Raw genomic sequence first — 53,375 nt, forward strand, 5'->3', positions numbered from 1 at the left:
CCTCGATTCCTCGTGGTCGGCAGCCCCGCCCATCCCCCTGCGCGAGGCGTTGAAATCGAGCATAGACATGATCACGTGGCCGGGCGGGCCGATCACGCCCATCTTTTCCCCGCGTCGAGGGGTGGCTGGTTGGACAGAGGACCCCGCGAGTTTGGTATGGTTACGCAGCCGCTGGCGCTCCTCGAAGCGCCGCAAGTCCGGGTGGCGGAATAGGCAGACGCGCTAGCTTGAGGTGCTAGTCCCCGTCAAGGGGGTGGGGGTTCAAGTCCCCCCTCGGACACATCGACTCCCCTGGCACAAGCTCCGCTGGAGCTGATGTGCCAGGGGTTCGTAGGTCGCATTCAGACCCAGCTTCTGGTACCGGTCAGCCTTCTCGTCGTCCGTCGCGCTCCCCAGAGCTAAGGCAAGTCCACCGACCTGGTCGATCTGCGCCTGAAAGTCTTCAGCCGCCATGGCCTGCCGCGCGGGCAGGTGAGAGATCAGGATCTCGGGCGCGTGGCCTGATCCCTCGACTGCCGACACGAGATTGGCGATCTTGCGTTCGAGAGCGGCGAGGTTCCCCTGCAGACTCTCGATCCGCGCTGCCTCTGCCTCGGCGATCATGCGGAATCCGCAAAGCCCACACGACAACCGCCCGGACAGGGGCATCGACGACTTGCCGCCCGTGGTCTCCTGGTGTCCGGCTTGACCCTGGCCTGTAGACGGTTCTCCCGGCGAGGGAACAGCCGTCGTCAGCGAGCGGCTCCGGCGTGCGGCACCCGCACGGCTCGTGGTGCGGGTTGCGCCGCGGGTCGTACTCCGACGGCGACGGCGCGCCTTTGTCGGTAAGTGCTTGCGCGACCGCACGCAAGCCGTAGCCGGCGACGTCGGATCGGGCTCCAGCCGATGCAACCGCTGCCCGATCGCCGCTTTCGCCGGATTCGGATGCGGGCCCGCGTCCGCGAGCCGACACCCATACGGCGGCCGGCGACCCAGGTGCCGGTCGGGCCTCTCAGCGAGCGCGAACATCGACGACTTCACCCGGGTCTGGATACGCATCCGCTCGGCTCACCCTGTCGAGAATCCAGCTGCCGCTCTTCGAGCAGATCGAGGTGGCGCTCGAGCGATCGCCGTGAGCGGTCCGCCAGTGGACTAACGCCCTCTTGCCTCGCTCAGTCTGCTGGGTAGCCGGTCGCTCAAGAGCCCGGGGAGGCGGCCATCTCTGCCAGCAGGCTCTTCATCCGGGCGATCTCGATGCTCTGGTCGGAGTCGATGTGCTGGGCGAGCTGGAACAGCGCCGACTCCTGGCCGCCCTCACCGCCGGAGAGCAGTTCGTCGACCATGACCAGTGCGCCCTCGTGGTGGCGGATCATGTACAGGAGGAACAGCTCGTCGAAGTCCCGGCCGGTTGCGGCCTCCAGCCGGGACAGGTCGTCGTCGGTGAGCATGCCGGGCATCGACTGGTCATCCTCGCCGTGCTGGCCGTGGTGACCGTGCTCGCCGGACGCGTCGGGGACGTCCTCGCCCCGGCTCTCCAGCCACTCTTCCATCAGGGCGATCTCGTCGCGCTGCGAGACGTCCATGCGCTCCGCCATCAGGGAGAGGTCGTCGCTACCGGCGCGGTCGGCGACGAGGTCGGTCATGACCAGCGCCTGCGCGTGATGCTGGATCATGCCGTGGACGAAGGCGACGTCCGCATCGGTGTACTGGGGCTGGTCCAGCTCGGCGACCTCGCCGTCGGTGAGTGGTGTGCCCGTCTCGCCCGGCGGGCCGAGCTGGACGACCGGAGGTGGGTCCGCCTCGTCGTCGGACGTACACCCCGCGACGACGCCGGCCGCCAGCACGGCGAGGAGCGTTCGGCGAGCGATCAACATCACCGGCGATCTCCCCTTATGTCGGAAATGGGTGGATAGTAAGCAGCCACAAGGATAGGGCCGGAACGGTTCCTCGGAGGTGGAGAGCCCGTGGCAATGAAGCCAGCAGTTCCCACACGCACACCGCGCATCAGACGCCGCAGCGTCACGGTCATCGGGGCCATGCTCCTGCTCGGCGGCCTTCTCCCCGCGGCGGCTTCCGCGCAGGACGACGACCCTCGGGTCGGCCTCGAGCCGGGGTATTTCCCCTGGTCAGAAGCCAGCAGCAACCTCGACCTGCTCGACAACGACCCGCGGGTGGCGCCGTTCGACGCGCCGCCGGGCAACTTCGGGTTCGTCAACTCCGACCTGGCGTTCACCGGCGACAACGCGATCGTCGGCAGCTTCAACGGCTTCCAGATCTACGACATCTCCGACCGGACCAACCCCGTCCTGCGCAGCTCGTTCGTCTGCCCGGGCGGGCAGGGTGACCCCTCGGTGTTCGGAGACCTGCTCTTCATCTCGGTCGAGGAGACGCGTGGGCGCATCGACTGCGGCACGCAGGGCGCACCCGGCGCGGTGAACCCGGAGCGGTTCCGCGGCGTGCGCATCTTCGACATCAGTGACCTCGACAACCCGGTCCAGCTGCCTGGCGTGCAGACATGCCGCGGCTCGCACACCCACACGCTGGTCACCGACCCGGACGACCCGCACAACATCTACGTCTACAACTCGGGCACCGCGGGGGTGCGCCCGTCGGCCGAGCTGGCGGGGTGCGAGAACGCAGCGCTCACTCAGGCCCCGGTGACCAGCGGGAACCCGACGCAGTGGCGCATCGACGTCATCAAGGTCCCGCTGGACGCACCCGAGGACGCCCACGTCGTCAGCCAACCGCGGATCTTCACCGACCCCGACACGGGCGCCTTCAACGGCCTGCAGAACACCCTTCCTGGCGCGCTGCACCCGTCCGGTACGGCCTACTCGCCACTGCCCAACACCAACACCTGCCATGACGTCACCGCGTTCCCGGAGGTCGGGCTGCTCGCCGGCGCCTGCCAGGGCAACGGCATCCTGCTGGACATCTCCGACCCGGTGAACCCGGTACGCATCGACGCGGTCTCCGACCCGAACTTCTCCTACTGGCACTCGGCCCAGTTCAGCAACGACGGCACCAAGGTCATGTTCACCGACGAGTGGGGTGGCGGCACCTCCGCCCGCTGCCGGGTGACCGACCGGCTGGAGTGGGGTGCCGACGCACTGTTCGACATCGTCGACGGGCAGATGGAGTTCGCGAGCTACTTCAAGATGCCGGCGGTGCAGACGTCGCAGGAGAACTGCGTGGCGCACAACTCGTCGGTCATCCCGGTGCCCAACCGCGACATCTACGTCCAGGCCTGGTACCAGGGCGGCGTCTCGGTCATCGACTTCACCGACACCGCGAACCCGGTCGAGATCGCGTACTTCGACCGTGGCCCGATCAACTCCCCGAACCCGTCCGGGCTCAACCTCGGTGGCTTGTGGTCGGCCTACTGGTACAACGGCTTCATCTACGGCACCGAGATCGCCCGTGGCTTCGACACGTACGGGCTGGTGGCGAACGAGCTGCTGACCGCGAACGAGATCGAGGCGGCCTCCGAGGTACAGCTGGACCAGTTCAACTCCCAGCTGATGTCCGAACTGGTCGCGGCGCCGAGCTTCGCCGTGGTGCTCGCCAACCTCGACCAGGTCGTCCGGGCCGCCGACATCGACGCCAACACCGCTGAGAGGGTCCGGCAGGCTGTCGACCAGGCCGAGAAGCAGGCCGACAAGGGCAATGTCAGGTCGGCGTTGGCTCAGCTGAACCACGCCGTCGGGGAGGTCGACGACTCTGCCGGCCAGGCCACGCTCGAGCAAGCACTGCTGGATCTGATCGACGCGCTCAGCTGAGTCATCGGGCCCACCGGCAGACGCGGCGCGCCAGACATCACGTCCGGCGCGCCGCACCGGTGCGGGCGTCTCGGGTCAGAACGACGACAACCTCGCCCTCGGCATGGGCGCTGGCCTTTCGTGCCCTCGGGCATGATGAACCGATGCGCGACGAGGTGGGGTGGGCGACGGCCGGGTATCCGCGGCCGTTCCGGCGCCACCAGCGGCTCGCCCTGGACGCGCTGAGCGAGGCGTTCGCCGCGGGGCGGCAGCGGGCGTGGGTGGTGTTGCCGCCCGGCGCCGGCAAGACCCTCGTCGGGCTGGAGGCGGCCCGACGCCTCGAACAGCCGGTCGTGGTGTTCGGGCCCAACACGGCCATCCAGGGACAGTGGGTCGCGGCGTGGCGTGAGTTCACCCCGGCGCACATCCCGGCCGGGACGGACCGCAGCCTGAGCGCCCCCGTGACGGCGCTGACGTATCAGGCGCTGGCCACCTTCGACCCGGACGCGGAGGTCGACGAGGAGGGGCACTGGCGTACGGGCGGCCTGCGCGGCCGCCTGCACGAGAACGGCCGCGCGCTGGTCGAGGCGCTGGAGACGGCCGGGCCGATCACCCTCGTCCTCGACGAGTGCCACCACCTGCTGGAGGTGTGGGGCCGGCTGCTGGCCGAACTGCTCGACGACCTGCCCAAGGCGCACGTCATCGGGCTGACGGGGACGCCGCCGAGCACACTGACCGCCGGCCAGGCCGAGCTGGTCGACCGGCTGTTCGGGGCGCCGCTCTACAGCACGTCGATCCCCGCGGTCGTGCGGGAGGGACACCTGGCGCCGTTCGCCGAACTGGCCTGGTTCACCTCGCCGTCGCCGACGGAGTCGCAGTGGCTGGCCGCGGAGGCGGAGCGGTTCGCGGAGCTCCAGAACGACCTGCTCGCACCGGACTTCGCCAGCGTCGGCCTGCTGAGCTGGCTGGACGAGCGATTCGTGACGCGACGGACCGGCACCGGCCCGGCGTCACCGCTCGCCTGGTCCCGGCTCGAGGGGGACGCGCCGGAGCTGGCGGCGGCCGCGCTCCGGTTTCACCACGCCGGGCTGCTCGCCCTTCCCGACGGCGCCGTCGTGCGCGAGGAGCACCGGCACGACCCGACGGCGCAGGACTGGGTGGCGCTGCTGCAGGACTGGGTGTCGGCAGGCCTGCTGACGTCGGATGACCCGCGCGACCGAGCCGCCGTCGAGGCGATCAAGAACGCCCTGCCGGGCATCGGGTACCAGCTCACGAAGCGCGGCATCCGCCGTGGCCGCTCCCCCGTCGACCGGGTCCTGGCCCGGAGCGAGGCGACGACCGACGCCACGGTGGAGATCCTGGCCGCCGAGACGGTGAACCTCGGCGAACGGCTGCGCGCGCTGGTGCTGTGCGACCACGAGCGCGCGGCGGCGACGCTGCCGGCCCGCCTGCGCGGCGTCCTGGACGCCGACGCCGGGTCGGCGCGGCTGGTGCTCGCCCGCCTGTTGTCCGACGCGCGCACTGCCGCATTGCGCCCGATCCTGGTCACCGGCCGCGCCGTGGCTGCCGACGCGGTCACGGCGCGCGAGCTGGTGTCGTTCGTCCGCGACCACGCGCCCGGCCTCGACCTCGACGACATCCCGGAACGTGCCACAGGGACGGTGGACGTCACCGGCCACTGGCGGTCGCGGCACTGGGTGCCGCTGGTCACCCGCTTCTACGAGACCGGCGCGACCCGTGCGCTGGTCGGCACCCGGGCCCTGCTCGGCGAGGGCTGGGACGCCAGAGGCGTCAACACGCTGGTCGACCTCACCACCGCCACCACCCCGACCGCGGTGGTGCAGACCCGCGGCCGGGCGCTGCGCATCGACCCGGACTGGCCCGAGAAGGTCGCACACACCTGGACCGTCGTGTGCGTCTCCGAGGAGCATCCCGGCGGCACGAGCAGCTGGGACCGGTTCGTCCGCAAGCACGACGGCTACTTCGCCGTCACCGACTCCGGCGAGATCGCCGCCGGGGTCGGCCACGTCGATCCCCGGCTCTCGCCGTTCGCGCCGCCGCCCGTCGCCGAGTTCCCCGCCGAGAACGCCCTGATGCTCACCCGGGCCGAGGACAGAGAGCGGGTGCGAGCGCTGTGGCAGGTCGGCACGCCGTACCGCGACGAGCTGGTCCACACCATCCGGGTGACGCCGCAGCGTGCCGGCTCTGCGCCACCCGGGCTCCGCCCGGAGTCCAGCCCAGGCCACCGGCCGCCCGCTCTCGTCCCGGCCTCGCACGGCGCCGCCCGGCCCGGCCACCCTGCGGCCCGGCCCTACGGACGGTGGAACCGCTGGCGGACCGCGGCCGCGCTGGCAGCGCTGCTGACGACCCTGCTGGCTGCGGCGGCGCTGTGGTGGCCCGCCGCCGTGACCCTGACGCTCGGGGCCGCGGCCGGCTGGGTACGGGTGCGCCACGTCCGCGCCGCCCAGCTGCGGGCCGGACGGGACCTCGCCGAGCTGGCCACCACCGGGCCGGACCCGCTCGCCTTCGCCTGCGCCGTCGCCGACGCCCTGCACGAGGCGGGGCTGTCCGAGGCCGGCGCCGCCGCGGTGACCGCCGCCGTCGAGCGCGACGGAACGTACCGCCTCGTCCTCACCGGGACGAGCGCCGATACATCCGCCCTGTTCGTCACCGCTCTCGACGAGGTGCTCGCGCCCCTGGTCTCGCCCCGGTACGTGGTGCCGCGCTACATCGTCGGGACCATCCCGGACCGTCCCGAGGCGCTGCGCCGGGCCGGCCGCGCCTGGCTCTCAGGAGATGCGCCACCGAACGCGGTGGTCTATCACGCGGTGCCGTCGGTCCTCGGCGCGAACCTGCGCCGTGTGCGCGCCTTCGCCGCGGCCTGGAACCGCTGGGTGAGCGGCGGCGACCCCGTGCGCACCGCCACACCCGAGGGCGAGGGGATCCTCCTCACCCACCGCGGCCAGGACCCGTTCGCCTCGACGACGGCACTGCGCGTGGCGTGGCTGTGACGACCGGACGGACGAAGGCGCCCTCACCCGACGTCGCCGCGGGCGCCGCGCCTGCCCGCCCTGCTCCGATCGCTTCTAACGCGCCAGGGCGTGGTGGGCCGCCGGCCGCAGGCGCCGGCCCAGCGCGACGAGCGCCAGGCCGGCCACGGCCCAGGCGGTGAGCACCAGCACCGGACCAATGGCCGCGGCCCCGTCGAAGTACGAGGTCGATCGCAGCAGTGTGCCGCCCGCCCCGGCTGGCAGCGCCTGGCCCAGCGCTCCCCAGCCGGTCGGCAGGAACTCCGGGGCCGACGAGACGCCGGAGATCGAGTTGCCGACCAGGAACATGACGACGGCGCCGAGGCCGATGCCGGCGGGGCCGAGAAGCGCCACCAGGCCGGTGATGGTCAGCGAGATCGCGGCGACGATGAGGGCGACCGCTCCCGCGTTGGCCCACACACTGCCCTGGAGGGCGCCGAGCCAGGTCTGGGCCACGAGGGTCACGACTCCCCCGGCGGCCGCGGCCGCGACCAGCGCGCCGGCCACCCGTCGCCACACGCCGGTCACGAGGAACGACATGAGGATGCCGACGACCATGCCGCCGAGCACCATCGGCAGGGCCGCAGCGGCAAACGCCGAGCCCCGGGGGTCGGCGTCGGGCAGCGGAACGACGTCCTCGACCGGCGGCGAGGCAGCTGCGGGTTCCGCGACCTGGCCGGCGATCCCCGTCAGCACCTGGGCGACGACCGGGCTGCCGGCCGACGCGGTCAGCACGCGGGCCGTTCCCGTGGGCTCGAAGACGATCGCGCCGTAGACCTCGCGGTCCTCGATGAGCCGGCGGGCGGTGTCGGCGTCGGCCGCCCGCCGCAGGTCAAGCGCGTCGGGCTGGGTCTCGGCGAGCTGCCGCTCGAAACGGTCGGCGGCGGCAGCGGAGCCGACGACGGCGACGGGGATGTCGCGCGGAGCCGACTCGGCCGGCGGCCATGCGAACGCCGTCACGAGCACGCCGACCAGCACGGCGAAGCCGAGCCCGAGGCCGACGACACGGCGCCAGCCGGTCGGCGCGCCGGGCGGTTCGGCGGCGCTGGGGGTGGTGTCGGCTGTGGTGAGTTCGTCGAGTTCCATGGTGCTCCTTCTACGAGCGGGTGCGGCGGATGAAGTCGTCGATGGCGGCGGCCACCTCGTGGGCCTTGTCCTCCTGGAGGAAGTGGTGCGCACCGTCCAGGACGGTGTGGGGCTGGCCGGCGGCGCCCGGGATCCGGCCGCTCAACGCCTCGTGCCGGCCGCCCGTGACGTGGTCGTCCGCGCCGAACACGCACAGGAACGGAAGGTCCAGCGTCTCGAGCACCTCCCACGCCGCCTCGAACGCCGGCGTCGCCTCGTCGTGCTCGGAGAGCGGGATCAGCACGGCGAACCGGCGGACGCCGTGCTGGTACCGGTCGTCGGGGAACGGCGCGTCGTACGCGGCCAGCACGTCAGGATCGAGCGTCGACGTCGTGAAGCCGGCGACGACGTCGGACACGGTGAGCGGGTTCGCGCGCTGGGTGAACTGCAGCCAGGTGGCCAGGTGCATCCATCCGTCGCCGTCGATGTCCTCGCGGCCGGTCTTCAGGCCGGTGTTCATCGCCACGACGCGACGGAACCGGTCCGGGTGTTCGGCCAGCAGGCGCAGGCCGAGGGTGCCACCCCAGTCGTGGCACACCATCGTCACGTCGCGCAGGCCCAGCCGCTCGAACACGGCCTCGGTCAGCCAGTCCATGTGCTGCTGATACGTGTACAGGAACCGGTCGGTGGGCTTGTCCGACCTCCCCATGCCGACCAGGTCGAGCGCCACGCACCGATGCCCCGCAGCCACCAGGGCCGGGATCACGTGACGATACAGATAGCTCCACGACGGATTGCCGTGCAGCAGCAGGATCGTCTCACCGGACGCCCGGGCCGGCCGCTCGTCGATGTAGTGCATCCGCACCGTGGTGCGCGATCCGTCGCCGAGCGGGACCCGCAGGTAGTGCGGTTCGAACGAATAGTCCGGCAGGCCGGCGAAGCGGTGGTCCGGCGTCCGGAGCACTGTCGGGCCGGGCGCTCCCGCAGGCACGCGGACGGCGGCTGCCGGGCGGCTCGTGCCGGCGGCCAGTGCCCCGGCTGTCAGCGCGGCGGCGCCCGAGAGCAGCCTCCTGCGGTCGACCTCATTCATGACGTTCTCCTCGGTGTGCGGCGTCGGTGTCAGATGTCGGTGTGCGAATGAGCAGCGCGGCCGCGGTCAGGCAGCCGAACGCCGCGACGGCGGCCGCCGTGCGCACGGCGTGTGCGAGCTGCCAGCGGTCCCGAACGTCCGACCAGTCGGCCGGCGGCGCCTGGACGTCCCAGTCGAGCTGATCACCGTTGATCGGCAGGTTGACGGCGAGGGTCGTGACGAGGACAGCCACCAGCAGAACCAGAGCGACGACGACGAGACGGCGGCCGGCGCCGCGGTTCCTTGCGGCGACGACGAGGACCACGGTGGCGGCCAGCGCGGGGAGCAGGGTGGCGGAGGCGAGATCGTCGAGCCCGACGAGCTCCACCTGGCGGACCTGCGTGTAGATCGCGGCCTCGAAGTCACGCAGGCTGAGCTCGAGGACGAGGACCGCCACCAGGAACCCGGCGAAGACTCCCCCGAACAGGAGGCTCACACCGCGCGCGACCGCGGCGACGGTGAGCTTCATCGGCGTTCCTGCCGGACGGCGAAGGCGGCCGCGTGGCCGGCCACCCACCGGGCGAAGGTGCCGGCGGGCCGGCCGAGGATCGTCTCGACGTCGTCCGAGACAGGCTGCCGGGTGCCACTGAGCCGTCCGTACCTGGCCATCAGCGCGACCGCGAACGGCTCGGGCAGTCCGTGCGCGACCAGTCGCTCGACGGCGTCGCCCGGGCCGATCTCCTCATAGCGCAGCGGGCGGCCGAGGACGTCGCCGATGACGCCGACCATCTCGGCATGAGTGAGCGACTGCGGCCCCGTCAGCACGACCCGCCGGCCGATCAGCTCGTCGGTGAGCAGGGCCTGCGCGGCCACCCCGGCGATGTCGTGCTGATGGATCGGCGCCTCGCTGACGTCCGGGTAGGGGTAACGGACGACGTCGCCGTTGCGGATCTGTGCGCCCCACATGGCGATCGTGTTGGCGGCGAAGAAGCTCACGCGCAGGCTGGTCCATTCCAGGCCACTGCCGGCGGCGGCCTCCTCGGCCTCACGATTGCGGTCGCCGGCGAACCGCGACGGCTGCTCCGACAGGTCGTCGTCGACGTTCGTGGCCGAGAGGGCGACGATCCGCCGCACTCCGCCTCGCCGGGCGAGGTCCGCGAGCTCGGCGGCCGCGTCGCCCACGGCACGCGGATGCAGGAACAGCGACGTGACGCCGTCGAGCGCCGCGGCGAGCGTGTCCGGCCGGGCGGGGTCGCCGTCGACGACCTCGACGTCGGCCGGCAGGTCCGCGGCCGCCACGTCGCGGCTGACGGCGCGCACGTCGGCGCCTGCGATGCGCAGCAGGTTGATCAGCGGCCGACCAACGGTTCCGGTCGCTCCGGTCACCAGCATCATGATGAGTCTCCCCATTACTCAAAGGCTCGTACGATACGAGAACCGTAACATCTATTTTGAGTTCCGTATCTTATGATGAGCATCACAGCCTGCGCTGCGATAATCTTTGAGGGGCAGACCATATGAAGGCGGAACCAACGGCGAAGGGCGCGGCAGATGACCTCCACGACGACCGGCGAGGACGCCGACGCGCGACGCCGGCGGCGCCGGGCAGGTGCCGACATCAAGGAGTCGATGCGCGAGCTGAGCGTTCAGCTGTCCCTGTTGAACCACCAGATCAGCGCGTCGTTCGAGCTCCGCGACACCGACTTCGACTGCCTCGACGTCATCAAACGCCACGGTCCACTGAGTCCCAGCGCGCTGGCGCGGCGAACCGGGCTGCATGCCGCCACACTGACCGGCATCCTCGACCGCCTCGAGCGTGGTCAGTGGATCGCGCGCGAGCGCGACCCCGACGACCGCCGGGCTGTCATCGTCCGCGCTCGCCGCGAGCGCAACCCCGAGCTGTTCCGCAAGTTCGCGGGCATGAACAGCGCCATGGACGGCCTGCTCGCCGACTACGATCCGGACGAGCTGGAACTGCTCGCCGACTTCCTGCGGCGCACGGCCGATGCCGGTCGCGCCGCCACCGACGCTCTCGTCGAGGGCGGACGCGCTCCTGGCTGAGCCCACCCGCCCTCAGTGCCGGGTCACCGTGCGCCGCAGGCCGCCTTCGACAGCGGCGAGATCGAGATCTCAGGCCGGACGGCCGGCTCGCCAGCCCCCATGAGGGCGGCGAGCCGCCGGTGTCAGGCGTTCTGACGGTTGCGGGCGCTGATGGCCTCGGCGGTCCCGACCAGGAGCACGGCCGCGATCACGGCGACGACGAAGCCGACGACGTTGAGCTCGAAGATGTCTCCGGTGCCGAGCAGGTTCGCGACCAGACCGCCGATGACGGATCCGGCGAGTCCGAGCAGCAGCGTCGCCACCCAGCCGAGGTCCTGCTTACCAGGCTTGATCAAGCGAGCGAGTGCGCCGATGATCAGCCCCGCGATGATGAATCCGATCATGACTGCCTCCTGGTGTGCATGCGACCGCGCGGCCGTTTCGTAGGGGTTTGTACCCGACGTCGGCGCCGGCACACTCGTCGCCGGCGCTCGCGCGCGAAGCCGTCTCGCCAGGCTCAGCTCTCGTCCGGCGGAGCGGCGAGCCGGTTCAACCGGGCGCGGCACGACGCCAGCGTCGGGTGGTCCTCGGCGACCTTGCCGGAGAGGATGCCGATCGCTGTCTGGAGCGATCGGCGCGCCGCCGCTACGTGGCCCAGTTCGAGCTGTGCCGCGGCGAGGTTGTGGTGGCTGATCGCGACGTCGGGGTGATCGGGACCCAGTGCCCGCTCCTTCAGCCCTACGGCGCGGGTCAGGGTCACCACGGCGGCGGCGAACGCACCGGATCGATGCTCGAGAGAGCCGAGATTGTGGAGCGTCACGGCGACCTCGAGATGGTCGTGGACCTCTTCGTACCGCTCGAGCACCTCGGTGAGGATCGTGTGTGCCTCGGTGAGCCGGTCCAGGTCGACGAGGATCGCTGCGAACGCGGCAAGATCGGCGGCCAGTTCCGGCGACCGGTCGCCCGCGAGTCGCCGGCGCAGGGCGATGCCGTCACGCGCGATCGGCTCGGCCGCCGTGGCGTCGCCGCACGCATGTGCGAGGCCGGCGATGTTGTGCAGCAGGCCCGCCCGGAGGAGGTCCAGTGAGGTGTCGGCGCTGTCGAGGATGGCCAGGGCGCGACAGTACGCCGCCTCCGCCTCATCGAAGTCGCCGTGATACTTGCCCACGACACCGATGCCGTTGAGCAGCGGTACGAGCTCGACGGCATCCGGTCCGACGACGCTCTCCGCAAGCTCCAGGGCCACCTGGAACTGCTCCCGCGCCGCACCCAGCCGGCCGGCGTCGAGCAGCGCGGTGGCGCACGCTGCCGCCTCCTCGGCTGCGGCGAGGACCGATGGTGGAGTCACGGCGATGTCCTTCGGGCTGGCCGGTGCGGGGCCGGTTGGGGCGACCGGCCCCGCACCTCCTCCCTAGTCCTGGAGAAGCACCTGGTTGTGGTTGGAGACGATCCGTGCGAGATAGAACATCTGCCCTCCTCAGGGTGGTGTCGCACCGCGGGTCGGTGCGACCTCGTACGCCGATGATGGCGGCCGGCGCTGGGCATCCGATGGGAAGGATCAGAGCGACGGGAGCGTGACGGTGAGCGGCTGACTATGGCCGGCGTCGGCCTGAACCGTGAAGGTGTACTGCCCAGGCTCCAGGCACCACTCGAACAGCAGCTCCCGGACGCTGATCCGGCCGCCGGTCGCAACCGCGACGACGTTCGGGCCGGAGTAGATGGTGGCGCTGTTGCTTCCACCCTCCTGCCCGAGCGGCGCGTCCCAGGCGATGGCGTCGACAACGCCGTTGACGAGCACGGCGCGAAGGTTGGTCGGCGGCGGCGAGGGCGGGTTCGGGCCCGGCGTCGTGAACGTGACGGAGTTCCACGCCGACCGATTGCCGGATCCGTCGACCGCCCGGACGGACACTGTGTAGCGCACGCCGGCTCCAAGGCCGTCGAACCGCTGGGTTCTGGTCGGCCTGGCGGTGGTCGCGGTCCATGGGTCCGGGGTGTCGATCATGATCTCGTAGTACGGGTAGGACGGATTTGCGCTGTCGTCGGTCGACGGGTCCCAGGCCACCTCGACCGCGGTGCCCCACAGGTTCGCGACCCGGACGTTCGCCGGCACGGTCGGCGGGGACGTGTCGCCGGCGGCCGCGGCCGGTATCGCCGGAGCCGCCAGAGCGGCGAGCGTCACCATCGCTGAGATGGCGCCGGTGATCATCCGGCGCCGAGTGGTCGTTGACATGCTGCCTCCCTGCACGTTGGGTGACTGCGACACATCACGCTTGCACGAGGCTCTGGGCAAATAGTGGGCAAATTGTCGGAGCTGAGCCCACCAACTTTGCTCCCAGGACGTGTCCAGCGGCTGCCCTGCGGCCGCGCATACGGTCCGCGTCTGGGCGGTTCGCGCCCGGACACGCGACTACGGAGGAAACGTCATGGGCTTACTGCGTCGTGGGCGGCTGGCCGCTGCCATGATCACGGCAGTCCTGCTTGCAGCGAGCATGCAGCTGGCGCCGCCGGCCTGGGCGGAGCCGCCGCCGGAGCGGAACGCCGCCACCGAACCGGCCGGACAGATCGCGGTACTGACTCACAATCTGTTCGTCGGCGCCGATCTTCGCCCGGCGCTGTCCGCGACCGATCAGCCGACGTTCCAGACCGAGCTCCGGAAGGCCTTGGACCAGATCGCCGACAATCGGTTCCCCTTGCGCGCCGTCTCGCTTGCGCACGAGATCGCGCAGGCGCGGCCACACGTAGTCGCGTTGCAGGAGGTCTTCGACATCCGGCTCAACGGAGCCAACGCCTCCGGCCCGTACCGCAATCACCTTGATCTGCTGCTGCAGGCTCTGAAGCTGTTCGGCGACGAGTACCGGGTGGTCTCGCAGGTCCGAACCCTCTCCGCGACGTTTCCGGTCGACCTCGACCGCAACGGCTCGCTCGAGGCCCAGGTCAGCCTGGCCGATCACAACGTCCTCCTCGTCCGCAAGGACATCCCGGCCGCACCGACTCCGTTCGGGCCGAAGTGCAATCGTCCGAGCCAGGACGGGTGCGTCTACGGGGTCGTCGATCATGCGGACCTGCCGAACGGTCGCGTCATCATGGAGCACGGCTATACCGGGGTCGATCTCGCGGTGAACGGCCGTGACTACCGGGTCGTCACCACCCGGGTCGAAGACCGCGACCGGCAACTGTCGAACACACCCGAGCCGATCGACCCGCTCTTCGCGACGTTCCAGTCGTTCCAGACGTCGGAACTGATCACGCTGATCGAGAGCATGCCGGGCGGGCCGACCGTGATCGTCCTCGGCGATCTCGCCTCCCGGCCTGAGGACGAGGCGGTCGGCCCGCTGGTCGTTCCGCCGCACACCATCTTGTCGACGAACGGCTTCCGTGACGTGGCGAAGCTCGATCCGAGCCCGCCGGCTCCTGGTCATACCTGCTGCCAGGCCGTCAACCTCCGCAAGAAGAAGCCCCAGCTCAACCGCCGGCCCGACCACGTCTTCGTCACCGGAACGCCGGTCGAGGTGCAGACGGACATCCTCGGCGACACCTCGCTCGACCGGCTCCTCGCAGGAGGACGTTGGCCGTCCGACCATGCCGCGGTGTTCGCGACGCTGCGCTACTGAGCAGCGTCCAGCCACGTGGCCGCCTGCTTTCGCGCCTCGGCCCGGCTGTGTACGCCGAGCTTCGAGAGCACGGCGGTCACGTGGTTGCTCGCGGTTCGTACCGAGATCACCAGCCGTTCGGCGATCTCCGCGTCGCTCACGCCGGCGGAGAGCAACTGCAGCACCTCGTACTGACGGGCGGTCAGTCCCTGCGGGTTCGCCCGGGTGCTGATGGTCGGACCGCGCGGTACGGAGCTGACGCCGTTCTGCCGCAACCTCCGCCGCACCAGCTGAGCCAGCGGACGTGCGCCCAGCGCGTGCAGGACGTCGAGGGCCGCGAGTTGATCGGCCGGGTCCGGGCTCTCGCTCAACGCGAGCGCGTGCTCATACCGGTAACCCGCCGCGTCCCATCGCATCGCGGCTTCCTGCCAACGACCCGCCATCAGCAGCGAGTACGGGTCATCGGTCCCGAGCGGCTCGACCGGATGACCGGCCTTCGTCAGCCAGAAGGCCAGCTCGGGCCAGGCCCAACTGGAACGGATCCGTAGCCGTCGCGCTTCCTGGTACGGACCGGTGGCGATGTCCGCGATCGACCCAACGTCACCGCGGAGCCAGGCGTGCTCGGCGGCGGCCGCCGCCGCATAGCCGATCCAGAGCGTCTCCCCGATTCGATGGCTGAGGTCCAGCGCAGCGGAGAGCACCGAGGTGGCCTCGGGGTCGCCGGTCCTGGCCTTGACCCGGCCCAGCACGTTGAGCGCCGGGCAGCGGAAGTGCGCCCTGGGCCCGATCGCCAGGCGTGCGGTGCGCCCCGCCTCATCCCACGAGCCGCGAGCGGACAGGGCTGTGGCGCGAATGATGTAGAGCATGTCGACCCAGCCGAACTGCTCGGTCCGTTCGGCGAGCTCGAGTCCTGCCGTGATGTACGGCTCGGCGTCACCCGCCCGGAAGGTGTCGATCAGTTCCCAAGCAAGGTAGACGTAGGTCCGGCAGGCATCCTCCGTGGCACCCGTCTCGAGCGCGATCTCCAGGGCCTCGTGCAGAACGTCCGTCGACCCCGGTTCGCCCAGCTGCCACCGCGCGGCACCGATCGTGGTCAACGCGTGGGCGACCGTGGCCCGATCGCCCGTCGCCCGGGCCATCGCGACCGCACGCTCGGCACCCAGCCGAGCCTCGGTCGCCTTGTGCGCAAGAACGTCGAGCTGAGACTGATGGCTGTACGCGCGCGCCAGCTCCCTGGACGGACCGAGCCGGCCGAGGACCTCGATCGCCTCCGCAGCCGTTCGCTCGGCCGCTTGCCGGTTTCCACCCCACCACTGCATCCGAGCCAGCCAGCTGAGACCCTGCCCGACGGCGAGATGATCGTGCAACGACCGGCGAAGTTCGAGGGCCGACAGTTGGGCGGACACCGCCTCAGCACCGTCACCGACGATGTAGGCCTCGACGGCGTACCCCTCCAGCAGCCGCGCGTGCTCGTCCCGGGTCAGCTCGCCGGCGTACTCCAAGGCGGCGCGATAGTGGGTGCCGGCCTCACGATGAGCGCCGCTGACGGCTGCGTCCCGGGCGGCGATGGGCGCGAACCGGAGAATGGCCTCCCGATCTCCGGCCGCCGACGCGTGATGGACCATGTGGGCGACATCGGAGCCCGGACGGCCGATCAACGCCGTCAGCACGACCCGGTTGAGTTGGGTCCGCTGGATGCCCGACAGCGAGTCGGCGACAGCGCGCCGGGCGAGTTCGTGGCGGAACGCCACCCGTTGCGGCGTCACCACCAGCAGGCCCGCCTCCTCCGCCTCGGCCAAGGTCGCCAGCCCGCCGGGGACGACCTCGTCCACCAGCCACCGGTCGATCGCCGACGGGATCACGGCGAGCTGTTGAACCGCCGCGCGGCCGGCCGCGGGCAGGCGCAGCAGTCGATCCTGGACCGAGTCGACGACGGTCGGCGGGACATTTCCAATCGAGCCCGAGGCGAGCAGCTCGCTGACGAAGAACGGGTTTCCCGCCGTGACCTCGTACAACTGGTCCGGGTTGAGCAGGCTCCCTGCCGCCAGCTCGCGGACCGCGGCCGCGGACAGCCGGCTCAGCGGCATCCGCCGGCACCGGTCGCTTCCGCCGGCGGCCGCCAGCAACTGCTGCAGGGACGGCCCGACGGGCGACTCGTCGTCGCGGTAGGTCAGCATCAGCACCGCGGGGAGCTGCTCGATGCGTCGCGCCAGATAGCGCAGGACGTCCAAGGTCGCCTCGTCGGCCCAGTGGATGTCCTCGACGGCCAACAACGTCGGCCGGTCGCGGCGCTGGAGCTCCGCCAGCAGGGCGGTCAGCAGTCGATCACGGTCGGCGCCGCCCTCCAGCTCGGCGGCGAGGTCGGCACCCACGCTGTCGACCATGTCCCGGAACGGTCCGAGCGTGCGCGGCGTCACCAGGTCGTCGCAGTGGCCGACCAACATCCGTCCGTTGGCCGGCATCCGAGCCCGCATCGCGTCGACCAGCCGCGACTTGCCGATCCCGGCCTCGCCGAAGACCAGGACCACATGCCCGGCGCCGGTGGCCGCCTGCCGCACCAGGTGGGTGAGATCGACCAGCTCACGATCCCGCTCGACAAGTCTCCGGTCCATGCTCCGATGCTCGCACGACGCGGCTCCCGAGCGGCCACCGATCCGCGGGCCGCTGCCGAGGAACTGCCGATCTTCTGCCCAGCCGCCACAGGCAGGGTCTCTGGACCGGGAGCTCTTCGCACCGACGACGGGATGATCAATGAACTCGCAGTCCTATGACGCCATCGTGATCGGCAGCGGTCACAATGCCCTGATCACGGCGGCCTACCTGGCCCGCGCCGGCTGGAGCGTCGTGATCCTGGAGCGCAACGACCGGCCGGGAGGCCTCGTCCGGACCGACGAGCTCACGCTGCCCGGGTTCCGTCACGACACCTATTCGACCGCCCACCCGCTGTTCGTCGCAGGCCCGGCCTATGCCGACCTCGGCCCCGAGTTGACCGAGCTCGGCCTGGAGTATCGCAACACCCGTTACCCGACCGGCATCTCGCTGTCGTCCGGCGAGTCCGCGGTCCTGTCGACCGATCCGGACGAGAACATCGCCGAGGCGGATCGGCTCGCCCCGGGCGACGGCGCGGCCTTGGCCAAACTCCTCGAGGACTTCGAGCCGATGGCCGGGCCGATCTTCGGACTGTTCGGCGCGGACCTGACCGATCCGGCATCGGCCAAGATCATCTTGGGCCTGCTGCATGACTCCGACGGTGGGCACTCCGAGTTCGCGCACCTGTTCACGCGGACCGCGCGCGACCTGCTCGAGCAGCGGTTCCGGTCACCCGTCCTGCGCGGCATGCTCGCGCCCTGGGCGGTGCACCTCGGGCGCGGACCGGACGACGCCAACAGCGCGCTGTGGACGATCTTGGTCTTGCTGGCCCTGACCGGCGCCGGTATGCCGATCCCGGCCGGTGGCAGTGAACGCCTGGTCGACGCCTTGGTCGGCCTGATCAGGCGCCACGGCGGAGTCGTGGGGTGCGACCGGCAGGTCGACAAGATCGTGGTTCGGCACGGTCGCGCGGTCGGCGTGGTCACGTCGGACGGCGACGTCGTCCATGCCACGCGGGCCGTGGTGGCCTCGGTCAATCCCGATCAGCTCTATCTCAAGCTGCTCGCCCACGAGCCCGCGGTCGTACCGCCGCTGATCCGGCGGCAGGCCTCGGAGTATCGCTACGGCCGCGGCTGTGTCCAGGTCCACCTCGCCCTGTCAGAGCCGCCTCGCTTCGCCGACGACCGGTTGGCCCGCGTCGGGCAGCCCCACCTCGGCGGCGGTCTCGACGCGACGTCGAAGGCGATCAACGAGGCGGCGCGCGGGCTGCTGCCGGCCGAGCCGACCATCTCCTTCGACACGCCGTCGACGCTCGATCCGTCTCGGTGCCCACCGGGGAAGTCGATCGCCCGGCTGCAGTTGCTCGAGGTGCCCTGCGTCGTCCGCGGCGACGCCGCGGGCGAGATCGCGGTCGGCGCCGACGGCTGGACCGAGAGTGTGAAGAACGCCTTCGCCGATCGGGTGATCGAGCAAGCCGGGCGGCATGCGCCGAACCTGCCCAGGGCGATCCTCGATCGGCACGTCATCGGCCCCGACGACCTGGCCCGGTTCAACCCGAACTGCGGTCCGGGAGATCCGTACGGGGGCAGCCACGATCTCAGCCAGAGCTACACGTTCCGGCCCCTGCCCGGCCAGCCGAGCCATCGCTCGACCGTACCGAACGTGTACCTCGTCGGCGCGGCTACCTGGCCGGGGCACGGTGTCAACGGCTGCTCCGGCTACATCGTCGCACGACAACTGCTGAACCGATGATCAACTCGACGAGAGGAACTCGATCACCGATGCGAGACTCGCAGACGCAGGCCGGCGGCCGGAGCGCCGTGGAGGATCTGCGCGAGATCTTGTCGAAGCCGATCTTCAATCCGGTGCTGAAGACCTGGGTCGGCGACGGCAGCCACGACTACGAGGTCTACCTGCGGACCAAGGACCTGCTGTCACTGCAGACGTCGGCCGAACTGCTGACCGATTCCGATGAGCTGATGTTCCAGATCGTTCACCAGGCGCAGGAAGTCTGGCTCAAACTGATCTCCCATGAGCTGACCGAGATCGTCGGCGATCTTGATCGCGACCGCCTCTGGGAGGTGGCCGCCCGGCTGGACCGGGTGATCAGGATCAGCTCCTGCCTCGGCGACGAGATCCGGATCCTGGAGACGCTCACGCCGGACACCTATCAGGTGATCCGGCGCAGTCTCGGCAACGGGAGCGGTCAGGAGTCACCGGGCTTCAACTCGACCCAGACCGCTGCGCGGTACGTGGCGGAGGCGCTCGACCGGCTGCTGGAACGCCGAAACCTGCAGGTCACTGACGTGTACGGAGCTGAGAGCGAGGTGGAGCTGAAGCGCATCTGCGAACTGCTGGTGGACTTCGACGAGCGCTACCAGCTGTGGCTGGTGGCCCACTTCATGCTGGTCCGGCGGACGATCGGGGTCGGGCGGGACGTCAAGGCGCTCGACGGCGTGCCGGCCAGGATCCTGATCGGCCGGATGACCAAGCCGCTGTTCCACCCGCTCTGGCGCGCCCGGGACGAGATGACCCTGGCCTGGAGCCGGGAGGGCGGACACCGGCCCGGCGCGGAGCGGGCCGGGTGACCGGCGTGCTCGATGCCGTCCGGGCCGAGTTCCCGGTGCTGACCGACTGCGTCTACCTGAACAGCAACTCGACCGGCGCGATCCCGCGTGGCGTCGAACCGATCCTGCGAACGTACTGGCACACCCTGAGCCATTGGCGCGACACGGCCTGGATCGGCTGGCTCGACGAGTTGACCGCCTACCGGGACACCCTCGCGGACTTCATCGGCGCGCCCCGGGGAACGGTGGTCACCGACACGAACGTGAGCACTCTCCTCGGCCGGATCGGCAGCTGTTTCGACTTCCGCGGTGAGCGGAACCGGGTGGTCACCAGTGACCTCGAGTTTCCGACGGTCCCGTTCGTCTGGGCGGGGTTCGCCCGCCACGGCGCCCACCTCGTGGCCGCCGGATCCGGCGGCCCGGAGTTCGATCTCGACGCGCTCGAGGCCGCGATCGACGAGCGCACCCGGCTCGTCTGCGTCTCCCACGGCAGCTACACCACCGGCGCGATCCTGGACCTCGATCGAGTCATCGCCCGCGCCCACGAGGCAGGGGCGCTGGTCGTGGTCGACGCCTTCCAAACCGTCGGTTCGGTGCCGCTGGACGTGGGCGCACTCGACGCCGACTTCGTCCTCGGCGGGGCGCACAAGTGGATGTGCGGCACCCACACCGCCTTCCTGTACGTGCGCCCCGACCTGCTCCCGACCCTCCGGCCGGCCGCCACCGGGTGGTTCGCCGGCGCCGATCCGCTCGCGTTCCAGGAGTCCTCGGAACCCGCGGCTGACGCGCAGCGCTTCGCCGGCGGGACGCCGATCCCGATCACCGCGATGATGTCGCGAGTCGGCCTGGACCTGCTGGCGGCGGCCGGCTCGGCGCAGATCCGGGCGCACTCCCTGCGCTGCACCGACACGATCATCCAGCGAGCCGACGCAGCCGGGATCGAGGTTCGTACGCCACGTGAGCCCGAGCGTCGTGGGGGCATGATCAACTTGCGCTTCCCCGGCGATCGTCAGGTCGTACCTCGACTGGCTCGGCGCGGCCTGATCTGCAGCTGGCGCGACGGACTGCGGGTCGCGCCGCACCTCTACAACACCATCGACGAGGTGGAGACGTTCATGGATGCCCTGACGGAGCTGGCCCGATGACACCGCGCGCTCTGATCAGCCTGCTGTACAACGGATCGAAGGCGGTCGACGTGCTGCAGGCGGCGCTCGACCTGCGAATCCTCGACGCGCTCGACCCTGGGCCGGTCACGCTGGGCGAGCTCAGCGACCGTCTCGGGCTGATCCCCGGCCGGCTGTACAAGCTGCTCGACTGCCTGGAGTCCCTTGGCCTGCTCGAGCCGGCCCGGCCGCGCCCCGGAGAACGGCGGGAGTATCGCGCGGTCGCCGGTCTGCGGGAAGCCGTCGATGACGTGCTCGGTCCGGCGTCGATCGAGCGTGACCGAGACCGTCATCCCTGGACCGTCCTGCACGGCCGGCTGCCGGAGGTCCTTCGTGGAGACTTCGGCATGCCCGACGAGGCCTTCAGCTGGCCTCCCGCCGACGAGGCGCAGATCGCCTCGTTCGAGCAGAGCATGGCGGCGGGCCTCGGGCCCTTCGTCGAGAGCTTTCGATCCAACGCCCCGCGGCTCTGGGGCGGCCGGGAACGGGTCCGGCTGCTCGACGTCGGTGGCGGCGACGGCACGCTGGCCGCGCGCCTGCTCCCCGGGACTCCTGGACTGACGATCGACGTGTACAACCTGCCCGCGATCCGGCCGTTGGTCGATCGGACCCGGTCGGCGCTGGACTGCGGATCCCGGCTGGGCTTCGTCGGCGGCGACTTCCTCACCGAACCGCTGCCGACGGGCTACGACGCCATGTCCTTCGTCCGCGTCCTGCACGACTGGCCGGCGGAGACTGCGCACCAGCTGCTGCGGAGGGGCTTCCAGGCCTTGGCACCCGGTGGCCGGGTGATGATCAGCGAGGAGTTCCGGACTCCCGAGCGGCTCGCGCGGCAGTTCTTCTGGTCCTACTTCCTGATCGGCGTGGACAGCTGTTCCAGCATGCTCCGTGAGCTGAGCGAGTACGCCGGCATCCTGGACCTGGTGGGGTTCTCCGACATCGAGATCCTTCCCGGACCGGTCGAGATCCTGCTGGCGACCAAGCCCGGCACCGCTCCAGGACTTGAGCAGACTCAGCCGAGATCTGAGTAGTGATTGCTCAGTGCCTACCGCACCGGCGACGGCGATGCTGGCTCCACTGCGACCCGAGGGGGGATTCTGCATGTGGTATGGCATCTTGGGGCCGCTGGAGGTTGCCCGGAACGGACGTCCGGTCCTGGTGGGAGGCCCGCAGCAGCAGGTGCTGCTCAGCGTGCTGTTGCTGAGCGCGAACGTGCTGGTGCCCGCCGATCGGCTGGTCGATCATCTCTGGGGTGACGAGCCGCCGTCGAGCGCACGCCAGCTCCTGCACGGCTGTGTCGCGAACCTGCGCCGGGCCCTGGCAGGCGCGGACGGCGAGCACCAGCCGCTCGAGCGCCAGGGACCGGGCTATCTGATCCGGGTCGGCCCAGGGGATCTGGACCGGAGCAGGTTCGACGACCTGGTGGCCGCGGCGAGGACATCCGGCGCCGACCGAACGCGAGCCGGGTGGGAGCACCGTTCGTCGTTGTTGCAGCAGGCCTTGCGGCTCTGGCGTGGACCCGTGCTCGACGGGATCGCGCTCGAGAGTTGCCTCCCCGAGACCGTCGCGCTCGAGGAGGCACGGCTGCGGGTCCTGGAGCAACGGGTCGAGGCGGACCTGATCCTCGGCCGGCACGCCGAGGTGGTGCCCGAACTGCAGGCGCTCACGCGGGTGCACCCGCTGCGGGAACACCCACGGAAGCTGCTCATGGCGGCACTGGCGCGATGCGGTCGGCCCGCCGATGCTCTGGCGGTGTTCCGTGACCTTCGCGAAGCCTTGATGGGCGAGCTCGGCGTGGAACCGTCGATCTCGGTTCAGGAGCTGCATCAGCAGATCCTGACCGGCGGCGACGGGCTCGAGGACGACGACCAGACGGTCGTCGAGATCGCCGCGCCGCCGCGCAGGCTCGGGCCGCGATCGGTCGCGGCTGAGTCACACGGAGCGGCGGCCGGCGAGCAGGTGATTCGCTACGCGATGCTCGACGGACGATCGATCGCATGGTCCGCTCTCGGCAGCGGGCCACCGTTGGTCTTCGCCAGCTGGAGCTTCAGCCGGCTCGAACCGGACTGGCACGACCCAGCCTTCCAGCGGTTCGTCCGGAAGCTCGCCGAGCATCAGACGGTGATCCGATACGACCGGTGGGGAACGGGACTGTCCGACGCCGGCCCGGTGTCGAGCTCGCTGGCCGAGGAGGTGGAGGTCCTTGCCGCCGTTGTCGATGCGGCGACCGGGGTGCTGGGCGTTCCCGGCGCACCGGTCGACCTGTTCGGGGCTTCCAGCGGGGGATGCATCGCCGGCTCCTACGCCGCGACGCGACCCGAACGCGTGGATCGTCTCGTCCTGTTCGGAGCGTATGCCTCCGGCGACCGCATCGCGTCACCGCGGACCCAGGAAGCGCTGCTCACCGTCGTCGGCTCGCATCCAGATCTGAGCTCACACATTCTGGCCGGCCTCCTGCTGCCCGGCCAGACCGTGGCCGAACGCGACGATTTCGCCCGCGTCCTGCGCTCCTCCACCAGCCCGGAGCGCGCGGCGCAGTCGCTCGAGGCGGCGTTCGCGTTCGACACGCGGGCGCAGCTCGGGCAGATCGACGCCGCGACCCTCGTCGTCCATCGCCGGGCCGATCGCGTGGTGCCGGTCGGGCTCGGCCAGGACCTCGCCAGCCGCATCCCGGGCGCCGCGTTCGTCCCTCTCGACGGCGTCGACCACCTCCCGTGGAGCGGCGATCTCGACACGCCCGCACGACTGGTGATCGACTTCCTCGACGACGAGTCCGCCGCGGCGATCACCCGCCGGCGAGGTCGCCACGTCGCCTGACCGGCGGCCGCTCACCCACTCACGCACGCGGTGTTGCCGCAGAAGCGCGACGCAAGCACAGAAAAGGGAGCACATGACCATCCGGAAAGCTGGCCACACCGTGCGTACGGTGTGTCGTCTTGCGATCGCTGGGGCGCTGACCCTGGCACTGAGCGCAGGCGCTGTCCTGACCACGACGGGGTCGGCCAGCGCGTCGAAGATCCACGCGATCGGCGTCGTCACGCCGCCGGCACCGCCGGACAGGTTGGAGCCGGCGAGTTTCAGGGAAGTCCACGCATATCTCTACCCGGACAGCACCGGCCGCGCCGGCGGCTATGTCTCCTGTCCGCAAGGCATGAAGGCCGTGACAGGCGGCGCCACCGCCGCCGCCCCGAACGCAGGGCTCCTCACCGGTCTGACACCGACCTACGACGGGAACGGCTGGTACGCCAGCGCCGTGCTCCCTCTTTGGGCTCCGGACACGGGGGTGCTGGACCTGGAGGTGATCTGCGCCTGGCCGGAGCAGCTGTCCAGCGTCGCCACGCTGACCCGCACGGTGCAGGCTCAGTATGACAGCTCGATACACACCACGCATTACCGCGACTTTCGCGGCTGCCCTGACGGGAAGGCCCTGTTTGGCGGCGGAGCATTCACGACACAGGATGGCGTGATCGTGAACGCGCCATCCGGGGGCTCCGGCCCGTTCCTCAACGCCATGGCGCCGCTCGGCAGCTTCTGGGTCAATGGGAGTGCGAAGGCTGACTCGCCGACGACGGGCGTCGCCATGGAGAGCTACCTGCGTTGCATCGATCCCTTCCAGCTCGGCACGTCCGTGAGCGCCACAGCCTCTGGACCGTCGAGGACTGACGGGGTACAGACAACGGTGACGGCGTTCTGCCCCTCTGGCCACACCGCCTACACCGGCGGCGCCTACTGGACAGACGGACACGGCAGCCTGCGAATTTCGCACATCTCCTTCAACCGAACAGCCTGGACCGCCCAGGGCAAAGGCAACAACGGCGCCAGCCTCCAGGTCGAGGTGCGGTGCATCCGCACCGACCAGGTCGCTACTCCCCCGGTGATAGCGACGCTGAACTCGGTGCCTCGCTAGGCGTTCTCCTGCTCTACCACCCATGCATGCCTGGTAGAGCGGGAGTACGCCTGGTGGGCGGCCCGGAAATGTGGGGTCTACCGGAAGCGCGAGAGCACGTCGGCGACGCACGCGGGCTTCGTCCGGCCCTCGATCTCGAGTGCCAGACGCGTGTGCACCTGGATGCTGTCGCCGACGGGTTCGGCCCGCACGATCTCTCCGTGGGCCCGCACGCGCGAGCCGACGGGCACGGGGCTGGGAAAGCGCACGCGGTCCAGCCCGTAGTTGATGACGGCCGACGCGTCGACGACCTCGAGGAGCTCGAACACGAAGCCCGAGATCAGCGAGAGGGTCAGGTAGCCGTGCGCGATGGTCGTGCCGAATGGACCGGCGGCGGCGCGCTCGCGGTCGACGTGGATCCATTGGTGATCGCCGGTGGCCTGGGCGAAGGTGTCGATGCGCGCTTGATCGACTGTCGTCCAGCTGGAGCGGCCGAGGTCGATCGGAACGGCCGAGGTGAGCTCCGCGAGCGTGATGGAGGTCGTCACATCGAGGCCCCGCCGTCGACCGGCAGGGTGATCCCGGTGATGTATCCGGCCTCCTCGGAGGCGAGGAACGACACGGCCGCCGCCATCTCGTCGGGGCGGCCGAAGCGGCCCATCGGCACGACGGCCGCGAGCTCTGCGAGCTTGGCCTCGGGGATCGACTCGATCATCCGCGTCGCGGCGTTCGGGAGCAGCGCGTTCACGGTGATGCCGAAGGCGGCGACCTCCTTCGCGACCGTCTTGGTGAAGCCGATGATGCCGGCCTTCGCCGCGGAGTAGTTCGCCTGGCCGGTGTTGCCACGCACGCCGCTGTACGACGTCACGTTGATGATGCGCCCGTACTCCTGCTTGCGGAAGTGCGGGATCGCGGCGCGCGTCATGCGGAACGTGCCGCCGAGGTGGATGGCCATGACCTCGTTCCAGTCGTCGTCGGTGAGCTTCCAGACGACGCGGTCGCGCAGGATGCCCGCGTTGTTGACGACGATGTCGAGCCGGCCCGACTCGGCGACGACGCGAGCGACCTCCGCCTCGACCGCCGCCGTGTCGCTGACGTCGAGCGGGAGCGCGTCTGCGTCGATCGCGGCCGCCGCGACGCCGGCCTCCTCGACGTCGTAGTCGGCGACGTAGACCGTCGCGCCCGCCCTGCGGAGGTGGGTCGCCAGAGCGAGGCCGATGCCGCGTGCCGCGCCCGTGACGATGGCCGTGCGACCGGTGAAGTCGAAGGACAGGTTGCCCATGGGGATCCTTCCAGTGCGGATGGGATGTCGAGCCGGCGGCGACCGCCGCCGGCTCAGAGACCGAGGTCGCGGCCGATGAGCTCCTTCATGATCTCGTTCGAGCCGGCCCAGATCTTGGTGACCCGGGCGTCCTGCCACGCGCGCGCGGCCCGGTACTCGGTCATGTAGCCGTAGCCGCCGTGCACCTGCACGCAGTGGTCGAGCACCTCGTTCTGGATCTCGGCGGTCCACCACTTGGCCTTCGCCGCGTCGACGGCGCTCAGGTCGCCGGCGGCGTGCGCCGTCACGCAGTCGTCGACGTAGGCCTGCGTCACCTCGACCTTGGTGACCAGCTCCGCGAGCAGGAACTTGAGGTGCTGGAAGCTGCCGATCGGCTGCCCGAACGCCTCGCGCGCCCGCGCGTACTCGAGCGTCTCGTCGAGGATCCGGCGCGCGTGTGCAAGGTTGCACACGGCCGAGCCGAGACGCTCCTGCGGCAGCAGCCGCATCATGTGCGCGAAACCGCGATCCAGCTCGCCGATCAGCTGGTCCTCGGCGACCCGGACGTCCTCGAAGAACAGCTCGGCGGTGTCGGCCTCGGGCTGGCCGACCTTCTCCAGCTTGCGTCCGCGACTAAACCCCTCGCTCGGGAAGTCGATCGCGAAGAGGCTGATGCCGTGCGTGCGTGGCCCGCCACCCGTGCGCGCCGCGACGAGCACGAGGCCGGCGGAGGCGCCGTTCGTGATGAACGTCTTCGACCCGCTGACCAGCCATCCCCTGTCCACTCGCGTCGCCCGCGTCTTCAGCGCGCCGAGATCGGTGCCGCCCGAGGGCTCGGTCATCGCGATCGCCGACACGAGCTCACCCGTCGCCATCCGCGGCAGCCACCGCTCGCGCTGCTCGGGAGTGCCGAACCGCACGAGGTACGGAACGACGACGTCGAAGTGGATGCTGAGCGACGAGGCGAGGCCCATCGTCACCTTCGAGAGCTCCTCGATGAAGACGGCGTTGAACCGATAGTCCTCCGGGGCCGAGCCGCCGTACTCCTCCGGGATTTCCAGACCGAGCAGTCCGGCCTCGCCCGCCTTGCGCCACACGTCGCGGCCGATCGCGTGGCCGGCACGAAACTCGTCGATGTGGCCGACGACCTCGCGCTCGAGGAACGTCCGCGCCATCGCCCGGAACGCCTCGTGGTCCTCGAGGTAGACCGTCCGCTTCATCGTTCGCTCCTTCGGATCGGCGAGCCGCCTCACCAGATTCTAAGCGATCGCTTAGAATCTTTGGCGATGATACTCTGCCGGCCGACGCACGGGTGTCAAGCGTTGAAGGGGTGGGTCGATGGTCACGTCCCCGCCCGCGCCGGGCGCGAGGAAGAGCAACGCCCGCGGCATCCGAGGTCGCGCGCGGCTACTCGACAGCGCGTTGCGGGCATTCGCGTCGAGGGGCTTCCACGGTGCGACCACGCGCGAGATCGCCGACGACGCCGGCATGAGCGCGGCCGCGGCGTACGCGCACTTCCCGACGAAGGAGTCGATGCTCTACGAGCTCTCGCTTCGCGGGCACACGGAGGCGCTCGCGACGATCGAGACCGCGGCGGGCGAGGACGGACCGCCCGTCGAGCGGCTCCAGCGCGCGATGACCGCGTTCTCGACGTGGCACGCGAGGAGCCACACGACGGCCCGCGTCGTGCAGTACGAGATGGCGGCGCTCACGCCCGAGCACGCGGCCGAGATCGCGACGATCCGCCGGCGTACTCAGCGCATCGTCACCGCCCTCATCGAGGAGGGCATGGCGACCGGCGAGTTCGGCGACGACGACGCGCACGCGGCGGGGCTCGCCATCCTCTCGATGGGCATCGACGTCGCGCGCTGGTACCGCGACGACGGCGCCTGGTCGCCCGACGAGATCGGCGCCCGGAACGGTCGCTGGGCCGTCACCATGCTCGGCGGCCGGCCCGCCTAACCTCGGACGATCGCGACGAGCACCGGCATCGCGACGTCCACGAGGGTCTCCACCTCGGCGTCGGACCCGCACGCCACCACGCGCTCGGCGACCTCGCCGATCGCGGCGGTGAGGATCGCCACCCGGAGATCATTCGCCGCGGACTCGGGCCAGCCGAGCAGCGTCAGATTCCGCCAGACCCACCTCTGCGTACGTCGCCGCTGAGCGGTCGCGAGCTCGGCCGGCACGTCGATCCCGCGATAGACCGCCTCGATGCCACGGTGCTCCCAGACGGTGCGCAGATAGACCCGCGTGCCGACCTCGAGCAGGGCCAGCGGGTCGGGGTCGCCCGACCGCCGCGCGCCGCGGACCGCGTCGGCGACCCGCTCCTCGTACCGGTCCTGGTGCGACTCCCACGCGGCGACGAAGAGATCGGCCTTTCCGCCGAAGTGGTGGTAAAGGCTGCCCGTGCTCACCCCCGCGCGCACCGCGACGTCGCCGATGCTCGCCCCCTGGTAGCCGTCGGCCTCGAACGTCCTCGCCGCGGCGTCCACGATGTCCCGCCTGCGCTGGACGGAACTCCCCCAGGTCCGCTGCCCGCTCGCGCCCATCTCGACCCCGCCCTTGACATGCGATCCGCTGGATCAGCATCATTCGAGAATTGATTCCAGAATGGATTATAGAATGAACTCCTTCGCGACGCTCCCCCTGCCCGATTTCCGGAAGGCCGTGCGCTCGTGGATCGCCGAGCACGCACCGCAAGGCCTCGCGGAGGTCCACGACTGGAACCGGCCCGTCATCGGCGCCATGGACACGGAGCCGTTCGACCGCGCGGAACGTCATCCCCTCTACCGCGAGTGGGAACGCCGGCTGCTCGCCGCGGGCCTCGTGTGCCCGCAGTGGCCGGTCGAGTACGGCGGCAGCGGATGGACCCCCGACCGCGCGGCCGCCTTCGTGGAGGAGTGTCACCGCGCCGGCGTGCCCCGCGTGACGCGCCACATGGGCGAGGACCTGGTGGCCCCGGCCCTCCTCGCCCACGGCACCGAGGAGCAGAAGGCGTACTTCCTGCCGCGAATCCGGACCGGTGAGCACCGGTACTGCCAGGGGTTCTCCGAGCCCGACTCGGGGTCGGACCTCGCCTCGCTACGCACCCGGGGCCGCGTCGACGGCGATCGCGTCGTGGTGAGCGGGCAGAAGACCTGGACCTCGCTCGCGGAGCTCGCGACCCACATGTTCACGCTCTGCCGCACCGAGCCCGGCAGCTCCCGGCACCGCGGGATCTCCTACGTGCTCATCGAGCTCGACGACCCCGGGGTCCAGATCCGCCCCATCCCCCAGATCACCGGCCGCTCCGAGTTCTGCGAGGTCTTCCTCGACGAGGTGCCGGCCCCGCTCTTCAACGTCGTCGGCGGCCTCGGCGACGGGTGGCGGGTCGCGATGACGACGCTCGGAGCGGAGCGAGGCGGCAAGGCGAGCACGCAGCGCCTGGGCTTCGAGCGCGAGGTCACCGACCTCCTGCGCCTGCTCACCGACCAGGGCCGGATGCGCGATCCCCTCGTTCGCCGGCAGCTGGCACTGGCCCTCGGCCAGGTCGAGGTCATGCGTATGCAGGGCGATCGCGTGCTCGCGGGCGTCATGAGCGGGCGCCTCGACCGCGGTCTGGACCCGTCGACGGGAAAGCTCATGTGGAGCGAGTTCCAGCGCGAGCTCGGCGACCTGCTCGCACGCGTCCTGGGACCGGAATTCGTGGTCCGGCCGGACGGCGCGGGGTTCCCGCTCGACGAGTGGCAGGACCTCTTCCTCGCGAGCCGGGCCGACACCATCTACGCCGGCACGAGCCAGATCCAGCGCAACCTCATCGCCGAGCGCGTGCTCGGCCTGCCCCGAGGAGAGCACTGACGTGTACTTCAGCGACACCGTCGAGTGCGAGGATCTCCGCGAGGTCCTCGAGCGTTTCCACGCGGCGCACCCCACGCCCTACCCGTCCGGTCCGGCGGAGACGATCGGCGTGGACGAGAGCCGCTGGTCCGAGCTCGCCGCCATGGGGGCGATCGCGCCGCAGATCGACGACGCCCTCGGCGGCGCCGGCCTTCCCTTCGAGGCGTTCGCCGTGACGGTGGAGGCGGGTGGCGCCGTGGTCAGCGACCTGCCCCTGCTCGCCTCCGCGGCGGCCGCGGAGGCGCTGGTCAGGTGCGGCGAGTCCGGCGCGGCCCTCCTTTCCGAGGTCGCCGCCGGTGTCAAGGTGGCCGTGGCGCTCGACGACCGCTGCCCGTGGGGAACCGTCGTCGAGTCCGGTGTCGTCGCGCGTGAGCACGCGGGGTCGTGGACGCTGACCGGCGCGAAGCAACTGGTAGCGGCCGACCTCTCGGCGCAGACCTTGCTCGTGCTGGCCGACGCGGGGCCGCACCGGGGCCTGTTCGCGGTGTCGATCGGCGCGGCCGGCGCCACGGTCACCCGCACGCCGCGGCCGGCCCTCGACCCGACCGTGCCGCTCCTTCGCCTCGACCTCGACGGCGCACCCGCCGCGCCGCTCGCCCTCGGCGCGGGCACCGACGCGATCGTCGCCGACGTGCTCGACCGGGTCTGGATCGGCGCGGCCGCCGAACTGCTCGGCGCCGCTCAGGCGGCCCTCGACCTGGCCCTCGACGTCGTCACGACGCGCCGGCAGTTCGGCCGGCCCGTCGGCGTCAACCAGGCCGTGAAGCACCGCCTCGCCGACACCCACACCACCGTCAGCGGGCTCCGCAGCTCCGTCCGGTACGCCGCTCGCCGGGTCGGCGAACCCGATGCCGCGGCTGAGGTCTCGTGGCTCGCCCCGCTCGTCGTGTCGCTCGCGATCGACGCGGCCGTGCGCAGCGCGAACGACGCCGTCCAGTTCAGCGGCGCGATGGGCTACACCTGGGAGCACCACGCGCACCGGTATCTCAACCGCGCCGCGAGCGCAGCGGCGCTGTTCGGCAGCGCCGACTCCCACCGCGAGACCATGCTCACCCGACGCGGCTGGTGAGCCGGCGATCACCCCCGCGGGAGCTGGAATCGGTCGAGGAACCGGGTGTCGGCGTCGCCGCGCTCGAAGGCCGGATCGCCGAGCACGGCCGAGAGCAGGGTCAGGTTGACGCTCGGCGCGTCGATCTCGAACGCCTCGATGGCGTCACGCAGTCGTCCGACGGCCGCCGTGCGGTCCTCGCCCCACGCCAGCACCTTCCCGAGCATGGGGTCGAAGTACGGGCCGATCGTGGTGCCCGCGTGGTAGCCGGCGTCGACTCTCACATGCGCTCCGCTCGGCTCGACCCAACGCTCGATGCGACCCGCGCGAGGGCGGAACGTGACCGGGTCCTCCGCGTAGACGCGCGCCTCGACGGCATGACCGCGGATGCCGGCGGCGGCACTCGCGAGCCCGTCCGGCTCGCGCCCCTCGGCGATGTCGAGCTGCGCCGCGACGAGGTCGACCCCGTGAACGAGCTCGGTGACGCCATGCTCGACCTGGAGCCGCGTGTTCATCTCGAGGAACGCGAACTGCCCGGTCTCGGTGTCGAGGATGAACTCGACGGTTCCGGCGTTGCGGTAGCCGACGGCCTCGGCGGCGGCCACCGCGGCGCGCCGTAGCCGGTCGCGGAGCCTCTCGTCGACGCCAGGCGACGGCGACTCCTCGATGACCTTCTGGTGGCGGCGCTGCACCGAGCAGTCGCGCTCGGCGAACGCGAGCACCTCGCCGCTCGGCAGGCCGACGATCTGGACCTCGACGTGCCGCGCCCGGCGGATGAACCGCTCGATGACCAGCGCGTCGTCGGAGAAGGCGGCTCGTCCGCGCGAGCGCGCGGTCTGGATCGCCGGGCCGAGCTCGTCCGGCGCGTGCACGACGCGCATGCCGATGCCGCCGCCGCCCGCTGCGGGCTTCACGATGAGCGGGAAGCCGATGCGCTCCGCGACCGACAGCGCCTCGGCCGCCTCACGGACCGGTCCGTCGGATCCCGGCACGATCGGCACGCCCGCAGCCCGCATGGTCGCGCGGGCGACGGCCTTGTCGCCCATCTCGGCGATGGTCGACGCGTCCGGTCCGATCCAGACGAGCCCCGCGTCGGCCACCCGGCGCGCGAACCGCGCGCTCTCGGAGAGGAAGCCGTAGCCGGGGTGCACGGCGTCGGCGCCGCACTCGGTCGCGAGAGTGGTGAGGAGCTCGGCGTCGAGGAACGAGCGCGGGCTCGGGACCGCCACGGCCAGATCGGCCTCCGCGACATGGGGTAGCCCGGCGTCCGCCTCGCACACCGGGACGACGCACTCGATGCCGCGGGCTCGGGCGGTCCGCATGACGCGCCGGGCGATCTCGCCGCGGTTGGCGATGAGCAGACGCGCGATCCGCCCGTTCATCCGCGATAGCCCCAGGCCGCCGGCCCGCGATCACGGAGCGGAGCCGCGAGGTTCGCGAACTCGCAGAGCAGCGGCCGCGTGTCGCGCGGGTCGATCATCTCCTCGATCCCGAACGCCTCCGCCGTGCGCATGGGGTCGGCAAGGCGCTCGAGCCGATCGGCGATCCGGGAACGCTCGGCCTCGGGATCCTCGGCGGCCTCGATGCGCGCCTTGAACCCCGCCTCGACCCCACCCAGGGTCGGCAGGGAGCCCCACCGGCCCGACGGCCAGCTGTAGCGGAACTGTGCTCGCGCGGCATTCGTGTGAGCGGCCCCGCCGACCCCGAAGACGCGCCTGACGAGCACGCTGCACCACGGCACGGTCGCCTGATGCACGGCCGACAGGGCGCGGACGGCGTGGCGCATGGTGCCGGCCTGCTCGGCCGCGGATCCGATCGGGATCCCCGGCTGGTCGACGAGCCGCACGACCGGGAGGTGGAACGTCTGTGCGAGGTCGACGAACCATTCGGCCTTCCGCGCGGCGTCCGCGGTCAGCGCGCCGCCGTAGCGGCAGTCCTCGGCCATGACGGCGACGGGCCAGCCGTCCAGCCTCGCGAGTCCCGTGATCATCGACCGGCCCCACTCGGCCCCGAGCTCGAAGAAGGAGCCGGTGTCGACGACGGCCTCGATGACCCGGCGCATCGCGTAGATCTTGCGTGGATCACGCGGGACGGCGCCGAGGAGCCAGTCGTCGCGGCGCTGCGGATCGTCGGCGGTCTCGCCCCGAGCCGGCGTCTCGAAGACGGACTGCGGAAGGTAGGACAGGAACCTCGCGGCGCGTGCGAACGCCTCGTCCTCGGAGCCGACGACGTCGGTCACCGTGCCGTTGCGCGTCTGCACGCGGCTGCCGCCGAGACTCTCCTTGTCGATCTGCTCCCCCGTCTGCGCGACGAGGGGCGGTCCGCCCGCGAAGACCTGCGACGTCTTCGCGACCATGACCGAGTAGTGGCTCGCCGCGACGCGGGCGGCCGCGATCCCGCCGCACGGTCCGAGCGCGAGCGCGACCACGGGAACGGTCGCGAGATTCCGCACCACGTCGTCCCAGCCGGGATTGTCGGGCACATAGCTGTAGCCGAGGGACTCGATGCCGCTCAGGGAACCGCCACCGCTCTCGACGAGCCGGACGAGCGGCAGCCGGAACTCGTGCGCGAACCGCTCGGGGTACACGTGCTTGGCGAACTCGCTCTTGTCGAGCGAGCCCCCGCGGATCGTGAAGTCGTCGGCGGCGACGACCACCGGCCGGCCGTCGACCCTGCCCCGGCCGACCACCTGGTTGTTGGGGACGAAGCGATCCTCGGCGTCGCGCCGGCCCGCCAGGGATCCCACCTCGCGGAAGGATCCGTCGTCGAGCAGCCTCGCGACCCGAACGCGTGCCGTGAGCCGTCCGTTGGCATGCTGCCGGGCGACCGCGGCCTCGCCGCCCATCCGGCGCGCGAGGGAGCGCCGCTCCTCGATCGCGTCGACCTCGGCCGACCAGTCCTCGTTCACTCGCCGAGCTCCACGAGGACCTGGCCGTCGTCGACCGTCTCACCGACCGCGACGTGGACCGCCGTGACAGTGCCGCTCGCGGGTGTCTCGATCGGGATCTCCAGCTTCATCGACTCGAGGACCGCGACGACCTGCCCCGCGTCGACCGCGTCGCCGACCGCGACACCGAGCTCGAGCACGACGGCCGGCAGATCCGCGCAGATCTCCATCTGGATCCTTCTCCCCAACGGGCACGATTATACTGATGAGAATAAACCTATCAGAATATTCCCGGCCGGCGAAGGTCGCGTGACTCGGCGGGCGGGCGCCGTTAGCATCGTGGAGCCATGCCTGACGAGACCGCGCCGAGCACACCCCGCATCGGGCTGCGCGGAAGCGTGATCCGCGACCCCGGCCACCGGGAGGAGCAGCGCCAGCAGATCCTCCTCGCGGCGGCCAGGGTCTTCGCGCGCAAGGGCTACGTCGCCGCGACGATGGACGACATCGCGCACGAGATGGGCGTGAGCAAGGGCATCCTCTACTACCAGTTCCGCAGCAAGCAGGACCTCATCGTCGCCGCCCGCGTCGAGGCGTCGGGAGGCGCGCTCAGCCGCCTGGAGGAGATCGCCGGCGGCCCCGGCCGCCCGGCCGAGCGCATGGCTGCCGCGCTTCGCGACCTCGTCGAGGCGACCTTCAGCGAGCTCAGCCGGCACGTCATCCTCACGCCCACCGCGCTCGGCCTCGACGAGGAGCATGCCGAACGGATCCGCTCGGTCGAACGGCGCTACGAGGCACTCCTCGTCGAGATCTTCGAAGCGGGGGTCGATGCGGGCGAGTTCGTCGCCGCCGACCCGAAGTTGACCGTCTTCACGCTCATCCGTGCCGCCGAGTCCCCCGCCTTCTGGTACCAGCAGGGGGGACGCATCGGCCGTGACGACCTCGTCGACGGGGTCACGGCCATGCTCATGCGCAGCATCGCGGCGGGCGCTCGCGCCTGATCCGGCGCCCTTGAGCGATCATACTGGCGCGAATATACTCGCACGTATAACGTCGGCGAGCTCGAAGGGCACCCATGGAAGACGCAGTCATCGTCTCGGCGGTCCGCTCGCCGATCGGGCGCGCACGGCGAGGCTCCCTCACGGGCATCCGGGCCGACGAGCTCGCGGCGCAGCTGATCCGCGCCGCGCTCGACGCCGTGCCGGAGCTCGATCCGAACGAGCTCGACGACCTGCTCCTCGGCTGCGGGCTCCCCGCCGGCGAGCAGGGCTACAACCTGGCGCGCACCGTCGCCGTGCGCCTCGGGTACGACCGGCTCCCCGGCTCGACCGTCACGCGCTTCTGCGCCTCGTCGCTGCAGAGCACCCGCATGGCGTTCCACTCCGTCCGCGCCGGCGAGTCGACGGCGGTCGTCTCGGCCGGCGTCGAGTCGGTGTCGCGCTACGGCGAGCACAACGATGCCGGCTCCAGCGAGCGGACCCGCAACCCCTACTTCGCAGCAGCCGGACGCCGCTCGAACGCGAGGCCGGCCGCATGGACCGACTGGACGGATCCGCGCGACTCGGGTCAGGTGCCCGACGCCTACGTGAGCATGGGCCTGACGGCCGAGAACGTCGCAGCGCTCATGGGCATCGGCCGGGCGGAACAGGACCGCTGGGCCGCTCGCTCACAGCAGCGGGCGCAGCAGCACATCGCGAATGGGCACTACGCCCGCGAGATCACCCCGGTGACACTCGACGACGGCACGATCGTCGCACACGACGACTCGCCCCGGGCTGGCACGACGGTCGAGGTGCTCGCCGGCCTCGACCCCGTGTTCCGGGAGGGCGGCAGCGTCACCGCGGGCAACTCGTGTCCGCTCAACGACGGCGCGGCCGCACTCGTCATCATGTCGGCGACGCGAGCCGGACAGCTCGGCCTCACGCCGATCGCACGCCTCGTGTCGACTGCGGTCTCGGCGCTCTCCCCCGAGATCATGGGGCTCGGGCCGATCGAGGCCTCGCGCAGGGCACTCGCCCTCGCGGGGATGTCGATCGGCGACATCGACCTCGTCGAGATCAACGAGGCCTTCGCGGTCCAGGTGCTCGCCTCGGCCCGCGAGCTCGGGATCGACGAGGACCGCCTGAACGTCGCGGGCGGCGCGATCGCGCTGGGCCATCCGTTCGGGATGACGGGCGCGCGCATGACCGTCTCGCTGCTCAACAACCTGCGCGCCCACGACGCGACCCTCGGCCTGGAGACGATGTGCATCGGCGGCGGCCAGGGCATGGCGATGGTGCTCGAGCGGCTCAGCTGACGACCTCGGGCACTCCGCCCGGGAGCAGCGCGGCGACGGCGAGCAGCTCCGCCTCGTCGATCCGGACGCCCACCAGCTGCACCCCGACCGGCAGACCGGGGCCGGGCGCGGGAATCGACAGCGCCGGCCAGTCCAGCACGCTGAAGGGCGTGCAGTCCGCGAGCAGGCGAGCGTGCACCGCCCGATCGACGCCGGCCGCGCGCGGCGCCGTGACGGGCACGGTCGAGAGGAGCAGCACGTCGACCCCGAGCTCCTCGGCGACTGTCGTCCGCGCCGAGGCCAACGCGACGAGGGCCTCGGCGTACTCGCCTTCGCCCGGAAAGCGGGTGGCGTCGAGCAGCGTGCGCAACTCCGGCTGAAGCAGGGCCGCGCGCTCCCCCTGACCGTCGACCAGCCGGGCGAACTCGAACGCCGAGACCACCCGGTAGATCGATCGGAGCTCGTCCGCGCGGCCGAAGCGCAGCTGCGTGACCTCGTGGCGTGCGTCCAGCGCCCGGGCGGCGGCAGCGACCCCGAGCGCGACCGCGGGCTCGGCGCCGGTCGCGACCACCCCGATGCGAAGCGGCCGGTCCAGCGGCACCGGTGGATCGGCCAGCGCGGTCCAGACCCGACGCATGGTGCGCAGGTCTCTCGCGAGCACGCCGACGCGGTCGAGCGTGGGATTCAGCGGCGTCACACCGTGGCGGGGCAGCCGATCCTGCCTCGGCACGAACCCGACGCAGCCGCACAGCGCGGCGGGGGCACGCACGCTCGCCCCTGTGTCGGTGCCCAGAGCGAAGTCGGCCGCGCCGAGCGCGACGAGGGCCGCCGCTCCCGACGAGCTGCCGCCCGTGATCCGCTCGGGATCCAGCGGATGCCGGGCCGGACCATCCCGGCCCACCAGCCCCGACACCCCGGCACCGAGCTCGTGCAGGTGCGTCTTGGCGGCGATGACCGCACCGACGCGGCGCACGGCGGCCACGACGGCCGCGTCGACGCCGGCCGGCCGATCGTCGCTCGCGTCACTGCCGAGCCGCGTCGGAAGGGACGCGACATCGATGTTGTCCTTGACGGCGGCGACGAGGCCTTCGAGGGGGCCGGCCGCGACGGCCGCCTCCGCCCTCGCCTCGTCGTCGCGCCGGGCGACGACGAGGTTCCCCCACGGTGTGCCGGCGAGCGCGTCGAAGTACGCGAGCGAACGCTCCAGCGCCGGCTCCGCGCGTCTCCGGCGCGGTGGCCCCGTCCCCATCAGCGCCCCACGACGACCGTCTCGCGCCGCGCCGTGGCCCGGCCGAGCCCCTCCGGGTCCGGCTCGACGCCGAGACCCGGCCCGGCCGGGACGTCGATGTGACCGTCGGCCATCTCGAACGGCGCCGTCACGTCGAAGGGGAAGTAGTGCAGCGACGGCGACGTGTCACCCGGGAGCACGAAGCCGGGGAGCCCTGCCAGCGCGAGGTTCGCCGCCCTCCCGAACCCGGACTCGATGAGCCCGCCGCACCACACGGCCACGCCGTTCGCGCGCGCGAGGTCGTGGATGCGTCGTGCCTCGAGGTATCCGCCGACCCGGCCGGGCTTGATGTTGACGATGCGACACGACCCGAGTGCGATCGCGGCGGCCGTGTCGTGGACGCTCTCGATCGACTCGTCGAGGCACAGCGGAGTCCGCAACCGCCTCGCGAGCTCGGCATGCTGCACCAGATCGCCCTCGGCGAGCGGTTGCTCGACGAGCAGGAGGCCGAACTCGTCGAGCTCGGCGAGCCGGCGGGCGTCGGAGAGCGCGTAGGCCGCGTTGGCGTCGACCTGCAGCGGCACGTCGTCGCCGAATCGCTTGCGAACGGCGCGCACGGGCTCGACGTCCCAGCCCGGCCGGATCTTCAGCTTGATGCGCGCGTAGCCCTCGGCGATCTTCTTCTCGACGTCGGCGAGCAGGCCGGGAATCGTCTCGTGGATGCCGATCGAGACGCCCACGGCCACCCGCGTGCGCTCCGCACCCAGGTGATCGGCGAGGCTCGTCGACCTGGCGCGGAGCCACACGTCGAGCACGGCCATCTCCAGCGCCGACTTGGCCGCTCGGTGGCCCTTGACGCCGGCGAGCGCCGGCGCGACCCGCGACGGGCCGGCGATGGGTCCGGCGAGGCGGGGAAGCAGGTGGTCACGCAGGACCGCGAGGGCGCCCGCCGTGAACTCGTGCGTGTAGACCGGCTCCGCGAGGGAGGGGCACTCACCCCAGCCCTCGCCGAGGTTCGTGAACAGCCGCACGAGCACGAGCTCCCGCTCCCGTTGCACGCCGAACGACGTGACGAACGGCCGGTGCAGAGGAAGCGTGATCACCCGCAGCTCGGCCCGCTCGATGAGAATCGGATCGATCATGCCGGCTCCTTCGGTTCAGCCGAGGTCCAGGACGATGCCGGCCGCGAGCGCCGCCCGGATCGGCAGGTCGTCGACGACGACATGCTCGTCGTCCGCGTGGGCGCCGGCCCCGACGGCGCCGAGCCCATCGAGGGTCGGCACGCCGGCACCGGCGGTGAAGTTCCCGTCGGACGCGCCACCGACGTGCGCCTCGCCGAGCCCGCCGATCCCGAGCTCCCCGGCGACCCGCTGCGCGATCGCCGCCAGCGGACGAGACGACTCCGCCTCGAGTGGCGCGCGATCGATGCCGCCCGCCCAGTCGAGCCGGACGCCCGGGTGCACCGGGCCGAGTGCCCGCAACGCCGCGTCGACGCGCTCGAGCTCGGCCGCCGTGGCCGCCCGCACGTCGACGGCGACCGACCCGGCGGCCGGCACGGTGTTGATCGTCGTACCCGCGCTCATCCGGGTCGGCACCACCGTCGTGCCGAGCTCCGGGCTGCCGAGCCCCGCGATGCGGAGCACCTGCGCGGCGAGCTCCACGCCGGCGTGCCGCCCGAGCTCGGGCTCCAGACCCGAGTGCGCGGCCCGGCCGGTCACGTGGAGCGTGTAGCGCCCGACGCCCTTGCGCGCCGTCTTCAATGCGCCGTGATGGCTTGCCTCGAAGACGAGGGCCGCCCGGCAGCCGAGCGCCGTCTTCTCGATGATCGCCCGGCTGCCGGGCGATCCGACCTCCTCGTCCGGCGTGGCGAGCAGGATGATCGCGACGTCGCCGAACTCCGCGGCGAGCGCCGCCGCGTGCACGGCCTGGACGAGGCCCGCCTTCATGTCGAAGCATCCGGGCCCGCGCGCGACGCGCCTGCCGGCCTCGACGGCGATCCCCCAGGGATGGGTGTCGATCGATCCCGCCGGCCACACCGTGTCGTAGTGGCCGAGCAGGAGCACCGGGCGCGGGCCGGAGCCGAGGCGCCACAGCAGGGCATCGCCGTCGCCCGCCGGAGTGCGCTCGGGGTCGACGCCGAGGCGCGCACGCACGAGATCGGCGAGCACCCGCGCCGTCGCGGCGAGGTGCGGAGCACTCTGCGAGGGCGACTCCGAGCGCACGAGGCGTTCGAGGTCGGCCTCCATGAGCGGGGCGCGGGCGCCGGCGGAGTCGCCCAACGCGCTCACGCACGGCCGCCGGGGATCGTCGGGTGCCCCGGCGCCTGTGCGCCCGCGAGGTGGAGCCAGCCGAGCACCGTCCGCAGTGCGCCGTCCGCGGTCTCGGTGACGCGGCGCACCAGCCGCCCGCCGAGGCGTTCGGTGTCCGGAAGCAACGTGCACAGGTCGGCCGCTCCCCCATTGGGCAGAGTGGCCTCGACCACGTAGCGCTCGGGCAGTGCGAGGAGCGGCAGGTCCCCCGCGATCGCCCGTTCCACCGCACGTCGCGCCGCGACACGGATGCGCTCGCGCACGAGCGACGGATGCATGCTCGAGGAGACGTTGTAGCCGAATCCCTGCTTGACCGCGACCGTCTCGATCCCCGGGATCCGCTCGGCGACCGCCGCACAGAAGACGCCGTCACCCGTCGCGAGCCCCACGGGAACGCCGAGCTCGGCCGCGAGTGCGGCGTTGAACTCCGCTTCGCCCCACACGTCGCCGTTCACCCGCAGATCCATGAACAGCCGGCTCGAGAACGTGTGCTCGAGCACGGATCCGCCGGTGCCGGCCGGGCTGTGATAGCCGATGAAGCACACGACGAGGTCGGCCGGCTCGATGCCCTGCATCATCGCCCACGGCACCTTCGGCCAGCCGCTCAGGAGCACGGCCGCCGGGTGCAGGTCCGCCGCCCGCAGATTCGTCATGTCGCCGTGCGCGTCGTTGACGAGCACGGACTGCGCTCCACCGTCGAGCGCGCCCTCGACGGCAGCGTTGACCTCGGCGGCCATGAGCGCGCGAGCGTCCGGGTAGTCGTCCGTCCCGCGCATCGTCTGGCGCAGGTGTGAGACGCCGGCGACGCCCTCGAGGTCGGCCGACACGTACACCCGGTGCGTCACGACGCTCCGAAGGCCGCGGGCCGGTCCTCGAGGAACGCCGTGGTCCCCTCCCGGATGTCCGGCGTGAACAAGCACGCCGCCATGCCCTCCGCCTCGCGCGCCAGGACGCCTTCGAGGTCCAGCCCGGGCTCGTCGACGAGCAGGCGCTTGGTGAGGCGCATCGAGAGCGTGGCGTTGCTCGCGAGCCGTTTCGTGAGCGCGGCGACGGCCGCGGGAAACTCCTCGTCGGCCACGACGGGCGCGAGGATGCCGAACCCCGCGACGGTCGCGGCGTCCACGATCTCCCCGCTGAGCAGCAGATAGGCCGCCGGTCCCGACCCCGCGACGCGCGGAAGGAGTTTGAAGACGCCGTTCGTGCCGAGGAGGCCCCTGGTGACCTCGGGAAATCCGAACCGAGCGCTCTGCGCGGCGATGCGGATGTCGCACGCGAGCGAGAGCTCGGCGCCGACACCGACGGCGACGCCGTTGATGGCCGCGACCGTCGGCTGCGGAAGGGAGAGCAGCAACCGGGTCAGGTCCTGGAACCGATCGAGGTGCGCCTCGTGACCCGGCTGCGCCTCGTCGCCGTCGAGGTGGGCGGACAGCTCGTTCAGGTCTTCGCCCGAGGTGAACGCGCGTCCCGTGCCCGTGAGCACCACCACGCGAACGCCCTCGTCGACCGCGATCTCCCGCAGCAGCTCCCCGACCCGGAGGATGTCCACCGCGCGGAGGGCGTTGAGCGTCGCGGGACGATTGAAGCGAATGGTCGCGACTCCCTCGTCGTTCGTGTACACGACGCCTTCGTGGTCAGACAACGGACTCTCCTTCGGGCTCTGCGGTGAACAGGGTCGGCACGACGGGGATCTGAACGGACGACGGGCGGCTCGCGGAACGATGCACCGTGAACGTCGGCGTGCCGGTCGCCGGGATGCGCACGAAGGTGCCGGCATCGGCTCCCGCGATGGCGATCCGGAGCCGCCAGCCGGCGTCGATGCGCGCGGCGAGCGGGAGGAGCGCGAGCGCGATCTCGGCGACCTCGCCGCGTTCGAGGGGCGCGGCGTCCCGCTCGTGGAACGTGCGGTACGGCCCGGCGTGCCACTCCCCCGGCGGAGCCGGACTGGTGCGCCGGTGAAGGAGCCGGAGCTGTCCCTCCGTGAGGTAGCGGACCTCGCCGTCCGGGGTCACCGCCTCGAGGTAGACGTACAGAGCGCTGTCGGGGGTGCTGCTCTCCAGGTGGAGCGTCACGACCGGGTCGCCGATGATGTCGACGGCCTCGGTGAGCGGCGCCGTCGTGTACGTCAGGCAGCGCTCGCCGGCCTCGCGTCGATCCGGATAAATGACCGGGCCTCCCCCGGACTGGGTCGCCCAGCGGTTCGCCGGTCCCGTCGTGGTGGTGAAGTCGACTCGATAGGCGTCCGCACCCTCGGCGATCGGCGCCTCGACGAGTGCGCCGTCCGGCCCGCAGTACAGCGTGAGCGCGCCCGAGCCGTGCGGCGGCCACTGCTCGGTGACGCACCAGCGGTCCGCGAACAGCTGCCAGAAGCGGATCGACCTCGTCGTCGTGCCGCGGGCTCCGGCGTCGAGGTTCTCGTGCAGGAAGCCGAACATCTGCTCGGCCTGATCGTCCGGTGTCACGGCCGCGGGCATGGGCTCGTCGCCGGTCAGGCTGGCGTCGAAGGCGGCTCCGTGGCTCCAGGGCCCGATGAGCACGGCCATGGGGTTGCCGATGTTGTTGAAGCGGCTGAGCGCGCCGGCGGCCGTCCCCGCGTCGAACCACGACGCCCAGGCCTGGATCGCCACCCCCGAGCGTTCGATGCGATGCCGCAGGTGGTGAGGGCTGGACTCGACGACGCGGAGCGCCTTCGCGGACGCGTCGTCGGCGAACGTCAGTGCGCTCCCGACCGCCCAGACGTCCAGGTTGCCGGCATGCTCGGCGAGGGCGGCGGCGAGCAGTGATCCGTCGACGTCCTCGTCGGCCCGATCCGGCGCGCCCATCCGGGCCATGACCTCGTCCCTCGTCTCGCCGGTCAGGGCCATGACCGGCTCGGGGTCCATGCGGTCGAGGGCCTGGTTGCCCGCGGCCCAGGACTGGATGAACGAGTCGAGCAGGATCCCGCCGGGGAACGACAGGTGGATGAACGGGTCCACGTCGCTGAAGCGCGGGATGATCGCGCGCAGGCTGGGCGGCTCGGCGGCGGCGATGAGCTCCGCGGTGTTGCCGTCGTAAGAGACCCCGTGCGAGCCGACGCGGCCGTTCGACCAGGGTTGCGCCGCGACCCACTCGCAGAGAGCGCCGAGGTCGGCGACCTCCGACGGCGACCACGGACCGTCCCAGCGCCCGAACGAGGCGCCCGTGCCGCGCACGTCGACCAGGACGAGCGCGAAGCCCGCGTCGGTGAAGGCGGCGGCCTCACCGCCCCGCGGGGCGAAGACCCCCGGAGGGCGCCCGCGCCAGTACCGCGTGGCCCGGATGACGGCGGGCACGGGAGACGCGGTGGCCGAGGCCGGCACGTGGGCGGTCACGGCGAGCCGTACGCCGTCCGGCATCGCGACGTAGGTGTCGAACCGGCTCGCGCTCGTGCCCGTCATGCCGTCGCCCGGGTCAGAAGGCGCCCGTGGGCGTACATGCGGTCGTTGGCCCCGCCGGGGAACTCGTAGCCGAACAGCCCGGAGGACCCCTTCGGTCCGAAGATCCACTCCCCGACCATCTCGACGCGCTCGTCGGTGCTCGGCGTGCCCGCGCGCACACCGTGGTAGCCGGTGCGGATCCGCAGGCCCGTGCCCTCGAGGCCGACGTCGCACACGACGCCGAACCGTTCGTAGCGACCGGCGAGGTGCGCGAGTTCCGCTGACGCGAGCGGAGCCGAGCTCACGAGCTGCGGCGTGAGCCCGGTCGCCGCCGCGCAGACCTGGAACGCCAGCCCCGCGGCGACGTCGGCGACGTCGGGTGTGCTCCCGGCGATCGCCACGGCGAACCGCCGCGCCGGTGCGACGACGAGCATCGCGCCGAAGCCGAACGTGTCGCCCGCATGGGCGAGGAGTGGGTCGGGTCCGTCGCGGAGCACGAACCAGCCGAGGCCCTGCCCGGCTCCCACCGACCGGGGCTGAGCGAGCCACCGCCGCCGCATGAGCAGGCGGGACTTCTCCGTGAGCAGGTCGTCGGCGCCGTCGAAGTGTGACGCGGCGAACCGCAGCAGGTCGCCGATCGCGCAGAACGGGCGGGAGCCGGCCGGCGCCATCGAGACCGGGAGCTCCCGGAGCGGGCTGGGCACGAGCGCGCCGTCGCGGCGGCGGTGGCCGACGGCGCAGTGGTGCGACAGGGCGTCGTCGGCGAGCACGACCGGCGTCGCGATGCCGAGCGGCTCCGTGACCAGCGTGCGGACGACTTCCGGGAAGGCGAGTCCGGTGAGCTTCTCGGCGATGCGCCCCGCGAGCACGAACCCGATGTTGGAGTAGGACCAGGCCGCGCCGGGCTCGTGCACCGTGCCGACGTCGGCGAGGCGCTCGACGAGTCGCTCGAGCGCGTCGGGGCCGCCTCCCGTGTCGAGGTAGACGTCGCCCTCGATCCCGCTCTCGTGCGTGAGCAGGTGGCGGACGATCAGGCCCTCCGTCGAACGGCCGGCGAGACGCAGCTCGGGAAGATAGGCCGCGACCGGGGCATCGAGGTCGAGCTGTCCGGCGTCGACGAGGCGCATCGCGATCGTCGTCGTGACGACCTTGGTCACCGAGCCGATCTGGAAGAGCGTGCGTTCGCCGACCGCGTCGCCGACCGTGGGGTCCCCGACACCGCTCGCCGCGACGGTGATCGCGCCGTCGGCGAGGATGCCTCCGACGGCGCCCGGCGCGACACCGCGGTCCACGATGCCCGCCACCGCGCGCTCGAGCAGCTCCACCGCCTCGGATACCAACGACTGGGTGCTCACGTGTCTCCTTCATCGGCCTGGGCGGCCGCCCTGGCGCGCGTCAGGGTGGGAACGGCCGCGAGCAGCGACCGCGTGTACTCGTGCTGGGGCGATCGGAGCACGCGCTCCGCGGGCCCCGTCTCGCAGATCTCGCCAGGACGTAGCACGACGACGTCGTCGCAGAGCAGCCGCACGACGGCCAGGTCGTGGGAGATGACGAGCAGCGAGAGGCGCAGATCGCGGCGCAGCCGGTTGAGCAGGTTGAGCACGGTCGCCTGCACCGAGACGTCGAGGGCCGACGTGACCTCGTCGAGCAGGAGGGTCCTCGCCCGCGTCGCCAGGGCCCTGGCGATCGCGACCCGCTGCCGCTGCCCGCCGGAGAGCTCGTGCGGGAAGCGCTCGGCATGAGCCGCCGAGAGGCCGACGACGCTGAGCAGCTCGGCGACGCGTCCGCGCTGGGCGCGAAGGGTGCCGCCGGCGGCGATCGCGGCCGTCTCGGCGAGGGTCTCGCCGATCCGCATGCGCGGGTTGAGCGACGCCGACGCGTCCTGGTACACGTACTGGACCCGGTCGCGAAGTCCCCGCGGCCGCACGCCGTGGCGTGCCACCGTCTCGCCGTCCAGCCGGACCTCGCCGCTCGTGATGGGTGCGAGCCCGACGATCGCCTTGGCGATCGTTGACTTGCCCGATCCCGACTCGCCGACCAGACCCAACGCGTGGCCGTCCCGCAGCTCGAACGACGCCGACCGCACGGCGACGTGCCCGTGCGTGCCCGGATACGCCACCGTGAGCTCGTCGACGGTCAGCACGACGGCTCCAGCCGGACGGGGTGCTGCGCGAGCTCCTCCTCGACCGCCCAGCAGGCGACGGTGTGCGACTCGTCGAGGGCGATCCGCCGCGGCAGCTCCGTCGCGCAGCGGGCTCGAGCGAGCGGGCAGCGCGGCTCGAACGGGCAGCCGGCGAGCACGTCGCCGGGGTCCGGCGGCGATCCGGGGATCGTCGGGAGCTCGGCCTGCGTCGGCGTCTCGAGCGACGGGACCGAGCCGATCAGGGCCCGCGTGTACGGATGACGCGCGGACGCCATGAGGTCCGCCGCGGCGAGCGACTCGACGATCGTCCCGGCGTACATGACGATCACCCGGTCGCAGTACTCGCCGACCGCCACGATGTTGTGCGAGACGAGCAGGATGGCCACGTCCTTCTCGCTGTTCAGCCGCACGAGGAGGTCGAGGACGCTGGCCTGCACGCGCACGTCGAGCGCGGTCGTCGGCTCGTCGGCGATGACGACCTCGGGGCCGGCGAGCAGGCCCATCGCGATCACGACCCGCTGCTTCATGCCGCCGCTCAGCATGTCGGGATAGCTCGCCAGCACGCGCCCGGGATCGTCGATGCCCACCTCGCGAAGCCGGTCCGCGGCCAGCCGCAGCGCCTCGGCGCGGGACACGCCGAAGTGGAACCGCAGGACCTCGATCATCTGCGGTCCGATGCGCCGGACGGGGTTGAGCGAGGCCGACGGGTCCTGGAGCACGAGCGCCACCTTGCGGCCGAGGAGGGCGCCGCGGCGCTTCGCGGGCAGAGCGTCGAGCGCCTCGCCGTTGACGCGCACCGACCCCGACGCCCGGACGACCCCCTCGGGCAGGAGGTCGGCGATCGCCAGGGCCACGGTGGACTTGCCCGAGCCCGACTCGCCGACGAGCCCCACGAGCTCACCGGCGCGTACGGTGAGCGAGACTCCTCTGAGGATCACCACGGGATCGGAGCTCTCCGTCGTCACGACGAGGTCGGAGAGGCCGATGACGTCGGCCGGCACCTCGTCGCGCGTCGTCGGCGCGGTTCCCATCAGCTTCTCCTCGGGTTCAGCGCACGCGCCACGACGTCGCCGAGCAGCGCCATCGCGATGCCCGCGAGGGCGATGAGCACGGCCGGGAAGGCCGCGGCGGCGGGCGCGGTGTAGATGTTCTTGACGCCCTCCGTGAGCAACTGCCCCCAGTCCGTCTCCGGTGACCGGGTGCCGAGGCCGAGGAAGCTCAGCGCGGCGACCGCCACGAGACACTCGCCGAACCCCGCGAAGATCGCGGTCGCGAGGCTGTCGCCGATGTTCGGCGCGATGTAGCGGGTGAAGATGCGCCTGCGCGGCACTCCGGCCAGACGCGCCGCCGCGACGTAGTCGCGCTCGGACACCGACGTCGTGAGGGTCATGGTCATGCGCGCGAAGTACGGGGAGAAGGCGATGCCGATGGCCAGGAAGGCGCCGGACGGCCCCGGTCCGACGATGGCGACGATCACGAGGGCGAGCAGGATGGCGGGAAAGCCGAGCCACGCGTCGACGACGCCGCCGCCGAACGAGCTCCACCGGCCGCGCGCGAGGCCGACGACGAGGCCGAGCGTCACACCGAGCGCGACGGCGATGCAGAGCGAGAGCGCGGCGAGCACCAGCGAGAGGCGCGTCGCGACGAGACCGCGCAGCAGGATGTCCCGGCCGAGCTCGTCGGTGCCGACCCAGTGCTCGGTGCTCGGCGGGGCGAAGATGTTGGAGACGTCCTGCTCGAGGGATGCCTCCTGCCAGAGCACGGGGGCGAAGATCGCCAGCAGCACCAGCAGGACGGTCACGACGATCGAGAGGATGCCGGTCGGCGTCGCGAAGGACCCCTTGCGACGCGAGCGCCTGCCGCGGAGGGCGGCGAGCGCGATCGAGGTGGTCTGAGTCATCGGACGACCGCCCGCCGGACGCGAGGGTCGATGATCGCGGCGAGGACGTCGGCGATGAATGACGTGAGCACGACGACGCCGCCCAGGAAGATGACGAGGCCCTGCACGACGGGGAAGTCGCCGACCTGCACGCCCTGGGCGAGCTCTTCGCCCAGGCCGGGCCGGGCGAACACGCGCTCGATCACGACCGAGCCGCCGATCAGCGTCGCCGAGAGCGCGCCGAGGATCGGGAGGACGGGCCCGAGCACGTTGGGCAGCAGGTGATCGGTGAACAGCCTGATCCCCGGCAGGTGCTTGCTCCTGGCCAGACGCATGTAGTCCTGCCCGAGCACCGTGAGCGTCTCGACGCGCACCACGCGCGCGAGCATCGCCATGGGCGCGAGGCCGAGCGCCATCGCGGGGAGGATCGCCTTCGCGAGGCTCCCGGATCCCGCGACGGGCAGCCACTGGAGCTGTACGGCGAAGAGCCAGACGAGCAGGGTGCCGAGCAGGTAGGGAGGAAGGATGCCGATGACTCCCGTGATCCCGCTGAAGGTCGCCTCGGTCACCGGGCGGCGGCGCTCGGTGACGACGCCCGCCCAGAGGCCGACGAGGAGCCCGCCGACGGCGACGAGGACGATCGCGAGGAGCGCCGCCTGGAGCGTCGGCCACACCCGGTCGGCGATGATCTTGCTGACCGTCTCGCCGGTCTGGAACGACGTGCCGAAGTCGAACGTGAGGACGCCATTGACGTAGTCCGCGAACTGCGTGAGCCACGCGGCGTCGAGCCCGAGCCGCTCGCGCGTCGCCGCGAGCGCCACCGGGTCCGCGTTCATTCCGAGAATGCGCTGGGCCGGATCGCCGGGCACCAGGCGCACCATGGCGAACGTGACGACGACGAGCACCACCATGACGACGACCGCGCGCACCAGCCTGATGAGCAGGAAGCGCGCCCACTGCATCGTCGATCCCCTCGCGCGGACCGTCGTCGTGGTGGTCATGGGTTCTCCGTACGTTGTCGGGTGGGCCGGGTGCGGCTCTAGTCGGCCTTGAACGAGAACGGGTCGATCTTGCCGGCCGCCGAGAACGTCAGACCGTCCGCGAAGTACTGGGAGACGACCTGCACGAGGGGCACCAGGTCCGCCTCGGCCAGCAGCGCCTCCTGAGCGTCGTTCCACGCGGCGCAACGCGCCTCCTCGGTCTCGGCCGCGAGCGCCTCCGGCACGAGCGCCTCGTAGGCCGCGTTCTGGATGCGCCCGAAGTTGAGCGACTCCTCGAGCGGGCCGGACACCTGGAGCACGTACAGGCTCGGCGAGGCGATGCCCGACTGATAGGGAATGGTGATCAGGTCCCAGCCGTCCGTGTACAGGTTCTCCAGCGCCTCGTTGTACGAGAGGGACTGCAGTTCGACCGTCAGGCCGACCTGCGAGAGCGCGTCCTTGACGTACTCGGCCTCCGTCGGGTTGGTCGCGAGCTGCATCATGCGGATCGTGAGCGGCGACCCGTCAGGATTCGTCCGCACGTCGCCGCTGAGCGCGAAGCCCTTCTCGTCGAGCAGCGCGGCGGCCGCGTCGAGGTCCCCGCGCACCTGCGCCTCCCCGATCTCCTCGGAGTAGCACGCCATGTTCGAGGTGTACAGGGCGCTGGCCGGCTTCGCCTGGCCGCCGTACGCGGCCTTGTTGTAGAGCTCGGGGTCGAGTGCGAGCGCGATGGCCCGGCGCAGGTCGGCGTTGCCGCCCACGGGTGTGTCGTGGTTGATCGCGAGGCCCGTGACGCCCCACGCCTCGCTGTCGATCTCGTTGATGCCCTCCTGGCCCTGCACCCGCTCGACGGCCTGCCCCTGCAGGTTCGCGATGGTCAGCTCTCCCGAGGTGAGCAGGTTCGCCTGCGTCGAGTCGTCGGCGACGACGCGCAGCTGCACCTCCCGCGGCATGTCCTCGGCCGTCACACCCTCGGGATACGCGACGTAGTCGTCGCGGAGCGTGAAGGTGTACGACTCGCCGCGCTGCTGCGCCGTGAGCTCGTAGGGCCCCGTGCCGAGCGGCGTGGTGGCAAGTGCCTCCGGATCCTCCAGGCCCGCGGGACACACGATCCTCGCGACGTTCGTGAGCCCGGCGAGCATGTCGTTGTTCGGCGCGTTGAGCTCGATCGTCACCGTGTTGGCCGTGTCGTCCGCCGTGATCGACTTCGCGCCGCCGAACCCGAAGACGCGCGACGCTCCGGGCGATCCGTTCGCCGGATCGGCGACGTACTCGATCGACTTCGCGATGTCGCTCGCCGTGAGTGCCGTGCCGTCCGAGCACGTGATGCCCTCGCGCAGGGTGAACGTCCCGCCCAGCGGTGTCACGTCCCAGCTCTCGGCCAGCCCCGGCGTGATCTCGCCGTCGGGTGACGTCCGCACGAGACCGTCGTAGAGCAGCGCGAACGCCTGCGCCGCGCCGATGTCGCCGATCGACTTGTTGGGGTCGAAGACGTCGATGTCGGCACGGATGCCGATCGCGACGGTCTCGGGAACGGAGCCGCCGTCGGCGGTGTCCGTGTCGTCCCCGCAGCCGGCGAGCAGGAGCGCGGTCCCTGATATGGCCGCGATCGTCAACACACGTCGCTTCATCGCAGTTCCTCTCGATGGGTTCAGGAGATCTCGTGGTTCGCGCGCTCGTCGCACGCCGGTCGCGCTCAGCGAGCGGCGTCGGCGGTCGACGCCGGTGGGGCGATGCCGAGGAGCGGGATGAGCTCTGCCGGATCGCCGAGCGCGAGAGCGGCCGTGTCGACCGTCCTCCCCGCCGCATCCGTCGCTCGCAGGAGAGCCAGAGCGAGATCGGAGAAGTTGACCGCGAGCTCGGCGGGCGAGGCGCCGCGGTTCGGCTTGTACCAGTGGGCGACACCCGTCGACATCGTCATGATCGCGAGCCGCGCGGTCGAGGCGTCGGGCACGGTGAACACGCCGTCGTCGCAGCCCCTGACGATGGCCTCCCGCCAGAGCTGCTCGTACTCGTCGCGGGCGTCGAGGATCTCCTGCAGCGCCGACGGGTCGAGCACGCGGAGCTCGGTGTCGACCGTGCGGGCCTCGAGCTGGAAGATCGCGTGGGCGAGCACATGGATGTGGACGAGCCGGACGATCCGCGCGGCGGGATCGTCGATGCCCGCGAGCGCCCCCTGCGCCGCCGCCAGCAGCCGCGCCTGCGCGTCGCGCATGATGTCGGTGAGCAGCTCGGCCTTGGTGCCGACGTAGTGGTACAGCGACGCGGTCGTCATGCCGACGCGGTCGGCGAGCTCGCGGATCCCGGTCGCCTCGTAGCCCTGCGTCGAGAAGAGCTCGAGCGCCGTCCGCCGTATCCGCTCGCTCGTCGTGGCGGCGTTGCGCTTGCGGCCCTCGCGCCTCGGAACGAGTTCGGTCATGCCACGCCTCCGATGGTCGTGCCGCGGTGTTCGCGAAGGTCGAAGACCACGCCGGTCCTCGAGCGGGAAGTGAGCTCTGCCTTGGCGACGCGCGCGGACGGCGTCATGGGCAGTTCGTCGGCGAACTCGACGAAGCGAGGGAGCTTGAAGCGTGCCAGCTGGGTCGAGAGGCGATTCACGAGCGCTCGCGCCGCCTCCGCCCCGTCGGTCGCGCCGTCGTCGAGCACGACGACGGCCTTCACCTCTTCGCCGAAGAGCTCGTCGGGTACGGGCACGACGGCGGCGATCCGCACATCGGGATCTGCCATCAGCGCCGCCTCGACCTCCGCGGCCGCGACGTTCTCGCCGCCGCGGCGGATCATGTCCTTCTGCCGGCCGACGAGCCGGATCGAACCGTCGGCATCCCGCCGCACGAGATCTCCGGTGTGCAGCCAGCCGTCCCGCAGCGTGCGGGCCGTCTCCTCCGGCCGTCGCCAGTAGCCGCGCATCATGGGCGTCCCGGCGACGAGCAACTCCCCCGCCTCGCCGGGACGCACGTCGGCTCCGTCCGCGTCGACGATCCGGATCGCCTTGCCCGGCGCGGGAACGCCGAGCACGCCCGTCCCGACCGATGCCGAGTCGTCGACCGGCACGTACAGGTCGACGCCGGACTCCGTCAGCCCGTAGGCCTCGCGCCAGGCCGCACCCCATCGCTGCTCGAGCTCGGCGTGGCGCAGCGGCGGAATGGCCGAGCACCAGACAAGGCGCAGGGCGTTGTCGCGGTCGTCGGGCGCCGGAGGCTGCTGCAGGAGCAGCGTGGGCATGGTGCCGAGCATGTACAGGGTCGTCACGCCGTGCTCACGAACCGAGCGCATGAATCCGGATGCGGAGAATCGCGGCAGTACGACGAGCGGGATGCCCGCGGTGAGCGCCATGGCGGTGTTCCACATGGGATCGATGTAGGAGAACGGCTGCGACGTGAGCGTCACGTCCGACTCGGTCACGCGCGCGAGGCGCGCGGCGAGGGCGCCGAGCCCGACCCAGTAGTCGTGACCGAGCATGCAGGCCTTCGGGAAGCCGGTCGTGCCCGACGTGTACTGCAGGTTCGCGAGCGCGTCCGGGGCAACCGGAGGCACGTCGGCCCGGTCGCCGTCGTCCACGAGCTCGCCGGGCGGCACGACCGGGACCTCGGCGCCGGCGAGCGCGAGCGCACCCTGGACGACCTCTGTGAACTCGGGCGCCGCGACGACGAGACCCGGTTGAGCGTCCGCGATCACGTGCGCGAGGTCGGCCTCGCGGTAGGTCGCGTTGACTGGCACGGCGACCAGACCCGCCGACAGCGTGCCGAGCCAGGTGATCGGCCAGGCCGCCACGTTCGGAAGCATGATCGCCACGCGGCTGCCGGTCCGCAGTCCCCGGGCGCGAAGGGCGGCCGCGGTCCGCTCCGCCGCCTCCCGCGCTTCGGCGAACGTGATCGAGGCGTCGGGGAAGCGCAGGAACTCGCGGTCCGGCCACTGCTCGGCCGCACGGGCGAGCAGTTCAGGGACCGTCTTCGGCTGCGAGTCGACCACCGAGCATCCTCCTTGCAGGGGCGCTGGGGCGACACTAACCGATCGATCGATCGGTAGTCTACAGCTGAGACGAAATCGTCCGCGTCGTTCCAACGAGGTCGAGCGCTTGGCGTACGGGCTCAGATGATCTTCGGGAAGGAGATCAGAAGCCCCACGCCGACGAGGAGCAGCACGACCGCGAACCCCAGGACGACCCAGGCCAGCGTCGTGGATCGCGGACGCTGCGAGATCGCGGCGAAGAACAGGACGAGAGCGAAGAGCACTGTGAGCAACGTGTAGTCATCGCCGCGCTGGTTGTTCTCGAGGGCGTCGGCGAACAGCGCGTCGGCGCGAGCGTCGGCATCGGCCGCCTCCGCCTCACCCGGAGGACGGTACTCAGGCATGGCGAACGGGCCCTTGGGCGCGTCCGGATCCTCGAGGGGCGACGTGGCGACCCAGGCGTCGAACGCGACGGCGAAGTGATCGGTGAACCTCGTCTCGACGAACTGACGCAGGACGTCGTCGCCCTCGGCGACGGCCTGGACGTAGACCCCGAAGACGGTGAGGTCGAAGGTGCGGGCGGCATCGGCCTCGGCAGCACTCCGGGACGCCTCGCTCCGGGCACCCGACGCGCGGGAGAAGGCGATGGACATCTCGCCGCCCCACTTGCTCGCCTCGAATCCGCTCCAGGCGGTGAGCACAGCCGTGATGGAGAGGACGATGACAGCCAACAGCTCGCGAACCCCGACCTGACGATCACGTGCCGCGTTCGCGCCCGTCTCCGGCATCTTCGGCTCCTCGCCCCGTGCGGTCGCACTCGTACGAGTGCGCAGCGATCCCGCACGCCACTCTCACGGTCCACCCGTCCCGGCCCGACGTGGTCACCCCGAGCGGGTGAAGAGCGCATCCTTGCGGGTCACGGGCAGCTCGGGAGGGTTCAGGCTCGGCGGCGCGGTGTCACGAAGGCTCCTGGATGCCGTCCGGAGCGATGACGGGTCCGGCCAGCGCGGGATCGTTGGTCTCGACCATCCACTGCGTCAGCCGCGCCGCAAGGTCGGCCTTTACCGGCGCGTAGGAGGCATCGTCGGCGAGGTTGCGCTGCTGCCAGGGGTCCTCGTGCAGGTCGTAGAGCTCCTCACCCGGACGTGGCCGGAAGTGATCGGCGCCCAGGCCGCGCCGTGCCGGGCTGCGCTCGATGTCCCCGGACAACCTCGGCGGCGTGCCCGGCTGCAGGTTGCGGATGTAGGCGTACCGGTCGGTGCGGATGGCCCGGATCGGGTCGTACTCGTCGTGGTAGTTCTTCTCCGCGAACACCTCACCCCGCCGCGGCCCGGGTTCACCGCGCAGCACACCGGCGAAACTCTGCCCCTGCACGAACGCCGGAACCTCACCCCCGGCCAACTCCAACAGCGTC

47 protein-coding genes, 1 tRNA gene and 2 pseudogenes are annotated in these 53,375 nt (G+C 71.4%); 16 read left to right on the top strand and 34 right to left on the bottom strand.

What is annotated here, in order from left to right; genetic code table 11:
• The first annotated feature begins 195 nt into the window (after positions 1–195).
• Positions 196–280 (top strand) — tRNA-Leu (locus C1I92_RS16995).
• Here C1I92_RS16995 and C1I92_RS17000 read toward each other — a convergent pair.
• The 3 genes and pseudogenes from C1I92_RS17000 to C1I92_RS17005 all read right to left on the bottom strand — a co-directional run bounded on the left by C1I92_RS17000 (position 262) and on the right by C1I92_RS17005 (position 1,853).
• Entirely contained in the window at positions 262–603 is a 342-nt protein-coding gene (locus tag C1I92_RS17000) for a hypothetical protein (RefSeq protein ID WP_111255842.1), read from the bottom strand. The two genes, C1I92_RS16995 and C1I92_RS17000, sit on opposite strands and share 19 nt — an antisense overlap.
• A 154-nt stretch (positions 604–757) precedes the next feature.
• Positions 758–1,044 (bottom strand): annotated as a pseudogene (locus tag C1I92_RS35630) (recombinase family protein); the annotation flags it as partial.
• A gap of 131 nt (positions 1,045–1,175) precedes the next feature.
• Positions 1,176–1,853, bottom strand: a complete 678-nt coding sequence (locus C1I92_RS17005) for a DUF305 domain-containing protein (protein WP_111255843.1) — start codon at positions 1,851–1,853, stop codon at positions 1,176–1,178.
• Positions 1,854–2,015: 162 nt separating this feature from the next.
• Here C1I92_RS17005 and C1I92_RS17010 point away from each other — a divergent pair, with 162 nt between their 5' ends.
• Both C1I92_RS17010 and C1I92_RS17015 read left to right on the top strand, forming a co-directional pair.
• Entirely contained in the window at positions 2,016–3,758 is a 1,743-nt protein-coding gene (locus C1I92_RS17010) for a methyl-accepting chemotaxis domain-containing protein (protein ID WP_199521305.1), read from the top strand.
• A gap of 143 nt (positions 3,759–3,901) precedes the next feature.
• Positions 3,902–6,748: a DEAD/DEAH box helicase gene (locus C1I92_RS17015; protein ID WP_111255845.1), complete on the top strand. Its 2,847-nt coding sequence runs from the start codon at positions 3,902–3,904 to the stop codon at positions 6,746–6,748.
• Between the two features lie 75 nt (positions 6,749–6,823).
• Here the strand turns inward: C1I92_RS17015 and C1I92_RS17020 are convergent, their stop codons facing one another.
• From C1I92_RS17020 to C1I92_RS17035, 4 genes are read right to left on the bottom strand one after another with little or no spacing between them, the layout of a single operon-like run.
• Positions 6,824–7,852, bottom strand: a complete 1,029-nt coding sequence (locus C1I92_RS17020) for a hypothetical protein (protein WP_199521306.1) — start codon at positions 7,850–7,852, stop codon at positions 6,824–6,826.
• A 10-nt stretch (positions 7,853–7,862) separates the two neighbouring features.
• On the bottom strand, positions 7,863–8,921 hold the full coding sequence (locus C1I92_RS17025) for a haloalkane dehalogenase (RefSeq protein WP_111255846.1): 1,059 nt from the start codon (positions 8,919–8,921) through the stop codon (positions 7,863–7,865).
• A complete protein-coding gene (locus tag C1I92_RS17030) occupies positions 8,914–9,429 on the bottom strand; it encodes an anthrone oxygenase family protein (RefSeq protein ID WP_111255847.1) in 516 nt (171 codons plus the stop codon). The genes C1I92_RS17025 and C1I92_RS17030 overlap by 8 nt, the downstream gene beginning before the upstream one ends.
• A complete protein-coding gene (locus C1I92_RS17035; protein ID WP_369124112.1) occupies positions 9,426–10,298 on the bottom strand; it encodes an NAD(P)H-binding protein in 873 nt (290 codons plus the stop codon). Before C1I92_RS17035 ends, C1I92_RS17030 begins: the two co-directional genes overlap by 4 nt.
• A 153-nt stretch (positions 10,299–10,451) precedes the next feature.
• Here C1I92_RS17035 and C1I92_RS17040 point away from each other — a divergent pair, with 153 nt between their 5' ends.
• Positions 10,452–10,961 carry a MarR family winged helix-turn-helix transcriptional regulator gene (locus C1I92_RS17040; protein ID WP_111255849.1) on the top strand — a complete coding sequence of 170 codons (510 nt, stop codon included), beginning with the start codon at positions 10,452–10,454 and terminating at the stop codon, positions 10,959–10,961.
• A 122-nt stretch (positions 10,962–11,083) separates the two neighbouring features.
• Here the strand turns inward: C1I92_RS17040 and C1I92_RS17045 are convergent, their stop codons facing one another.
• From C1I92_RS17045 to C1I92_RS17055, 3 genes are all read right to left on the bottom strand, one after another.
• Complete coding sequence (locus C1I92_RS17045; protein ID WP_111255850.1) at positions 11,084–11,344, bottom strand: GlsB/YeaQ/YmgE family stress response membrane protein; 261 nt, start codon at positions 11,342–11,344, stop codon at positions 11,084–11,086.
• Between the two features lie 113 nt (positions 11,345–11,457).
• Entirely contained in the window at positions 11,458–12,288 is an 831-nt protein-coding gene (locus C1I92_RS17050; RefSeq protein ID WP_111255851.1) for a tetratricopeptide repeat protein, read from the bottom strand.
• A 210-nt stretch (positions 12,289–12,498) separates the two neighbouring features.
• The gene (locus C1I92_RS17055) at positions 12,499–13,170 is read right to left on the bottom strand and encodes a fibronectin type III domain-containing protein (protein WP_111255852.1); all 672 of its coding nucleotides are present in this window, start codon (positions 13,168–13,170) and stop codon (positions 12,499–12,501) included.
• A 193-nt stretch (positions 13,171–13,363) separates the two neighbouring features.
• Between C1I92_RS17055 and C1I92_RS17060 the strand changes: the two genes are divergently transcribed.
• A complete protein-coding gene (locus C1I92_RS17060; protein WP_146605177.1) occupies positions 13,364–14,551 on the top strand; it encodes an endonuclease/exonuclease/phosphatase family protein in 1,188 nt (395 codons plus the stop codon).
• On the opposite strand, the gene C1I92_RS17065 is transcribed toward C1I92_RS17060, so the two are convergent.
• On the bottom strand, positions 14,545–17,142 hold the full coding sequence (locus C1I92_RS17065; RefSeq protein WP_111255854.1) for an ATP-binding protein: 2,598 nt from the start codon (positions 17,140–17,142) through the stop codon (positions 14,545–14,547). The two genes, C1I92_RS17060 and C1I92_RS17065, sit on opposite strands and share 7 nt — an antisense overlap.
• Before the next feature lie 139 nt (positions 17,143–17,281).
• Between C1I92_RS17065 and C1I92_RS17070 the strand changes: the two genes are divergently transcribed.
• The 6 genes from C1I92_RS17070 (at position 17,282) to C1I92_RS17095 (ending at position 24,756) form a co-directional block, all read left to right on the top strand.
• The gene (locus C1I92_RS17070) at positions 17,282–18,871 is read left to right on the top strand and encodes a phytoene desaturase family protein (protein WP_111255855.1); all 1,590 of its coding nucleotides are present in this window, start codon (positions 17,282–17,284) and stop codon (positions 18,869–18,871) included.
• A 29-nt stretch (positions 18,872–18,900) separates the two neighbouring features.
• Positions 18,901–19,707: a tryptophan 2,3-dioxygenase family protein gene (locus C1I92_RS17075; protein WP_111255856.1), complete on the top strand. Its 807-nt coding sequence runs from the start codon at positions 18,901–18,903 to the stop codon at positions 19,705–19,707.
• The gene (locus C1I92_RS17080) at positions 19,704–20,831 is read left to right on the top strand and encodes an aminotransferase class V-fold PLP-dependent enzyme (RefSeq protein WP_199521308.1); all 1,128 of its coding nucleotides are present in this window, start codon (positions 19,704–19,706) and stop codon (positions 20,829–20,831) included. Before C1I92_RS17075 ends, C1I92_RS17080 begins: the two co-directional genes overlap by 4 nt.
• The gene (locus C1I92_RS17085) at positions 20,828–21,880 is read left to right on the top strand and encodes a methyltransferase (RefSeq protein WP_111255857.1); all 1,053 of its coding nucleotides are present in this window, start codon (positions 20,828–20,830) and stop codon (positions 21,878–21,880) included. The genes C1I92_RS17080 and C1I92_RS17085 overlap by 4 nt, the downstream gene beginning before the upstream one ends.
• Positions 21,881–21,950: 70 nt before the next feature.
• Positions 21,951–23,666: a bifunctional AfsR/SARP family transcriptional regulator/alpha/beta hydrolase gene (locus C1I92_RS17090; RefSeq protein ID WP_158564179.1), complete on the top strand. Its 1,716-nt coding sequence runs from the start codon at positions 21,951–21,953 to the stop codon at positions 23,664–23,666.
• A 73-nt stretch (positions 23,667–23,739) separates the two neighbouring features.
• Positions 23,740–24,756: a hypothetical protein gene (locus C1I92_RS17095; protein WP_111255859.1), complete on the top strand. Its 1,017-nt coding sequence runs from the start codon at positions 23,740–23,742 to the stop codon at positions 24,754–24,756.
• Positions 24,757–24,833: 77 nt separating this feature from the next.
• Here C1I92_RS17095 and C1I92_RS17100 read toward each other — a convergent pair whose 3' ends face one another.
• Genes C1I92_RS17100 through C1I92_RS17110 form a run of 3 tightly spaced genes read right to left on the bottom strand, consistent with a single transcriptional unit; the run spans position 24,834 to position 27,216 of the window.
• Positions 24,834–25,283 (bottom strand): MaoC family dehydratase, encoded by a 450-nt coding sequence (locus tag C1I92_RS17100; protein ID WP_111255860.1) that lies wholly within the window; start codon positions 25,281–25,283, stop codon positions 24,834–24,836.
• Positions 25,280–26,017, bottom strand: a complete 738-nt coding sequence (fabG, locus tag C1I92_RS17105; protein ID WP_111255861.1) for a 3-oxoacyl-ACP reductase FabG — start codon at positions 26,015–26,017, stop codon at positions 25,280–25,282. The genes C1I92_RS17100 and fabG overlap by 4 nt, the downstream gene beginning before the upstream one ends.
• A 53-nt stretch (positions 26,018–26,070) precedes the next feature.
• The gene (locus C1I92_RS17110) at positions 26,071–27,216 is read right to left on the bottom strand and encodes an acyl-CoA dehydrogenase family protein (RefSeq protein WP_111255862.1); all 1,146 of its coding nucleotides are present in this window, start codon (positions 27,214–27,216) and stop codon (positions 26,071–26,073) included.
• Positions 27,217–27,334: 118 nt separating this feature from the next.
• Between C1I92_RS17110 and C1I92_RS17115 the strand changes: the two genes are divergently transcribed.
• Positions 27,335–27,958, top strand: a complete 624-nt coding sequence (locus C1I92_RS17115) for a TetR/AcrR family transcriptional regulator (RefSeq protein ID WP_111255863.1) — start codon at positions 27,335–27,337, stop codon at positions 27,956–27,958.
• Here the strand turns inward: C1I92_RS17115 and C1I92_RS17120 are convergent.
• Positions 27,955–28,491 (bottom strand): TetR/AcrR family transcriptional regulator, encoded by a 537-nt coding sequence (locus C1I92_RS17120; protein WP_158564180.1) that lies wholly within the window; start codon positions 28,489–28,491, stop codon positions 27,955–27,957. The genes C1I92_RS17115 and C1I92_RS17120 overlap by 4 nt on opposite strands.
• A gap of 1 nt (position 28,492) precedes the next feature.
• On the opposite strand from C1I92_RS17120, the gene C1I92_RS17125 reads away from it, so the two are divergent.
• Complete coding sequence (locus tag C1I92_RS17125; protein ID WP_199521309.1) at positions 28,493–29,836, top strand: acyl-CoA dehydrogenase family protein; 1,344 nt, start codon at positions 28,493–28,495, stop codon at positions 29,834–29,836.
• Position 29,837: 1 nt separating this feature from the next.
• Complete coding sequence (locus C1I92_RS17130) at positions 29,838–30,944, top strand: acyl-CoA dehydrogenase family protein (RefSeq protein WP_111255866.1); 1,107 nt, start codon at positions 29,838–29,840, stop codon at positions 30,942–30,944.
• An 8-nt stretch (positions 30,945–30,952) separates the two neighbouring features.
• Here C1I92_RS17130 and C1I92_RS17135 read toward each other — a convergent pair whose 3' ends face one another.
• The 3 genes from C1I92_RS17135 to C1I92_RS17145 are packed head-to-tail and all read right to left on the bottom strand — an operon-like array spanning position 30,953 to position 34,040.
• The gene (locus C1I92_RS17135; RefSeq protein ID WP_111255867.1) at positions 30,953–32,305 is read right to left on the bottom strand and encodes an acetyl-CoA carboxylase biotin carboxylase subunit; all 1,353 of its coding nucleotides are present in this window, start codon (positions 32,303–32,305) and stop codon (positions 30,953–30,955) included.
• Entirely contained in the window at positions 32,302–33,768 is a 1,467-nt protein-coding gene (locus C1I92_RS17140; RefSeq protein WP_111255888.1) for an acyl-CoA carboxylase subunit beta, read from the bottom strand. The genes C1I92_RS17135 and C1I92_RS17140 overlap by 4 nt, the downstream gene beginning before the upstream one ends.
• Positions 33,769–33,827: 59 nt before the next feature.
• The gene (locus tag C1I92_RS17145; protein ID WP_111255868.1) at positions 33,828–34,040 is read right to left on the bottom strand and encodes an acyl-CoA carboxylase biotin carboxyl carrier protein subunit; all 213 of its coding nucleotides are present in this window, start codon (positions 34,038–34,040) and stop codon (positions 33,828–33,830) included.
• Between the two features lie 117 nt (positions 34,041–34,157).
• On the opposite strand from C1I92_RS17145, the gene C1I92_RS17150 reads away from it, so the two are divergent.
• A complete protein-coding gene (locus C1I92_RS17150) occupies positions 34,158–34,808 on the top strand; it encodes a TetR/AcrR family transcriptional regulator (RefSeq protein WP_111255869.1) in 651 nt (216 codons plus the stop codon).
• Positions 34,809–34,882: 74 nt separating this feature from the next.
• Positions 34,883–36,103, top strand: coding sequence for an acetyl-CoA C-acetyltransferase (locus tag C1I92_RS17155; protein WP_111255870.1), 1,221 nt, complete (start codon positions 34,883–34,885; stop codon positions 36,101–36,103).
• Here the strand turns inward: C1I92_RS17155 and C1I92_RS17160 are convergent.
• From C1I92_RS17160 to C1I92_RS17235, 16 genes and pseudogenes are all read right to left on the bottom strand, one after another.
• Entirely contained in the window at positions 36,096–37,331 is a 1,236-nt protein-coding gene (locus tag C1I92_RS17160) for an amidase family protein (RefSeq protein WP_111255871.1), read from the bottom strand. The two genes, C1I92_RS17155 and C1I92_RS17160, sit on opposite strands and share 8 nt — an antisense overlap.
• Positions 37,331–38,452, bottom strand: coding sequence for an o-succinylbenzoate synthase (menC, locus tag C1I92_RS17165; RefSeq protein WP_111255872.1), 1,122 nt, complete (start codon positions 38,450–38,452; stop codon positions 37,331–37,333). The genes C1I92_RS17160 and menC overlap by 1 nt, the downstream gene beginning before the upstream one ends.
• A 15-nt stretch (positions 38,453–38,467) precedes the next feature.
• Entirely contained in the window at positions 38,468–39,598 is a 1,131-nt protein-coding gene (locus tag C1I92_RS17170) for a M20/M25/M40 family metallo-hydrolase (RefSeq protein WP_233507050.1), read from the bottom strand.
• Complete coding sequence (locus tag C1I92_RS17175; RefSeq protein ID WP_158564181.1) at positions 39,595–40,464, bottom strand: M55 family metallopeptidase; 870 nt, start codon at positions 40,462–40,464, stop codon at positions 39,595–39,597. The genes C1I92_RS17170 and C1I92_RS17175 overlap by 4 nt, the downstream gene beginning before the upstream one ends.
• On the bottom strand, positions 40,461–41,258 hold the full coding sequence (locus tag C1I92_RS17180) for an enoyl-CoA hydratase/isomerase family protein (RefSeq protein ID WP_158564182.1): 798 nt from the start codon (positions 41,256–41,258) through the stop codon (positions 40,461–40,463). Before C1I92_RS17180 ends, C1I92_RS17175 begins: the two co-directional genes overlap by 4 nt.
• The gene (locus C1I92_RS17185) at positions 41,251–43,032 is read right to left on the bottom strand and encodes a CocE/NonD family hydrolase (RefSeq protein WP_111255875.1); all 1,782 of its coding nucleotides are present in this window, start codon (positions 43,030–43,032) and stop codon (positions 41,251–41,253) included. Before C1I92_RS17185 ends, C1I92_RS17180 begins: the two co-directional genes overlap by 8 nt.
• Positions 43,029–44,366, bottom strand: coding sequence for a serine hydrolase domain-containing protein (locus tag C1I92_RS17190; RefSeq protein ID WP_111255876.1), 1,338 nt, complete (start codon positions 44,364–44,366; stop codon positions 43,029–43,031). The genes C1I92_RS17185 and C1I92_RS17190 overlap by 4 nt, the downstream gene beginning before the upstream one ends.
• Positions 44,363–45,154, bottom strand: a complete 792-nt coding sequence (locus C1I92_RS17195) for an ABC transporter ATP-binding protein (protein ID WP_199521311.1) — start codon at positions 45,152–45,154, stop codon at positions 44,363–44,365. The genes C1I92_RS17190 and C1I92_RS17195 overlap by 4 nt, the downstream gene beginning before the upstream one ends.
• Positions 45,148–46,185: an ABC transporter ATP-binding protein gene (locus C1I92_RS17200; protein ID WP_111255878.1), complete on the bottom strand. Its 1,038-nt coding sequence runs from the start codon at positions 46,183–46,185 to the stop codon at positions 45,148–45,150. Before C1I92_RS17200 ends, C1I92_RS17195 begins: the two co-directional genes overlap by 7 nt.
• Positions 46,185–47,054, bottom strand: a complete 870-nt coding sequence (locus C1I92_RS17205) for an ABC transporter permease (RefSeq protein ID WP_111255879.1) — start codon at positions 47,052–47,054, stop codon at positions 46,185–46,187. The genes C1I92_RS17200 and C1I92_RS17205 overlap by 1 nt, the downstream gene beginning before the upstream one ends.
• A complete protein-coding gene (locus tag C1I92_RS17210; RefSeq protein ID WP_146605178.1) occupies positions 47,051–48,034 on the bottom strand; it encodes an ABC transporter permease in 984 nt (327 codons plus the stop codon). Before C1I92_RS17210 ends, C1I92_RS17205 begins: the two co-directional genes overlap by 4 nt.
• A gap of 38 nt (positions 48,035–48,072) precedes the next feature.
• Complete coding sequence (locus C1I92_RS17215; RefSeq protein WP_111255881.1) at positions 48,073–49,644, bottom strand: ABC transporter substrate-binding protein; 1,572 nt, start codon at positions 49,642–49,644, stop codon at positions 48,073–48,075.
• A 65-nt stretch (positions 49,645–49,709) separates the two neighbouring features.
• Positions 49,710–50,432, bottom strand: a complete 723-nt coding sequence (locus tag C1I92_RS17220) for a TetR/AcrR family transcriptional regulator (protein ID WP_111255882.1) — start codon at positions 50,430–50,432, stop codon at positions 49,710–49,712.
• Positions 50,429–52,075, bottom strand: coding sequence for an AMP-binding protein (locus C1I92_RS17225; protein ID WP_111255883.1), 1,647 nt, complete (start codon positions 52,073–52,075; stop codon positions 50,429–50,431). Before C1I92_RS17225 ends, C1I92_RS17220 begins: the two co-directional genes overlap by 4 nt.
• Before the next feature lie 26 nt (positions 52,076–52,101).
• Positions 52,102–52,749: a hypothetical protein gene (locus C1I92_RS17230; RefSeq protein WP_111255884.1), complete on the bottom strand. Its 648-nt coding sequence runs from the start codon at positions 52,747–52,749 to the stop codon at positions 52,102–52,104.
• Positions 52,750–52,918: 169 nt separating this feature from the next.
• Positions 52,919–53,375 (bottom strand): annotated as a pseudogene (locus C1I92_RS17235) (sulfatase family protein); the annotation flags it as partial.

This window comes from Jiangella anatolica, assembly GCF_003236295.1.
GTDB classification, from domain to species: domain Bacteria; phylum Actinomycetota; class Actinomycetes; order Jiangellales; family Jiangellaceae; genus Jiangella; species Jiangella anatolica.

Bases quoted from the DNA above. Each gene is read 5' to 3' on its own strand.
- C1I92_RS17095 (WP_111255859.1), top strand. From the start codon at position 23,740: ATGACCATCCGGAAAGCTGGCCACACCGTGCGTACGGTGTGTCGTCTT.
- C1I92_RS17160 (WP_111255871.1), bottom strand. From the start codon at position 37,331: ATGGGGACGGGGCCACCGCGCCGGAGACGCGCGGAGCCGGCGCTGGAG.
- C1I92_RS17000 (WP_111255842.1), bottom strand. From the start codon at position 603: ATGATCGCCGAGGCAGAGGCAGCGCGGATCGAGAGTCTGCAGGGGAAC.
- C1I92_RS17200 (WP_111255878.1), bottom strand. From the start codon at position 46,185: ATGGGAACCGCGCCGACGACGCGCGACGAGGTGCCGGCCGACGTCATC.
- C1I92_RS17185 (WP_111255875.1), bottom strand. From the start codon at position 43,032: ATGACGGGCACGAGCGCGAGCCGGTTCGACACCTACGTCGCGATGCCG.
- C1I92_RS17145 (WP_111255868.1), bottom strand. From the start codon at position 34,040: ATGGAGATCTGCGCGGATCTGCCGGCCGTCGTGCTCGAGCTCGGTGTC.
- C1I92_RS17140 (WP_111255888.1), bottom strand. From the start codon at position 33,768: ATGGGCGGCGAGGCCGCGGTCGCCCGGCAGCATGCCAACGGACGGCTC.
- C1I92_RS17040 (WP_111255849.1), top strand. From the start codon at position 10,452: ATGACCTCCACGACGACCGGCGAGGACGCCGACGCGCGACGCCGGCGG.
- C1I92_RS17025 (WP_111255846.1), bottom strand. From the start codon at position 8,921: ATGAATGAGGTCGACCGCAGGAGGCTGCTCTCGGGCGCCGCCGCGCTG.
- C1I92_RS17205 (WP_111255879.1), bottom strand. From the start codon at position 47,054: ATGACTCAGACCACCTCGATCGCGCTCGCCGCCCTCCGCGGCAGGCGC.
- menC (WP_111255872.1), bottom strand. From the start codon at position 38,452: ATGATCGATCCGATTCTCATCGAGCGGGCCGAGCTGCGGGTGATCACG.
- C1I92_RS17210 (WP_146605178.1), bottom strand. From the start codon at position 48,034: ATGACCACCACGACGACGGTCCGCGCGAGGGGATCGACGATGCAGTGG.
- C1I92_RS17125 (WP_199521309.1), top strand. From the start codon at position 28,493: ATGTCCCGCCTGCGCTGGACGGAACTCCCCCAGGTCCGCTGCCCGCTC.
- C1I92_RS17015 (WP_111255845.1), top strand. From the start codon at position 3,902: ATGCGCGACGAGGTGGGGTGGGCGACGGCCGGGTATCCGCGGCCGTTC.
- C1I92_RS17110 (WP_111255862.1), bottom strand. From the start codon at position 27,216: ATGAAGCGGACGGTCTACCTCGAGGACCACGAGGCGTTCCGGGCGATG.
- C1I92_RS17045 (WP_111255850.1), bottom strand. From the start codon at position 11,344: ATGATCGGATTCATCATCGCGGGGCTGATCATCGGCGCACTCGCTCGC.
- C1I92_RS17115 (WP_111255863.1), top strand. From the start codon at position 27,335: ATGGTCACGTCCCCGCCCGCGCCGGGCGCGAGGAAGAGCAACGCCCGC.
- C1I92_RS17030 (WP_111255847.1), bottom strand. From the start codon at position 9,429: ATGAAGCTCACCGTCGCCGCGGTCGCGCGCGGTGTGAGCCTCCTGTTC.
- C1I92_RS17135 (WP_111255867.1), bottom strand. From the start codon at position 32,305: ATGAACGGGCGGATCGCGCGTCTGCTCATCGCCAACCGCGGCGAGATC.
- C1I92_RS17090 (WP_158564179.1), top strand. From the start codon at position 21,951: ATGTGGTATGGCATCTTGGGGCCGCTGGAGGTTGCCCGGAACGGACGT.
- C1I92_RS17065 (WP_111255854.1), bottom strand. From the start codon at position 17,142: ATGGACCGGAGACTTGTCGAGCGGGATCGTGAGCTGGTCGATCTCACC.
- C1I92_RS17085 (WP_111255857.1), top strand. From the start codon at position 20,828: ATGACACCGCGCGCTCTGATCAGCCTGCTGTACAACGGATCGAAGGCG.
- C1I92_RS17060 (WP_146605177.1), top strand. From the start codon at position 13,364: ATGGGCTTACTGCGTCGTGGGCGGCTGGCCGCTGCCATGATCACGGCA.
- C1I92_RS17055 (WP_111255852.1), bottom strand. From the start codon at position 13,170: ATGTCAACGACCACTCGGCGCCGGATGATCACCGGCGCCATCTCAGCG.
- C1I92_RS17005 (WP_111255843.1), bottom strand. From the start codon at position 1,853: ATGTTGATCGCTCGCCGAACGCTCCTCGCCGTGCTGGCGGCCGGCGTC.
- C1I92_RS17150 (WP_111255869.1), top strand. From the start codon at position 34,158: ATGCCTGACGAGACCGCGCCGAGCACACCCCGCATCGGGCTGCGCGGA.
- C1I92_RS17075 (WP_111255856.1), top strand. From the start codon at position 18,901: ATGCGAGACTCGCAGACGCAGGCCGGCGGCCGGAGCGCCGTGGAGGAT.
- C1I92_RS17010 (WP_199521305.1), top strand. From the start codon at position 2,016: ATGCTCCTGCTCGGCGGCCTTCTCCCCGCGGCGGCTTCCGCGCAGGAC.
- C1I92_RS17230 (WP_111255884.1), bottom strand. From the start codon at position 52,749: ATGCCGGAGACGGGCGCGAACGCGGCACGTGATCGTCAGGTCGGGGTT.
- C1I92_RS17070 (WP_111255855.1), top strand. From the start codon at position 17,282: ATGAACTCGCAGTCCTATGACGCCATCGTGATCGGCAGCGGTCACAAT.
- C1I92_RS17155 (WP_111255870.1), top strand. From the start codon at position 34,883: ATGGAAGACGCAGTCATCGTCTCGGCGGTCCGCTCGCCGATCGGGCGC.
- C1I92_RS17215 (WP_111255881.1), bottom strand. From the start codon at position 49,644: ATGAAGCGACGTGTGTTGACGATCGCGGCCATATCAGGGACCGCGCTC.
- fabG (WP_111255861.1), bottom strand. From the start codon at position 26,017: ATGGGCAACCTGTCCTTCGACTTCACCGGTCGCACGGCCATCGTCACG.
- C1I92_RS17220 (WP_111255882.1), bottom strand. From the start codon at position 50,432: ATGACCGAACTCGTTCCGAGGCGCGAGGGCCGCAAGCGCAACGCCGCC.
- C1I92_RS17020 (WP_199521306.1), bottom strand. From the start codon at position 7,852: ATGGAACTCGACGAACTCACCACAGCCGACACCACCCCCAGCGCCGCC.